The following is a 57,671-nucleotide window of genomic DNA, read 5'->3' on the forward strand; positions in this document are numbered from 1 at the left end:
TGCCGGGCAGAAAAAAAACTCTTTCGCTTCTCTTCCAGCAAAGATTTGCCGATGATATCCATATAACTGACATTGGCAAAGGAGCCCCCCAAAGCAAATACTGAAATAAAGAAGAAAATCAGCCATAAAACCCAATTAGCATCACCGGCCTGCATAAAAAAGATTATCCCTCCCAGAGCTCCGATAGAAAGAATTCTGGAATTAATCCCCAGCAATAAAAACTTCTTCTTAAATGGCTGATTGCTGATGTATGGAGCAAAAAATAACTGGGCAAAACGGGTTCCTCCCAACAAGATAGCAGTCATTATCCCCACATGAAGAGAGGTTCCACCCGACTCAATCAGCATGGCCGGCAAAACCGTATCCACATCCATGAAATTTTTTGCAAAGGCCAGCAGAGATGCATGCCACAAAAAAGCATAAAAGTTTCGTTGTGAAGATGCCGGAGAGATGGTTTCGGACCGGGAAGCGCTCATTGATTCTTTTTTTCGATTTATTACTCTGAGTATTGGTTAACAAAACGTTTGACCGGTTTATTTGTTTTAACGTAATTAAGAAGGTATTTTTAACAGACGATTGTTTAAAAATTAATCATTAAAAGCAACCATTTTAAAATTACAAGTCTTACATTCGTAAACAACCCCTGTTTGCACAAACCATTGTTTTTTTAAAACGCAAAATTATGAAAATCTCAAAACTATTGCTTTTTGCCACTGTTTCCGTATTGACTTATACCAATTGCTCTCATAAAACCTCAGGGAAAATTTCTTCAGATAATCCGACCAGGGATGAAACTAAAGACATCAGCGGAGTCTATGCAGGCCTGCTTCCCTGTGCCGACTGCCCCGGGATAGAAACAACCCTGACCATCAACCCTGATAATTCATTCGAAATTTCACAGGTTTACATTGACCGGGACAGTGTCCCATTTATCTCCTCTGGCCAAATAACAAAAGGAGACAAAGATAACATCTGGGTATTTAAAAACAGGTACAACGAAACTTTTTACCAATTTGAAGACTCTGTAATGATTATGCTCAACAAGGATAAGGAACGCATCAAGGGGCTATTGGAAGAGCATTATATCCTGAAGAAAAAGGAAGATGATCTAAAAAATGATTTGATGGTGACACTTACGGGCAAAAAATGGATCTTAACAAAAATAGAAGGGCTGGATACCCTCCCTGAAATTGAAGCCCGCGAACCACACCTCATTTTCGATGCCGAAGAACAGCGCATTCACGGATTTGCCGGATGCAACTCTTTTTTTGGGCAATTTCAGTTCAACGCAGATGACAAAGTAAGTTTTAAAAACATTGCTTCTACCAAAATGTACTGTGCGCACACAATGGATTTGGAAACAGCTTTTCTCAAAGCCCTTAATGATTGCAAGGAATTATCCATCACCGGCAATAAAATGGAATTACAAAACGTAGAAGGGCAGACCATTGCAGTTTTCGAAGGCTTAGACTTGTAGCCATCTGTGCATTTTGGGAGATCACTCGTTATCTTCCAACAAAGCTTCACGGTCGATAATGGTCACAGCCCTGCCATTGGCCTCGATAATCCCCCTATGGTGAAGATCCCTTAAGGTGCGGCTAAGGGAAGGCCGTGCAACTCCAAAGAGTTCTGCCAATTCTTCCTGACTCCTGGGAATATTGATTTTACCGTTTTGTTGCTGATTACGATCCAGTTCCATGAGGTAATGGGCCAGCTTACCCTTGAGGGTCTTAAAAGAAAGGAAACGCAGTTTGCCGGAAATAAACTGAGCCCGGTTGGATACTGCGTTCAGAAAATTGGTCAGAAACACCTCACTGATCTGCATGAGTGTCACTACCGATGGTTTGGGGATTACGATGAGTTCAGTGTATTCGGTTGCACTGACTGTAACAGGATAACGGTTGTTTTGCCCAAACAAAAATGCCACAGCCAATGGCCGTGGTGGGGGAATGTCTTCAATTTTCAACACCCGTCCGGAATAATCAATCATCTCTCCCTTCACATTTCCTTTAAATACAATTTGTAACGAACGGCACTCCTCTCCCGCCGATGCAATCAGTTCACCTTTGGCATAACTGCGAACCTGATATACAATCCGAGAAAAGATTTTTTTTATCTCTTCTTCTGTTAATCCTGAAAAAAGAGGCGATTTGGATAGTAATTGATACATTTATTAGTGAATAGTTTTTAGTTTTTAGAAAATAGTTGATGACTACAAGGGATGGTTAGATTTTTTGAGGTTAGTGACCAACAGTCAGAAGTTTAAGAGGCAGAAGGCAGAAGAATAAATATTGACCCAAAAGCCATCTTCCAACAGTCTAAAGAAAGTTTTGCCTGATAAGCAAAGACCTAACTGCATGCTATAATATTTTGATATAAGACAACTTACAACTCGAGTTATATAATAGAAAAAATCGTATAACATTGACATTCAATTTTTATCAAAACATTCGTTTAAACTTAAAGAATAAATCTCCACAATCTTAAATTAGCAGTATAATCACTTCTTTACCTCGAATACAGATCCTATCTTTTGAAACCCGACTTTTTCGTAATATGCATCCACATCGGACATCACATATACTGTCTGCCCCGGATACTCATCCATCAGGCACCCCATTAGTTTTCTTCCGATTTCATTACCCCGGTAAGCAGGTTTTACCAACAGATCGCACACATAAATATAGAAGCCGCAATCATCCAGCGACCTGGAATAGCCACATAAAACATCGTTTTGATAAGCCACAAAAGTAATTGAGTTACCCAAAGCAAATTTATACCTCTCTGCCATTTTATCATCTGCATAATCCCAACCCTCTTCGTCTTTAATCATTTGCATCAGTTCCGGTTCATCTATATCCTGCTGATATCTTTTTATTTCCAAATCATTCTTTTTCACAAACATACAGAACTTTAATCTCTTAATATTTCGAACAACAATTAAATGCTTGAAAAAAACCTGCCTCCCTGAACAACAAAATGAATCTTCAAAGCCCTGGTATTGAAATCCCAGGCATCAGCAGGTATCATGCCTATGACGTTAAAGCTCCATAGGAGCGACCCATATTATAATCCTGGAATTTATTCCAGGGGATTCCAGTGATAACAAACAAAGCCCCGACAACAAAGCAGACCTCCCTTTGCAAAAAAAACATACAAAAAAACACTCAAATGTAACAAATGTTACAAACAAAGGAGTGAAATGTCCTTTTATTTGCATCAGAAAACAGAAATAACAGACAAAGAATATGATCAGAGAAGTTGTAAAAATAGATGAAGAGTTGTGCGATGGTTGCGGTAATTGCATCCCCAACTGCCACGAGGGAGCATTGCAAATGATTGACGGAAAAGCCCGCCTGGTTAGTGACCTTTTATGCGACGGGCTTGGTGCCTGCATCGGTCATTGTCCGCAGGGAGCTATCACCATTGAAAAGCGTGAGGCTGAACCCTACGACGAAGTGAAAGCCCTTCAGCTTATTATCCCCAAAGGGAAAAATACGGTTGTAGCGCATCTAAAGCACTTAAGAGATCACAACGAAACAAAATACATGAAAGAGGCGGTGGAATATATGAGGGCAAATAAACCCTCACTCCCATTCGACTTGAATGAAGTCATTCGGGAAATGCACCGTCCAAAAATCGGTATGATGCAACAGGCAGCGGCACCGGGATGCCCGGGATCACAATCAAGAACCATTTCAAGAGAACCGGTTCAACCATCTGCCTCCTCTACCGAGCAGACCCCATCGGAATTGCGTCAATGGCCGGTACAAATGCACCTGATCAATCCTGCCGCGGGATATTTTAAGGGAAGCGACATGGTTTTAGCTGCTGATTGCGTGGCCTTTGCAATGGGAAATTTCCATAGTAAATTGCTTAAAGGAAAAACACTGGCAATTGCCTGTCCAAAACTTGATCAGGGGATGGAAATATATATGGAAAAAATTACCAGGCTTATCAATGAGGCAAGGATCAATACACTAACAGTTGTGATGATGGAAGTCCCCTGTTGCGGCGGTTTACTTCAAATTGTGCAACGGGCAGCGACACAGGCTTCACGAAAAGTTCCCATTAAAATGATGGTGATATCTGTGGAAGGAGAAGTTCTGAAAGAAGAGTGGGTGTGAAACAATGATCAGTTATCAAGGATCAATTATCAATGATCAGTTATCAATGATCAATTACCAATGATCAATTATCAATGAACAGTTATCAATGAATAGTTTATCAGTAATCAGTTATTATTTTGTAATTAAACAACTGGCTACTGACTAAAACACTAATCACTATAAACTTACTTATTATGAGCATGTTTTGTTATCAATGTCAGGAGGCAGCCAAGGGAACCGGTTGCGAAATTAAAGGTGTTTGCGGAAAAACTTCCGATGTAGCCAATCTTCAGGATCTCCTTCTTTTTGTAACCAAAGGAGTTGCGTGGTGGAGCCAGAAAGCCGATGAGGCAGGAGTCATTAATCCGGTAGCTGAAAAGTACATCATCGACTCGATGTTCATTACCATCACCAATGCCAATTTCGATCGCAATAAGATTATTGCTCAAATCAAAAAGGGCTTCGAAGTCCAGGATTCATTGGCCGAAAAACTGGGGAAAACCCCTGAAAACACTCCCGAGTGTGCCATCTGGAGAACTGACTCGGAAGAGGCCATGGAAGAAAAAAGCACCAGTGTTGGTGTGCTCAGTCACAAAAACGAGGACATTCGTTCTCTGAAAGAATTGCTCACTTATGGCATGAAAGGTATGGCGGCGTATGCGGAGCATGCTCACAACCTGGGATACCACAATGCCGAGGTAAATGCTTTCATGAAAAAAGGACTCGTTGCCACCGTTGATGAAACACTGGGAGTAGATGAACTGCTACCCCTGGTTCTGGAATGTGGAAAATACGGTGTCGAAGTAATGTCGCTACTAGACAAAGCTAACACAGAGAGCTATGGTCATCCCGAAATCACATCCGTTAACCTGGGCGTTGGCAAAAACCCCGGAATCCTGGTAAGCGGACACGACCTCAAAGACTTCGAGGAATTGTTGAAACAGACTGAAGGAACAGGCATTGACATCTATACGCATAGTGAAATGCTTCCGGCCAATTACTATCCGGCATTTAAGAAATACAAACACTTCATTGGTAACTATGGAAATTCCTGGTGGGCACAAACCAAAGAATTTGAAAGTTTCAACGGTCCGGTATTGCTGACCACCAACTGTTTGGTACCCCCCAAAGAAAGCTACAAAGACCGTGTTTACACAACTGGTGCTGCTGGTTTTGACGGATGCACACATATTCCAGAGCGTAAAGACGATCAGCCCAAAGACTTTTCGGTACTCATTGAGCATGCCAGAAAGTGCGAAGCTCCTATTGAAATTGAAACAGGTGAAATCGTTGGTGGATTTGCCCACAATCAGGTAATGGCCCTGGCCGACAAAGTAGTGGATGCGGTAAAATCCGGAGCCATTAAGAAGTTTGTGGTAATGGCCGGATGCGACGGACGCGTAAGTTCACGCAGCTACTATACCGATTTTGCCCAGGAGCTGCCGGAAGATTCAGTTATTCTCACCGCCGGCTGTGCCAAATACCGTTACAATAAGCTTCAGCTGGGTGATATCGGCGGAATTCCAAGAATTCTGGATGCCGGTCAATGTAATGACTCCTACTCTCTGGCAGTTATTGCACTGAAATTGAAGGAAGTATTCGGTCTTGATGACATCAACGAGTTGCCCATCGTTTACAACATTGCCTGGTATGAGCAAAAAGCCGTAATTGTATTGCTGGCACTGCTCTCTTTGGGCGTGAAAAATATCCACCTGGGACCAACACTGCCTGCATTCCTTTCGCCCAATGTGGCAAAAGTTCTCGTCGAACAATTTGGAATCGGAAGCATCTCCACCGTAGAAAAAGATATGGCAGAAATGATGGCTTAAAATACCAGGAACAGGGTTGATTTCTGACACTAAAACGGGCGGTTTTTCAATCGCCCGTTTTTTTTTGTATAAGGACGTGCGATTTCCAAATCGCACGATAAAGCATTACCAGACAACATCAGGAAACCGTTAGTCACACTCTACATCAACTCGATAGAAATGATGTTTGCAGGAACACAATTATGCCTAGCAATTAAGACTAATTACAAATTACTCAAAAAGTGTAAAAAACATTTAAAACCGGCATGTGTTTTTTGTATTTTTAATACAGAAAAAAAGAGGTAATTCATTGCCTGAATCCTAAAAACAAATAATAACAACCGGACTATGAAGCAATTCAAATTCATTCGATGGTTTATTCCGCCTGACCGATGGAAATTCCCTGTCATTATTATGCTGGGAATATTCGCAGGATTGGGTGCTTTTGTGATACATGTATCCAAAGCTCCCTCCTATCTTTCTGATGAGCCCTCTACATGTGTGAATTGTCACATAATGGCTCCTCAATATGCCACATGGAGCCATAGTTCCCACAGGGAGTGGACCAATTGCAATGATTGTCATGTACCTCACAACAACATTGCCAATCACTATTTCTTTAAAGCCAAAGACGGCTTGCGGCACTCCACCATGTTTACATTCAGGCTCGAGCCCCAGGTTATTTTCATTCAACAGGCAGGTAAGGATGTCGTTGATCAAAACTGCCGGAGATGTCATATAGAACTCATTTCCGACACCAAACTTACCACCATGCAACCTGACATTCACCGCAACATTGAAGACCGGTATTGCACCGATTGCCACCGGGAAACACCCCACGGACGGGTCAATAGTCTTTCCAGCGTCCCGGATGCCAGGGGAGTACCTCTCCCGGACAGTCCCGTACCGGAGTGGCTTCGTCCTAAGAAGGATTAAAACAAAATTCTCATCAAAAGAAACAATCATCATCTGACCAAAAACCTTAAAATCTTATCAAAATGAAACCAATTAGCGACCAGATAAAACAAAAACCATGGCTGGGATGGCTCATCTTTTTTGCCACCATTGTTGTAGTTTTCATTCTTGGCCTCTTTGCCTCTTCTATTGTGGAGCGCCGTGCCGAGGCACAATTCACCTATACACCTCAGGTAGAGCATGGTCAGTATGAACCCAGAAATGAAGTTTGGGGAGAAAATTTCCCCCGTCAGTATCAGACTTATATGCAAACCAGTGATACTACTTTTGAGAGTAAGTACAATGGTGCCAAGAGAATTGATATGCTTGCCAAGTATCCCGAATTGGTTATCCTCTGGGCTGATTATGGATTTGCAAAAGAGTATAATCAAGGCCGTGGCCACTATCATGCCATCGACGACATCCGGGAAATCTTGCGCACGGGGGCACCCATTGAAGAAAAAGAAAGTCCTATGCCAAATACCTGCTGGACCTGTAAAAGTCCTGATGTACCCCGCTTGATGAGCGAAATTGGCCCTGCCGAATTTTATCGGGGTACCTGGGAAGAAAAAGGCCACCAAATTGTTAATCCCATTGGTTGTGCCGATTGTCACGATGCTGAAACAATGAATCTGCGCATATCGCGTCCGGCATTGATTGAAGCCTTCGAGCGGCAGGGAAAAGACATTACCATGGCTTCGCATCAGGAGATGCGATCTCTGGTTTGTGCACAATGTCATGTGGAATATTATTTCAATAAGGAGAACGTTGAAGGAGTACAATATCTCACATTCCCCTGGGACAACGGTTTTTCCATCGAAGACATGGAGAAATATTACGACGATATGGGTTTTTCTGACTGGACACATGGACTGAGTCGTGCTCCCATGATAAAAGCGCAACATCCGGATTACGAAGTCTATTCAACCGGAATTCATGCTTCCAGAGGTGTTTCCTGTGCCGACTGCCACATGCCCTATATGAATGAAGGTGGGCAGAAATTTACCGATCATCACATCCAAAGTCCGTTGAATAATGTGGCCAACTCGTGTCAGGTTTGTCACCGAGATGAGACAGAAGAACTGGTGGCCACGGTTTACAAACGGCAGGATCAGATTGCACATAACCGCGAGAAACTCGAAGAACTGCTGGTTCGGGCACACGTGGAAGCCAAGCATGCCTGGGATTTTGGCGCCACAGAAGAACAAATGGAAGAAATCCTGATGGACATTCGTCATGCACAGTGGCGCTGGGACTTCTCAGCTGCAGGCCATGGAAACTCCTTCCACAACCCTGTTGAACTGGGCCGTATCATTGGCGACGGAATTAGCATTGCGCAGGAATCGCGAATCAAACTGGCCCGCGTACTGGCCAATCTGGGACACAACGAAGCCATAGCATATCCTGATATCAGCACCAAAGCCAAGGCTCAGGCCTATCTTGGAATGGATATGGCCACCATGAATCAGGAAAAAGAAACATTCCTGAATATTGTGGTTCCCCAATGGCTTGAAAAAGCAAAAGAACGGGAAGCAAACTATCCTGTACAGATCAATTAAAACAAAAAAGTCTGACCCCGGTTAAAGGTCAGACTTTTTATGCTGTTTGTTTGAAAACGTATCGTAAATTAATACTAAGTAAGTGGATGAATTATTCTGAAACTACTTCAAAATCAATTTCCACTTTAACATCTCTGTGAAGTTTTACCACAGCTTTGTAGCTGCCCACTTCTTTCACTGCATCTTCGGCAATAGAGATGTTCTTGCGTTCGATGTTGAAACCATCTTTTTCCAGGGCTTCGGCAATCTGAATATTGTTTACAGAACCGAAAATCTTACCTGTAGAGCTGGTTTTAGCACCGATGGTAACTTTCTTACCTTCGAGTTGCTTGGCCAGATCCTGAGCTTCATTGCGGATTTTCTCTTCTTTATGCGCCTGCTGCTTTTTGTTTTCGGCAAAAACTTTCTTGGCCGATTCGGTAGCAAGGATAGCGATTCCGCGTGGAATAAGATAGTTGCGACCATATCCCGGACGCACAGTTACTATATCATTTTTGTGACCCAGATTGGTCACATCTTCTTTCAAAATTACTTCCATCTTGTTTTCCTCCTTGTTTATTTCATCAAATCGGTTACATAAGGCAACAGGGCCAAATGACGGGCTCTCTTAACTGCCTGAGATACTTTTCTCTGAAATTTCAATGAAGTACCGGTGAGACGACGAGGTAAAATTTTCCCCTGCTCATTCAGAAACTTCTTCAAAAACTCAGGATCTTTGTAATCAACATACTTGATCCCGTTCTTTTTGAAACGACAGTACTTTTTCTTTTTGATTTCAACTGACGGAGGAGTCAGATATCTGATTTCGCTTTGATTCTGTGCCATAGTTTAGTTCTCCTTTCCTTCTTTTTTGGTTGCACTTCTTCTTTTCTCGCTGTACTGAATGGCGTACTTGTCCATTTTAAAGGTCAGGAACCGAATGACACGCTCATCACGACGGTACTGCACTTCCAGCTTGTCGATAAAAGTTGGATCGGCTTTGAACTCAAACAACTGGTAAAAACCGGTTGACTTCTTCTGGATGGGGTAAGCCAGCTTTCTAAGGCCCCAGTTCTCCTGGTGTACGATTTCTCCCCCATGCTCAAGAATCATGTTCTTGAACTTTTCCACCGTCTCCTTCATCTGACCATCAGACAAAACGGGAGTTAAAATGAAAACGGTTTCATAATGGTTTTGCATAAACTCTTAAAATTAAATTAAACATCACTTTATGCGAATGCGGCGCAAAAGTAGTATTTTTTTCTCAATTATCCACAAACCAATTGTCAATTATCAATTACCAATTATCAATTACCAATTATCAAATTGTTCACTGATCATTGTTCATTGATCATTGTTCATGTTGTCCGAAGTATTTCATAAACTGAGCACGTTCAAACACCTCCCCATGATTGGGAACAAGCTTACGTCCGAAACGGTGAACTTCCTCAATATTGGTGAGCTGTTTTCTCTCCATCCACTTTTCAACACCAGACAGCAAATCGCGAATATATCCGGGTCCGTTTTTATAAATTGTAGAAACAACCTGAACAGAATCTGCCCCGGCCAGCAGCATTTTAAAGAGCGTATCAGGGGTATGAACGCCTCCGGATGCACTCAAATCACAAGTCACCTGCTCTTTCAACATTGCTATCCAGCGCAATGAATCGGTATAGTCATTAGGTGATGAATAAATCGGGCCTGAAGCAATTCGGTCATTTTCAAGGTCGATATCAGGACTGTAAAACCGATTGAACATAACAATACCATCCACACCCAACAGATCGAATTGGGAAACAATATTGCCCAAATCGGTAAAGTAGGGGCTCAATTTTACCGATACGGGAATCTGAACATGTTCCTTAACCCTTTTGACAATTTCGGAATACCCTCTTAAAATCTCTTCGGCAGTAACATTTATTTTGGATGGGATACGATAAAGGTTTAGTTCCAGAGCATCAGCACCGGCATCTTCCAGTAATTTGGCATACGAAAACCACTCTCCCACCGAATAACAATTGATACTGGTAATAACCGGAACATCGGTCTTTGCCTTGATTTCATCAATCAGTTCACGTTGCTTTTTGAATGTATTTTCCTTCAGTTGATAATCGAAATAATCCAGAAACTCCAGGTTGCTCTCCTGACTACCCAGCTTTTCTTTCATGTTTTTTTCGTGCTCAAGAATGATTTCCTCCTCAAACAAAGATTTGAGAACGACACCACCGGCACCATAATCCACCATCTTAACAATTGAATCAATGGAAGCTGTTAAACCACTACTTCCAACCAGCAATGGATTTTTAAGTTCTAATCCGAGATATTTAGTTTTTAAATCAGCCATATTTTACGATATTTAGGAAAGGTGTGAGTTCAACAATTATTTGTTATCTGCGGCGACCTCTGATTTGGCAACCCCTGATAATTTCTCATCCATAGCTTTGGCAGCTTTACGACCATCGCCCATTGCAAGAATTACAGTTGCTCCGCCTCTCACTATATCACCACCCGCAAACATCAAAGGCACAGACGTCTGCAATGAATCTTCTTCAACCACCAACGTACTCCAGTCTGTTGTTTTCAAGTCCGGGACTGATTGAGGAATAAGCGGATTGGGAGATACACCAACACTCACTACCACGGTATCCACATCAAGCAAATACTCTGATCCTTCCACAGGCACAGGCCGGCGACGACCACTTGCATCCGGTTCTCCAAGCTCCATTCGCTGCACTCTGGCCTGACGAACATATCCTTTGGCATCACCAATATATTCAATGGGATTTTGAAGATTCATAAACTCAACCCCCTCCTCTTTTGCATGTTTGATTTCTTCCACACGTGCAGGCATCTCCTCTTCGGAACGACGATAAATAATCATCGCTTTTTCGGCTCCAAGACGCAATGCTGTACGTACAGAGTCCATAGCAGTGTTTCCTCCACCAATCACAGCAACACGTCTTCCTTTAAGAATGGGAGTATCCGTCTCTTCCTTATTGGCTTCCATAAGGTTTACCCGTGTCAGATATTCATTGGAACTAAGGATTCCCACCAGGTTTTCACCGGGAATTCCCATGAAACGTGGTAATCCGGCACCACTTCCCACAAAAAAAGCTTCAAAACCTTCCTCTTTGAGGTCATCAAAAGTGGCTGTTTTACCAACAATAAAGTTGGTTTCAAATTTCACCCCCATCTTCTTGAGATTTTCAATCTCCACATCAACCACATCATTAGGAAGACGAAATTCGGGAATACCATATTTCAAAACACCTCCAATTTGATGAAGCGCCTCAAATACTGTAACGTCGTAACCCATTTTGGCCATATCACCTGCAAATGAAAGTCCGGCAGGTCCTGAGCCAATACAGGCAATCTTTTTATTCTTGGATTCGGCAACATCAGGCACAGAGACATTACCTGACTCACGCTCATAGTCGGCAGCAAAGCGTTCCAGGTAGCCAATAGCAACTGCAGGCTTCTTCAGCTTTTGTGTATAGAAGCAACTGGCTTCGCACTGTTTTTCCTGCGGACAAACGCGACCGCAAACAGCAGGAAGTGCGCTGGTCTCCTTCAAAACTTTAGCGGATTCAAGAAATTCGCCTCTTTCAATATTCTTAATAAATTTTGGAATATTAATCTCTACCGGACATCCTGTTATACAGGTGGGATTGGCACAGTCCAGACACCGCCTTGCCTCCAGCACTGCTTCTTCAGCCGACAATCCACTATTCACTTCCACATAACTGCGGCTGCGTTCAATGGGATCAGCCTCCGGCATTTCAACCCTTGTAAAACCGGTACGTTCCTTATTTTTTATTTTATCACGAAGTTCTTTTCTCCAGGCAGCATTGCGCTCCTGTTTTAATATATCTTGTTTATCCATGATTTACAGTTTTACTTTTGCTGGTTCAGGTAACGATCATTGGCATCCTTCTCGAAATCTTTGTAGCCGCCAAGGCGCATCAACATTTCATCAAAGTCCACCTTGTGAGCATCAAATTCCGGCCCGTCCACGCATACAAATTTCGTTTTTCCATCTACTGTAACACGGCAGGCACCACACATTCCGGTTCCATCAACCATTATTGTATTCAAACTGGCAATAGAGGGAATTTCATGTTTGCGCGTTACTTCCGAAGCAAATTTCATCATGATGGCAGGTCCGATAATTACGGCTTCATCAATCTTCTCGCGGTTAATTACCTTTTCCATTCCTTCGGTAATCAACCCTTTCGCTCCATAGGAACCGTCATCTGTCATCACAATCACCTCGTCCGAATATTCACGAATCTGTTCTTCCAGAATGATAAGATCTTTACTTCTTGCAGCAATTATGGATATTACCCTGTTACCGGCTTTTTTGTTTGCTTCAACAATAGGCAACAAGGGAGCCACTCCAACACCACCACCACATGCGAGAATTGTTCCCACTTTCTTCACTTCGGTAGCTTGTCCCAATGGCCCCACCAAATCAGAAATTGTATCGCCTGCTTCTAATTCTGCAAGCTTGCGGGAGGTTACCCCCACCCTCTGGATCACAAGTGTTATGGTTCCTTTGGCAACATCGGAACCGGAAATAGTGAGCGGAATACGTTCGCCTTTCTCATCCACACGTACAATCACGAAATGTCCTGCACGCCGTGCTTTTGCAATTCGGGGTGCTTCAATTTCCAAACGAACTACATTCTCAGAAAAAAATTCTTTACTTACAACTTTATTCATTTTGCAATTGGTAAGTTATAAATTAGGTTTTAACTTTATCTTTTACATTACAATCGTGCAAAAAATTGAGTGCAAAAGTAATAATATCCTTTTTCAAGGCCAAGATTGAAGACCTTTAGCCTCCTAATTTACAATGTATAAAAATAAGTATCACATTTTTCTGTTTTTTTTATTTCAATCCCCATCTTATCCCCTATTTTTGTGATGCGAAAAGAGAAAAGAATTATGTGCGCAAAAAAGAAGAAAAACAACAACGGAGGAATGGTTTTCAGTACCAATCCCGATTTTGATCCAAATGATTACATCGAGGATGAAGAGATTCAATCGTTAGAGCCGGGAAAGCAAAATTTACGTGTAATGCTTGATCGAAAGCAACGCAAAGGAAAGGTTGTTACATTGATTACCGGTTTTGAAGGACCTGATGATGAACTTCAGGATTTGGGCAAAAAGATAAAAAGTGCCTGTGGAACCGGAGGATCTGTAAAAACCGGAGAAATAATCATCCAGGGAGACTTTGCCGATCGTATTGTTGACTTCCTGAAGAACAACGGTTTTGCCAAAACGAAAAGATCCGGTGGATGAAAAATGCCAACATTTAGGGATAGGACAATTTAATCGGGGATGTTATTTTTGCACCCGATGAATATTAAATTCACATACTGGAGGTCAGGATACCGTAAGAGCCCCATTAGCGTGTCATTAATACTGGCTCAGCTTTTCATCATTATCTCTTATGGTTTGTTCCTGCACACGCATATTCTGGATGACGGAACACGTGTGGTTCATGCCCATTTCTTTAATAAAGGAGAAATGGCTGACAATACTTCCTCTCAACAAAATGATGCTTCCGAAAATTCCGGTACTCATCACCAACATACCTCTTTTAGTTATTGGTTTTTCTCCAATTTCGACCACTTTATAAAAGAGGGATCCAAAGGATTTGCTTTTTTCCGAACCGGTCAATTTTTGAACTGGTCTTCTCAATGTTTCACATTTGCTTCTGTCAAAAAAGAATTTACTGCACTGCGTGCCCCACCTGTGGTGTAACTTCTTACAATATCACTTCCTGCAATATTTCTCTCTGTCAGTTAATTCTAATTGACCGAAAATCGAAATACTGCACCCCATCACACTGAATAATCGGATTGTTTTCTCCGGACAAAATATTGTCAGGAAAAAATATAATCAAGAAGATTGTTCCATCAGACATTAGCAACTTCACAAAACAAATATACTTTAATGAGAACCCGATATATATTACCAATTATCTCTCTATTTCTTATTATTTCAGGAATCACAACAGCTACGGCATCTGGAGAGCAGCCTATAAAGCCACCTTCCGCCACGCTGGAGGGCCAAATCACAAACAATGGAGAGCCAATTCCCTACGCAACCGTGCAAATCAAATCCACCATGATCGGAACAGCCACAACCGATGAAGGAAATTTTGCAATGAGCGCACCTGAAGGCAGCCACACCATAGTGGTCAGAGCGTTGGGCTACAAACCAGTGGAAAAGGAAGTCCAAATATCAGAAGGACAAACGCATTCACTTCATATGGAAATTGAGGAAGATGTGCTTGGACTTGAACAGATAGTGGTAACCGCAGACCGAAACAGCGAAAAGAGAAAAGAATCTTCAGTGATCGTCAACACGCTAAACAATGCCATGCTGGAAGCTGTGCAGACTGCCAACCTGAGTGAAGGTCTGGCTTACAGTCCGGGATTACGTATCGAAAACAACTGCGGAAATTGTGGTGCCAACTCACTAAGAATGAATGGACTTGATGGCCCCTACTCGCAGATATTAATCAACGGACGGCCCATTTTTAGTGGACTGGCTGCTGTTTACGGACTGGAACTGATGCCTTCTAATATGATTGAGCGCATTGAGGTGGTTCGTGGAGGCGGATCTGCCCTCTATGGCAGCAATGCCATAGCAGGAACAGTAAATGTAATCACCCGCGAACCTGTTACCAATCAATATTCCATTAGTGCACAGACTTCCCAAATTGGTAGCATGGTAGAGGATGCAGATCAAGGGAGTGATCAGCAAATTAATTTCAACGCCACACTTTCAGGAAAAGAGAATAAAAACGGCCTGGCTTTATATGGTTCTTTAAGAAAAAGAACATCCTTTGATGCCAATGACGATGGTTTTTCAGAACTCTCAGAGTTGGACAACACCACCATTGGTGCACAGTGGTCATTGAGAACAGGATACAAGAGTAAACTGGTAACCGATTTTTTCCATATCGATGAAAACCGTCGGGGAGGTGACAGTTTTGATCTTCCCTATCATGAAGCTTTGATTGCAGAAGCTACAGAACACAAAATCAATACAGCGAGTGCATCATGGCATCTCTTTACCGGAGCCAATCAGGAATTAAATGTTTACATGGCCGGACAGGACATCAAACGAGATTCTTATTATGGTGCCGGAAAAGCTCTGGATGCTTATGGAAACACACATGATCTCAGCTACTCCGGAGGTGTACAATATAAAATCCTGAACCCGGGGCTTAATATAATCACGGGTGTTGAGGTAAATGGAGGAAATCTGTTGGACAAAAAACTGGGATACCGTGAATTTATTTGGGACGAAGAAACCATGAACGTTGTAGCCGAAAATGTTCCTTCCCGCACCATTGCAGATCAGGAATCGATGGTCGGAGGTGTTTTTGCCCAGCTTGAGAAAAAAATCAATGAGCTTTCCATATCAGGAGGATTGCGATTGGATCACTACACCATCGAAGACTTCGTTACAGGGAGCGAAAACTCCAACAATGTACTGAGTCCCCGCATTACCATGCTTTACGGCTTGACCAGCCCTTTCCAGGTTCGCGCCAGCTACGCCAAGGGCTATCGTGCTCCTCAGATTTTTGATGAAGACCTGCACATAGAGACTTCCGACAGTCGTCAGGTTATTCATGAAAACGATCCAGACCTGAAACAGGAAACCAGTCACAGTTTTACCGGATCTCTGAGTTATACCATCGAAAGAGCCAATTCCAATCTGGAACTACTTGCTGAATTTTTTCATACCAAATTGCAGGATCCTTTCGCCAATGAAATCGGAACTCCTGACGCTTTTGGGAAAGTAATATACACACGTATTAATGAAGAAGAAGGAGCAACTGTACAAGGGGTTAATCTGGAGGCAAAATGGGCACCATCTGCCTCTTTCGACCTGAATGCAGGTTTTACAATACAGACCAGTGAATATGGAGCTCCACAGGATTTCAATGAAACACGGTTCCTCAGAACTCCTGATAATTACGGTTTTTTCACCATCAACTGGAACCCGATAGATCACTGGGAGTTCGCCACCAACGGAATTTATACCGGAAAAATGCTGGTGCCTTACTTTGGCCCGTTGGCCGATGATCCGGACACAGGATTGCTTAAAGAATCTGACCCGTTTTTTGACTGGGCAGCCAAAGTGACTTATTGTCTGGAAACCAACGTTGGGGATTTTGATTTCTTTGTGGGTGCCAAAAATATTCTGAACAACTACCAAAGTGACTTTGATTCGGGAGCAGAGAGAGATCCGGGATACATCTACGGACCTGTAAACCCGAGAACTATATATGCTGGATTGAAAATTTCGAATATTTTTTAAGCTAATGAAACGAGCATGGATCTTTGATTCCTCTCCCGGCTATGCCACTTTGTTTACAAAGAAACTTGCCACTACCTGCTCCGACACATAGGGGAAAGTGCATGTATAAAAGAATCACGAGTTCCATACAACCTTAATAAACACATTTTATACGGATGAATAGATGGAAAAACCGGGGGCTGAAAGGCCCTCGTTTTTTTATACATTAATTCCAATAAGGCCCAATCGCTCTTTAAGATTGTTCATTTCCACCATACGATTAAAACGATAAGCACCGGACTCCTGTTCCGCTTGCAGATAGGATTTCCACGAGAGCAGGTACAATACCTCTGTAACATCCCTTCTCCCTGCCTCACTTGCAAGTTCTCCGCCGTCCATCAGGAGTTGAGCCAACTCATCGGGATAGTCAGTCAATCCGGATTCCAGTTTTTTCTCCAATAAAGTTATATTTTCCGGATTCAGGTCATCTTCTTCAATATTCAGATGTGCGGAAATAAACTCAAGAAACTCTTCATAAGCCTTTTTATACTCCTTGCTTTTCTTTAATCCGGATAAAACCGTAAGGAAACGACCGATCTCTTCAATCATCCGGAGGATGTAATCTTTTTGGAACATTGTGAGTGGTTGGTTAATAGTAATTAGTCAGTAGTTAATAGATTGTAGTCATAGTTGGCAGATAATTATCAGATTAGCATATTCTCCAGCAAACCAAGCAAACCAGCCTGCCAAATATAAAAACCCGGTTAAGTATAAATAGGCTAAAAAAGCACCTGTTTGTATATAAAAACAGATGCTCTTTAAACAATTTTCAATGTTACTCCATGCTTGCGGGCATCTGACCACGCATTCCCATGATGTCACGATCAAACAGATATAAGTTCTGATCACCCAGCAGTTTCAGTTTGTCAAGAATGGCAGAAACAGAAGCCTCTTCTTCAATCTGCTCATTTACGAACCACTGCAACCAGTTGTGTGTGGTAAAATCCTTCTCATTAAGACAAACCTCCACAATATCGTTGATGGAAGCCGTAACTTTCTGTTCGTGCTCAAAAACCTGCTCGAACATTGCCTTGACATTTTTAAACTCTGTTGGAGGCTTATCAAATCCACTGATAACTGCTTGTCCACCACGCTCATTTACATACTTAACAATCTTAAGCATGTGCATACGCTCCTCATCCGACTGAGCATACATCCAGTTAGCAATACCTTCAAGTCCGTTACACTCGGCCCAACTGGCCATAGCAAGATACAGACTTGATGAATAACCTTCTTTTTCAATTTGCTCTACAAGCTTTTTTTCAACTTTCTTATTCAACATAGCGCTTTATTTTGATTATTGTTCTGGCAATATAAGGCAAACTGCCCTAATTTGGTTTAATGAAAACTACCACAAAGCCTTATTTAAAAAGGGTCTTAATAAATAATCAGTTGTTTTCAATTTAGTTTTATTGAGGAAGGCGGGAATTAGCATATAGTTGAACAGTTCAATAGATAATTTATAAAACAAAGCTCGAAGAAGCCAATGAATACAGGTCAAAAAAGAAAAATACTAATTTCAACAATTTTCAACCTCCCTAAAGCTTGTATGTCTGAATATTACAAAGAAATTCGAAAATAATTATCTGCCCCGGAATGAACCGAATCAAAATCGGGTTGTTAAGAAAGACTAAAAACAGTTCAATCATTACAGAAATCTATCATGATTCGAAAAATTCTTGTGGCCAATCGCGGTGAGATAGCAGTACGTATTATTCGTTCCTGCCGCGAGTCAGGCATCAAAAGTGTTGCAATTTATTCCCAACCTGATCGCACATCAATGCATGTTCGGTATGCTGATGAGGCATGGCCTGTAGGCCCGGCTCCATCAGGTCAGAGTTATCTTAACATACCCAAAATACTGGAAGTTGCTAAAGAAAGTGGCGCCGATGCCATCCATCCAGGATATGGTTTTCTGTCGGAAAATGCCGATTTTGCAAAACAGGTAAGAGACGCCGGACTTATTTTTATCGGTCCCGAAGCCGAAGCCATCAATGCAATGGGCGATAAAATGAGAGCCCGGGAGCTAATGATAAAAGCAGGAGTACCGGTAGTTCCGGGTTCAGGAAAGCTCTCCGACGATGAAACTGAAAATCTGAAAACAGCCAATGAAATAGGTTTTCCGGTAATGATAAAAGCCTCTGCCGGAGGTGGTGGTAAGGGGATGCGCCTGGTAGAAAAGCCTGAGGAACTTAATTCATCCATCAGGAGAGCAAAATCGGAGGCAAAAAATGCTTTTGGCGATGATTCTGTATATATGGAAAAGTACCTGAAATCACCCCACCACATTGAAGTCCAGATACTGGGTGATGAACATGGCAACATTGTGCATCTTTATGAAAGAGAATGCTCAGTTCAACGACGCCACCAAAAGATTGTGGAAGAGACCCCCTCACCTTTCATCTCCGAAGAAATCCGTAAGAAAATGACTGACAGAGCTGTTGCAGCCGCTGCCTCGGTGAACTATACCGGCGCTGGAACAGTCGAGTTTTTGGTGGATGCAGACTTGAACTTTTACTTTCTGGAAATGAACACCCGGCTGCAGGTGGAACATCCCATCACCGAACGAACAACCGGAATAGACCTGGTAAAGGCACAAATCAAAATTGCCAATGGGGAACCACTTCCCTGGAAACAGGAAGACATCCGAAAGTCAGGTCATTCCATCGAGTGTCGGATTTACGCCGAAGACCCGGAGCGTAACTTTATGCCTGGTGCCGGCACTGTGCTTCACATCACCGAACCACTGGGACTAGGCGTACGCACCGACGGTTACATTTACGAAGGTTATGAAATCACAGTTTTTTATGACCCACTGATATCCAAGCTGATTGTTTGGGCACAAAACCGCGAAGAAGCTGTTCAGCGGATGAAAAGAGCCCTGTACGAATACAAAATAACCGGGGTAAAAAACAATATCCAGTTTTTGGAAAGAATTATGAATACACCTGACTTTGTGCAGGGAAAATATGACACTCACTTTATTGCTAAAAATGAAAAGTCGCTTTTGGCTGGTGAAAATTGCAATAACACCTGCGAAGATCTGGCGATGGTAATGGCCTATGTGGAGCATCAGTCGCATGTGGATAAACGTCTGGTATTTAACAATGCTCAAAACAGCAAATCAAATTGGAAAGAATACGGGCGACTGCACCGGTTCAATCCATTTTAGGTCATAAGCAAAAACCCTTTTTTCAGGGAAATCAAACCACTCCACCCCTCTAAACCCTGAAATGCGCTGTCATTGAGAACGTAGTGAAGCTATCTCAATACTTTAACCGGGAATCAATAATTAAAAAACAAAACGCTCACGCCTGTTTGTTCATTTTCAGACAATTACAAAATCTTAAACAAATGAAGTTAGTTGCTAAAAACGGTAATCATCAGGAAGAAATTAAGGTGATCAAAAGAGATGGCTCTCTTTTACAGGTTGCCATCGGAGGCCGGGAATATACACTGGACGTGGAAAAGGTTGAAGACGGAGTATATTCCGTAATTCACAATGGCTCCAGTCACAATATGGAAATTATAAAAAGTGAGAAAAAACATTTTTATGCCGTAAACACCCAATATCAGTCATTTGATATCGAAATCGCACCTGCGGGATCGTTGAAGGGGGCCGGGAAACGTCAGGGGAATAAAAGTGAAAAAATTACAGCTCCCATACCTGGCCGGATCATTGCCATTAAAGCTACACAGGGCGATGTCGTGAAAGAAGGACAAACAGTTGTGGTGCTTTCGGCAATGAAAATGGAAAATGAACTAAAGGCCACAGCCAATGGCGTCATTTCAAAGATACACACCAAAGAGAATGATGTGGTAAAAGAAAATTCTGTACTGGTTGAAATTAAAGAAGAAAGCTGATTTATAGAAAATAAACCAGGGCCGACTTGCGCAAAAAATCATACATTTGCTGCCCTAACAAATATTATTGCAAAATTTATGAACGAATACCTGACGGGCAGAAAACTATACGGAAATAACCTGGAGATTGATTTGATCAAGAAGTGGTACGAAGAAGAATCTGAGGCCTATGCAAACATCGACCATAAAGGAAAAACACCCTCCGAATACTCCTATCACAACCTGAATATCGTTCATGGATTTTCAAAATTACCGGCAAAAAGATTCAACAAAGTATTGGGTTTTGGTGCTGCCCGGGGATATGAAATTGAACCCATTATTGAATCAATTGAACACCTGATCATTGTAGAACCATCTGAACAACTGATTAGTAAAGCGATCAAACACATCATCCCTGAATATGTAAAGCCCACACCGGAAGGCAAACTAAATTTTGAAGACAGAACTTTTGATTTAATTACCTGTTTTGGAACCTTGCATCACATTCCGAATGTCGGTTTTGTTTTGAGTGAAATGATCCGGGTCTTAAAACCAGATGGATTCCTTTTGCTACGGGAGCCAGTTCAGTCGATGGGTGACTGGAGAGCCCCGAGACCGGGACTGACAAAAAACGAAAGGGGAATTCCTCTAAATTTCTTCGAAACTTTGTTTAGTTCTCAACCGGTGGAAGTTATTTCACGATCATTTTGTTTTAGTCTTACCACACATATCAAGAAGGTATTTGGCCGTTTATTTCAAAAGCCACTTCAATTTTACAAGCCCTATGTTCTATTTGATAAATTCATCTCCGGAATTCTGAAATTTAACCTAAAATACCATCCCACAAAACGAATTGACAGAATAGCCCCAAATTCAGTGTTTTATGTACTGAAGAAAAAATAAAATTCAACAGTCATCCCCCTGTTAATTAACGAGTAATCATATACACACAGGAACCTTCGTGCATGTTAAAATATTAATTATCAATCACATATGGCTAATAAAGGTTGTAGTTTATAGTCGCGTATATATATATTCTGAGATTGCTTCGGGCTGAGCCCTCGCAATGAACGTACTTTCACTTTAAGATGGAAGAGGTTGGCAGAGGGCAGGGCGGCGACGCCGCCCTGCCCTCTGCCAACCTCTTATCAAAAAATAGTTACTCCGGACGCCAGTGATAGAATACATTTTATACTTCAACCTATCTCAGCACCAACTCTTTCACCACCGAACTCCCTATATTTTCATTCATATTGCGAATAATAGCATCGCGTTGCAGCATTAATTCATTCCGGATAACACTGCTGTGAAGAGTCACATAAACCACTCCGTTACGAAACCACACATTTTTGGTAACCCTTGAAGCTGATGGTCCTACAGCCTCATTCCATGCTCCGGGGATGCGTGAATTGTATATCCCTTTTGAAATGGAAGGTTCTTTTCCAATTATTTCACGTAAAATATCCTGCAGTGGTTGAACAGAATTCTTTCGTATATCCCGGTTTTTATAGCTCATGGTATTGTTAAATTTGAACGTTTCCGTTAGTAACCTCAAAAAAACGATTCTCCTTACCTGTTTTCTCCACAATTTCGGTCAGCCTTTGCTTTTGAGTATCTGTAATAAATATTTGTCTGAACCGGTCTTGCGAAACCAGTTGAATTAAATTGTTACCCCGCTCCTGATCCAGTTTGTCAAATACATCGTCGAGCAATAATATGGGGCCAAACCCATTGTGGCGTGAGAGAAATTCATATTGGGCAAGTTTCAGGGCAATCAGAAACGATTTTTTCTGGCCCTGTGACCCTTCCTTTTTAACAGGTTGTCCACTTAGCAAAAGGTTAAGGTCATCCTTATGAATCCCTTTGGTTGTATATCCAAGTATCAGATCTCGTTTTCGGTTTTCCCGAAGCTTTTCGAGCACACTCCCCGACTGGTGGTGTGATTTATATTCGATATCCACCTCCTCATTTCCCCCGCTTATTTGCTGATAAAACTCCCTGAACACCGGCACAAGCTGCTCAATAAATCCGGTTCTTTGTTCAAAAATTTGTTGTCCCAAAAGAGCTATTTGCTCATCCCAGACATCAAACTGAGCATTTAAAGCACCTGTCAGCTGGTCACTCTTCTTAAGCAAGGTATTGCGCTGCATCAAAGCCCTGTTATACCTGATTACTTTTTCAAGATAGGGCTTGTCATACTGAGAGACTACACTGTCGATGTATTTTCTTCTCTGCTCACTACCCTCAAGAATCAGTCGCTCATCCGAGGGAGAAATCATTACCAGAGGAAGAAGGCCTATATGCTCTGAGAGTCTTGAATACTCTTTTTTATTACGCTTAAACTGCTTTTTCTGATTTCTTTTCAGAGCCACATATATCTGTTCCTCCAAATCGTTTCGCTCAAAAGCTCCCTGAATAACAAAAAAATCTTCCTCGTGGCAAATATTCTGACTGTCGATGGAATTAAAATAACTCTTACAAAAAGAAAGGTAATAAACAGCATCCAGCAAATTGGTTTTGCCGGCACCATTAGGACCAACCAAACAGTTAATTCCGTCGCAAAACTCCAACTCAGTCTGCAAAACATTCTTGTAATTAAGTATATTCAGATGCTTAAGATACACAATCAGTATGATTTAAAAATAATTACCGGAAACACCCGGACTTAACATGCATTATTAAAAATTAATCTAACCCGATGTCCAGATATCTGAAAACTACCATCATCCTCAATAAAATAGATTTGAAAACAATCTATTATTTCCTGCATCCTTTTTATTTGCGGTTGATTGACTATTTTGATAATTGAACAACTCAAAAGGATAATTCATCAATAAAGCAGTCCTCCAAAAGCGATGCTTTTTCCTTTTAAAGGAATACATAATTTTGTTGTGTTTTTTTAGCCGAAGGTCTTTAAGCAATAGCCCGGGGCAACGCCCCTGGAGAATTGTAATTAAATACTCCCCCCTCTCATTATTGGTCGCGTTGCGACCAATAATGAGAGGGACGTAAGGGATACCTTTAAACCCAGGGCATTACTCTGGGCTATTGCTCTCAGGCTTTCAGCATGTTTACACCAGACCTGTCTTATGTCCAAGGGCGGTTAGGAAAAGGAAAAAATACTTATTCTAAACAACAAAAATAAGCAAAGAAAAATGAGGAAAAGCCTGGTTGGACTATTTTTTTTGCTGTTCTCTGTTTTGAATAATAGTGAAAAGAATTACATTTGCCTACGGAAAAAAAATTAAAATCAGATATGGCAAAAAACCAACAACACGAAGACAGCTTTGAAAATGTAGAATCGGCATTGACAAAAACCGAACAATTCATTGAAGACAATCAAAAGCTGATAAGTTTTGCAGCCATTGCATTAATTGTTATTGTAGGTGGCTACTGGGCTTTTAAGAAATTATATATGGAGCCTTTACAAAAAGAAGCTCAGGAAATTGTGTTTCAGGCTCAGCAATACTTTCAGACCGATAGTTTTAACCTTGCTCTGAATGGGGATGGCATGAATCCGGGATTTCTGGAGATTATCGATCAGTACGGAGCCACCGATGTGGGTGAACTTGCTGAATATTATGCAGGGACATGCTACCTGAACCTTGGTGAATATGAAAATGCTATAGAGTACCTGAAAGGCTTTTCTACCGATGAACCCATCGTAATGGCAACATCACAGGGCGCTATTGGTGATGCTTACCTCGAAATGGGCAATAATGATGAAGCAATTAAATGGTACAACAAAGCCTCAAAGATGAATAATGAAATCATTGCCCCGACTTATCTCTTCAAACTGGGACTTCTGTATGAAGAATCAGGAGATAAAGAGAAGGCCATTGAGGTCTATACCAAAATCAAGGATGATTACAAAAACAGCTCTGAAGCGCGTCAAATTGACAAGTACATTACCAGAGCCAAAATAAACGGATAATTTGTTACTTTTTACGTAAACAAATTTCCCTGAAAATGATTATATTAAAGGTTGTCTGTTTTATCAGGGCAACCTTTTTTAGTTGAAAAAAGCACTAAACGCAAAGTCATGGCAACAAATCTTAAAAACCTTTCAGATTACGATCCCACGCAAGTACCTTCAGCCGAAAAAATGAAATTCGGAATCATTGTTTCCGAATGGAACCCGGTGATTACCGATGCATTGATGCAGGGAGCCCGTGACACATTAATTAAAGAAGGTGCAAGCCCTGAAAATATTATTGTGGCTCATGTTCCCGGAAGTTTTGAATTAACCCACGGAGCCCGTCAGTTCATAAAAAAAACAGATGTGGATGCCGTCATCTGCCTGGGTTGTGTAGTCAAAGGAGACACTCCTCATTTTGATTTTGTGTGCCAGGGGGTAACCCAGGGCATTACACATTTGAATGTAAAATACGGAAAACCTGTTATATTTGGGGTTCTGACCACCGATAATCAGCAACAGGCCATTGACCGGGCAGGAGGAAAACATGGAAACAAAGGAGATGAAGCTGCAATTACTGCCATAAAAATGGTATCTTTAAACAACGAGTTGAAAGAAAAATAACCAGATTTAATGTCCAGATTTCGTCTTCAGAGGAAAACAATTGAACCGGGCATCCAGTTTGTGGGACAGCAGTTCCTGGACTCTCCGGCCGTTCAGCTATTTCGGTTTTCGGAACAAACCTTTGCTGAGTTTAGTTCCGAAGCCGATTTTGATTTAATACAAACCAATATTGGTGACACCGATAACGAAGTTCACTGGATTAACCTGCATGGCATACACGACATGCCTCTGGTCCATAAAATTGCTGAACAGTTTGGCATTGACCGCCTGATCATTCAGGATATTGTGGACACCAATCAACGCCCCAAGGTTGAGGTTTACCCAGAATACCTTTTTGTTTCTGTTAAATCCTTACTTCCATCCAATCAACACAATATTGACTCAGAGCAAATAAGTTTCATCCTCATGGGAAATGTCATTCTCTCATTTCAGGAAAAACAGGGAGATCATTTTGAACACATCAGAACCCGGATTAGAGAAGGAAAAGGAAGAGTTCGTAAAGGCGGAGCCGACTACCTGTTATATCTTTTACTGGATGCAATTACAGGTAATTGCTACACTACCCTGAACAATATCGAAATGCATCTCGACACTCTGCCGGGAAAAATCATGCAGGAAGCCAGTCCCGAGTACATCGTTTCACTGGAGGCTATTAAAAGAAACCTCTTTGCTCTCAGAAAAGCTGTAGTGCCTATTAAAGAAGCCATCCTTTTTACAGAAAAAGGGCAGACCAATCAAATTACACTCCATACACTCCCTTATTTTTCTGATTTAAAGGACCAGCTGATGCAGCTTATTGATGAGGCAGATATTAACATGACCCGCGCCGAAGGTTCTACCAACTTGTTCTTCTCATATCAGGGACACCGGATGAATGAGGTAATGAAGGTGCTAACCATTGTGGCCACCATCTTTATTCCCATCACCTTTATTGCCGGCATTTACGGAATGAATTTCGAACACATACCCGAATTAAGTTGGAAATTCGGATATCCGGCATTCTGGGGTGTTATTGTCCTTTCAGTCATTGGTATGTTCATCTATTTCCGACGTAAAAAGTGGTTATAAACCGGACAAAACATCAAATGTAACCGTAAAACGGGAACCCTTCCCTGGTTCACTGAATACTGAAATCTTTCCCTTATTCAGGTCAACCATCTGTTTCGACAACATTAATCCCAAACCGGTACCTGCTTCTTCACTGGTTCCTGAGGTGGATAAATTGGCAGAAAGCGAGAAAATTTCCTTTTGTTTAACCTCCTGAATACCTATTCCGGTATCTTCCACATGCAGTAAAGCCTTCGAACCATCAAGTGCTGACCAACAACGAACCTGTCCGCCGTTTCTGGTAAATTTGATGCCGTTATGAACCAAATTTCGTACAATAAACTCCAGCATATCCTTATCGGCTCTGATATATAAATCATCAGAAACATCACAGTTCAACCTGATGCTTTTTTTATCAGCAACCAGACTTAACTGATTGTAACATCTCTCCACCAGGTGCTTCAGATTCAGTGGTACCGGAACAGGTTTAAGTTGCCCAAGCTGAGAGCGTGACCAGGTAAGCAAATCATCAAGAAGTTTATAAGTTTGTTCAGACATATTGCTGATTTGTCTGGCCATATTTTTAATTTCGGGTATCGATTGTTCTTCAATACCATCGTTTAGCAAAGAGGCAAAACCGATAATCGCCTGAAAGGGGCTCCTCAAATCATGCGCAATAATACTGAATATCTTATCTTTCGTGTCGTTCAAATCTCGCAGATGTGCTTCGCTCTCTTTCAGTCGGTTTTCCATTTTTACTTTGGCACTCACATCCGTAACCAGCAAACAATATTGCATTCCACCAAGACCGAACAACTTAAATTCCAGAATCTTCCCATTGTATAAATCTTCCCATTCAAAAACATCCTCCCCATGTTGTTTTGTGTGAGAATCTCTTAGAAGAGAAGGAATATCAACGTTTTTCAGAATTCCGGAAAGATATTGTCCAATAAAAGAAATGCGGTTAAATATACTAGATGACTTCAAATTGGCCTGATCAATCAGGAAATCGACCACCTCTCCGTCCTGTTTCAGTGCCTGTAGCATAAAAATGCCAACAGGCGAATTTTCAAACAATTTTTCAAACAAATGCTCTTTAGCCTCTAGTTGAGCCTTAAGCTTCTTTCTCTCTGAGGTATTATATTTTACAGCAATATAACCGGTTATTTTGGTATTATCATCAGAAAAAATAGGAGAAATGGAAGCTCTTTCTGCTATAATCTCCCCGGATTTACTTCTGTTCACCAAATCTCCGCTCCAGTTATTCCCGTTGGCAATGCTCTGCCACAACTCATCATAAAACTTTTTGGAATGGAACCCACTTTTCAAAACTGAAGGCTTTTTTCCGAGCACTTCTTCTCTGGTATATCCATACACCTTCTCGAATGTCTTATTGGCAAACACTATGGTTCCATCCGGTTCAGTAATCAGAATAATTCCTTCCGAATTGTCAAGGGCTTTTACAAGTTGTTGTTCTTTTATCATTAAGTTTAAATTTAGGCGTGATTAGTTACTATACGGCAAAACAAACGTAAGGATTAGAACAAACACCTTGTTTTTGACGATTAAACACAATGAATGCCATAACCGTCCAGAAAAGGATGATGGATGTCGTTGCAGGCATGACAAATTCGTCTCCCTTTAAGACATATACCCCGCGAACTCATAAAAACTTCTCCACACTCATCACAAATGGAGCTTTCTTCAATCGGTGCATAATCAGGAATTTTCAATTTCACCTCCTGAAGGTCAAACATTTCATCAAAAGGAATTTCCAGCATTCCAAAAGAAACATCTTTTGAAACCTCTTTAAAACTCTGCTTTAAAGACCCTTCATGATTTTTCTCCACCACAACTTTTTCAAACAACGGGTTAAAGTCCGGGAATAAACTTCCAATAACCTGTCTGATATCATTTTTTGCCCTTGCCCGATATCCACGACCATCACGGCTGACAATGCTTACTGCATTTTTTCCATAATCCTGAAAAATTAAGGCATTATTCCCAAAAGTGCAACCACTGATATATTGCACACCATCAGAGAAGCAGTTATTTGTCTCTACAAAAGCCAGAAGTTCCTCCATCCCATCAGATGCCTGACGTAACAGATCCATCGCATTCATGGTGGCCAACACCCCCATGGCTAAACCGGGACAATAATGACCATGAAGCTGGCCTGCCTGTTGTAACAATGCCCTGCTCTCTCCTCGTGAAATATGCTTTTCAATATTTATCCGTGGACGCGAAAGCATGAGGTCATCCCTGCTTTGAAGGTTTCTATAAAATGAAAAATCACTTGGTTTAAGATCATAAACCGGAGAATCATTCAATGCATCCAGGCCGGACACAAATAGTTTGTTCCCCTTCCGCTCAATCAATCGAACAGTAGTCACGCCAATTCCGTTAGGCCGGTTTGGGCTCCGGGAAGCAAAAACACCGCGGGTTTCTCCGTTAAAAACCGGTGTTATTAACTGATAACCATCGGACTGATGGAATTCAAAAAGAACATCAATATATTTCTGTTCCTCAATTTTATACAGACCATCAAGAAAATGATCATTAATTAATATTTCAGAAACAATACTTTCTGCATTTTTAATAAACCGCTTCTCTGTCAGTTCGTTTTTTACACGGCCGATTGGTTCAAAAGTCATCATATATCAAAAATTTAAAAACAGATCATTACTTTTCTTTAGCCTAGCCTGAATAATTCATAAATAATCCAGGTTAGGGCTAAATGGAAATAGTTTATCTAACATACCTTATACATAAAACAGGTAAGGTGTAAACAGGCTGAAAGTCTGATAACAATAGTCCAGGGGTTAGTGGTATCCCTCACTCCCCCTCTCTTATTGGCCCCGTTGCAACCAATAAAAGAAGGGGAGTGTATTTATTGTAATTCTCCTGGGTCGTTTGCCCCAGGCTATTGCTTAAAGACCTCCAGCCTTAAAAAACACAGCAACATTATCTATTCCTTTAATAGGAAAAAGCCTTGCTTTTTGGAGAACTAAACTATTCATAAATTATCTATTTAAAGCAATCGTTGCCATACGCGTTTCATTGCAAACCTGTTAGTCCAGCAACGGAAGGATATAACTTTGTCCTTCAACATCTACTTTCTGCACCTCCACATCGTAAAGAGCCTGGAGATTCTGTTCCGAAATAACCCGTTCATCTCCCATTGCAATAATACGTCCCTCCTTCAGTAGCAAGAATTGATCTGCATAGCGCAATGCAAGATTCAAATCATGAATAGCTACGATAACAGTAATGCCTTTTGTTGAAACCTTCTTCAGCATCTTCATTACATCAATCTGGTGACTTAAGTCCAGACTTGAGGTAGGTTCATCCAGTATAAGCACATCAGGCTCCTGCACCAGGGCCCGGGCTATGTGCACCCGTTGCAATTCGCCGCCGCTAAGTTCTCCGGTAAGTCTTAGTGCCAAATGGTCCAGTGAAAAATCATGGATAATACTTTCTGTTTTTTGAAAGTCAGATTTTCCCGGAGCCCATTTAATATGAGGTTTTCGGCCCAACAAAATTGTATCAAAAACAGTGGCGTTGTCCGAACTGCCTCCCGATTGTGGAACATAACCTATGTGTTGGGCCAAAAACCGCCTGGGAAAATCCTTCACAGAACGGCCGTTTAATTGAATACTTCCACTGTCAGGAATCAGCAATCTATTCAGAAGCCGGATCAATGTACTCTTTCCACTTCCGTTGGGACCAATAACCGCATAAAACTCACCACCATCAAAGGTACAATCAAGCCCGTGGAGTATCTTTTTATCCGAATAACCAAACGATACGTTTTCTACTTCTATAACCATAATCTTATCTGCCTTTTCGGACTTTCCGGATGATTAAAAACAAAAAGAAAGGAGCTCCCACAAAGGAAGTTACTATACCAACAGGAATTACCACAGGAGCAACTACGGTTCTGGAAATTATATCGGCAAGCAACAGAAATATCGCACCCATAATTACAGAACTTATCAACACAACACGATCGTTATATCCCACCAGCCAACGAGTGACATGAGGGACAACAAGGCCCACAAATGCAATAATGCCGAAAAACGCAGTTGCTACAGCAGCACACAAAGAAGCTACTACAACTGCCCATAGACGTAAACGATCAACATTTACACCTAAACTGGAAGCAACTTCATCGCCTGCATTCAAAGCATTAAAACTAAATGCATTAAAAACAAAGAATAATATTGCCGGAATCAGAACAATAAACTGAATGGTGACTTTATCCCAGGTAGCTTTAGCCATATCTCCAAACATCCAACTGATTACCGATGCCAACTCCACATCGGTAGAAATGTATTGAAGCAAAGAGGTGCCCGATTGAAAAAGAGAGGTGAGAATAATTCCGGCCATTACGAGTATCTCAGGTGTTGCTCCGCGCCATCGCGCAAAGCCTGTAATCAATAAGGCACAAATAAGACCAAAAAGAAAAGCTGAGAGCGTGACAATCCATGGAAATTGAGCCAGACTTCCGAATTGAAGTGACACGCCGCCTGCAGCACCCAGGACAACTATTGCAAAAGCAGCACCAAATGCTGATGCAGCGCTCAATCCTAAAGTAAACGGAGATCCAAGCGGATTTCGTATCACCGTTTGAATGACTGCTCCGGAAACCGACAAAGCAGCACCTGTGGCAATCGCTGCCAAAATTCTGGGCAGACGGATCTGAAAAACCACCTGGCGGGAGATCTCATTGCCCCCACCGATCAGGACTTCAGCAACGTCAGAAAAACTCAGCAAAGAGCTTCCCATGGAAATACCCAGAAAAAACAAAACAAACAAGAGTAATACCGACAACAGGATAAAATAAAGCCTCCGTTTTTGTTGGTTTCTTATCAGCGCCCCTGTTTCAGAACTGTTGCCATCCTTCATACATCTCTTTCATTTGATCATAAACATCTCTGCCCAACATAAACCTATATATTTCCCGGGCTTTATCTTCAAAACTGACACTTTTAAAGGCATCGGGAAAAACCACATTGCCTGCAAACCAACTGTTAATCAAAACTGTCTCAAAATTTGTTGCATAAAAATTGTGCGGCATCAATGTGTAAACCCGGTTCTGGTCAAAAGCCCTGATGGTTTTTCGAAGTGGACTTCCGGATACGATGGTTGGTAAAACCTGCTCATAACCTGCAGCATCCAGAAATAGATAATCCGGATTCCAGCCAATAATCTCTTCAACATCCACATATATGCCGGTAGGTTGGACCGGTTCTCTTCCTTCAATATTTTTTGCAACGTTGGATATGCTTGTCAATACAAACGGAGTAAACCAACTCTGAGTGGAAGCAATTCCCTGAGCTCCCCGGTAGGAAACTCCCCCGATATAAGCTGTTGCATTATCAGATTTTTTCCTTGCCAATTGTTTGAGCATATCAATTTCCTGCTCAATAAAACTGACCAAGGAATCTGCACGCACTTCCTTCCCGGTAATCTCAGCAATCAGAGACAAGGCTTGATAAAATGTTTGACGAGCATTCCGGAGGTTTCCGCTGTTTAACCCTATAACAGGAATCCCTGTCTTGGCCTGCAGTTCGTCAGCATCACTTACTGATGAAAAGGCCATAAAAATAACATCAGGCTTATTTATGGCTATGAGTTCGCTGTCTCCTCCCATATAGGGACCTATAACGGGTTTTTCTTTTAATGAAGGATGGGCAAAGGCATAGGGTCTGCCGGGCCTGAATTCGATGTCTTCAATTCCTGAAACCATATCAACCAGATCCATATATACCAGCAACCGTAACGCCCCTGGACCTACACCAACTATACGGTTTATTTTTTCAGGAACCATAACGGTGCGGCCATACATATCGGTAGTTTCAATGCTGTTATCAGATGTATTGTCGCTCTTAAAATTACATCCGAAAACAGCAAACAGCAGCAACAAAACACTCAATTTTAAAGCTCTTAACCCCCAGTTTGATTGCATATTAAAATGTTTCTTAGAAATCATATTAAAAACCAGTTATCCTGCTGATGTCATTGCCAGTTTCCCCCTGTTAATCCCCTTCATGGCTCTGATTTTGTCGGCCAGTTCGGTTAACTTTTTTGACTCTCCCCTGACAGCAATTATCTCGAATGATTCATCGGTTGATAAATAGAAATGTTGTGATGACAAAATGACATCACGATACTCAAATTGAATATCTGCCAGTTTTGCTGTCAAATCATTCTTATGCAGATTGTAAACCAGTGTTATGGAACCGGCAACAACATTATTGCACTGCCACTTTTTCTCAAACAGATAGTTCTTTATCAATCGCCTGATTCCCTGCGACCGGTTGGCCAAAGTATTATCCTTTACAAATAAATCCAGTTCATCCAGCAAATCCTGCTCAAGAGAAACTCCAAAACGAACTACCGACATAGTGTTATGTTTTTACAAATTGGTGTTACCACAAATGTAAGAATTTCTTTTTGTCGGAACAGGGACTCAGGAATTCACATCCTGAAATATTCATCAAGCATTTGATTATTAAGTAAGAGCCCTTCTTAAATCCATTCTTTAACCGGTTATCAAAAGATTGCCATTTCCCCTTTCATTGCATTTTCACTAACTTAGCACCTTAATGACTTTGAAAAACAGACAGAAAAAAAGAGCTTTATAATTCATTAAAAACGCACAATCATCAAAACATTTCGTACCTATTATCGTAAATATATAACAATGCAAAATCTATCACTCATAACCATGGGCCTGGCGATTATGCTGGGAAGCACAGCACTGAAAGCTCAGGAGCAGGATAATCTGCATTCATATACCAGGGATGAAGAAAACATCCATATGGCTGACGATTTTAAAGGAGTTGAAATACACAATCAGCATGGAGAAATAGAGATTAAAGCATGGTTAAAAGATACCATCCTCATAAAAATCGAAACCATTGTGATGGCCGAATATCGGGATATGGCCGACGAGGTCTTCGACCGTTTGAATATCAATAAAACCACATTGGCAGGAATGGCATTTATGCGAACTGCGTTCGATGAAGAATTTCACTCATCTCATCCTTTCCGGATTAATTACGAGGTTTTTATGCCTGCCAATAAAAAGATCAAGATAATCAACCGCTTCGGAAACGTTACCATCACGGATATTACCGGTAAGATGGATATTAAACTGGAGTATGGAAACATAATACAAAGCGGCTTACAAAAGGCAGATACAATTATTACCGACCTCTCGTTTGGCGAAGCTCAATTGAGCAAAATCAATTATTCAAAAGCAGAACTTCACAATTCGGGTGTGAAAATTGACAATGTTAATTCGGCAGTAATTTCCGGGAAATATTGTCAAGTCGATATCGAAGAAGCAGGAAGCCTGGACTTTTCAAATCACACAGCCCGCATTAACATAGGCAAAGTGAAGGAACTAAACCTCAATGGTCAGTTCTGCTTTGTCTCCGTTGATGAATTGATGAAACGGGGTAAAATTGAAATATCTGATGGTCTTTTAATTACATCTTTATCGGAACAAACTACAGAATTTTCCGTTTTTAATGAAAATGCTCCGGCAAACATCAATATTTCACCAAAACTATCCTATACCCTGCATGGGGAAGTTTCTGACGGAAATTTCAGACATGACAATCAGCGCCTGTTTAAAACCATCAGAGAACCGAATAAAATCTCCTTTTCGGGAGAATACGTTGCTGAAAATAAAAAATTGGCGACCCTCATTCTCTTCAACAGGAATGCAGGTATCAATATAAAAACAAAGAAATAGATACAATATGTCAGACTATTCAGATCGAATTCAGAACCTGCGTACCAAGATGGCCGCAAACGGAATTGATGTATGCATTATACCGGGAAGTGACGCTCATATCAGTGAATATCTTGCCGACCACTGGAAGGTAAGAGACTACCTGTGCGGGTTTACCGGCTCAGCAGGCACCCTTGTTGTAGGAGCCGATTGTGCTTGCCTATGGACAGATTCCAGGTACTATCTGCAAGCTGACGTGGAACTGGCCGGTACAGGGGTAAAACTTGTCAAGGAAGGCCTCCCGGATGTACCCGACTACATTGAGTGGATCTCTGCCAACCTTTCGCCCGGCAGCAAGGTTGCTATCAATGCCACCTGTTTCCCGGTGGAGAAAGTAAGAGCCATGGGAAAAGCCCTGCAAAAGAAACAGATACTTCTGGAAACAAAACATACACTTGCCGAAGACGTCTGGGAAACACGACCTGCCATTCCTGACACCCCCGTAAAGGAGCATGCGGACAAATACAGTGGTCTCATGCGAAAAGAAAAAATTGAACAGGTACGTCAGCAACTGAAAGAAAAGGGAGGAACCCACTATGTTACAGGAGCGCTGGATGAGATTGCATGGCTAATGAATATGAGAGGTGACGATATCTCATACAACCCTGTGTTTCATGCTTTTTTAATGATTTCACAGGATTATGTTTCCCTTTTTATCAACCCCAACAAACTGACCTCGGCCATTGGGAAAAAATTATCCAACGAAAACATACGGATTAACCTTTATCAGCATATCTACAGTCACCTGAGCGACCTGCCTGAACACGCGGTGGTTTGCATTGACCCCAACCGAAATAACTGGGCTCTTTTCGAAGCCATTCCCAAATCCATTCCCCGGATTGAAGGGACAGGTATCATTACACAACTCAAAGCCATTAAAACAGAGACTGAGATACAAAACATCCGTCAAACGATGGTGCAGGATGGTGTAGCAATGGTAAAATTCCTTAAATGGCTGGAAGAGGAAGTTCCCGGGGGCAACATCACTGAACTATCAGCATCTAAGCAACTCACCCGGTTTCGGGCTGAAAATCCGGAGTTTCAGGGGGAGTCATTCAGCACTATTTCAGGTTATGGAGCTCATGGTGCCATCGTACATTATCATGTTTCTCCGGAATTTGATACCAAACTGGAATCAAAAGGTGTTTATTTGGTGGATTCAGGTGGTCAATATCCTACCGGAACCACAGATATTACGCGTACCATAGCATTGGGGCCGGTTCAGGAACAGGTAAAAACAGATTACACGCTGGTCCTTAAAGGACACATTGCACTTGCCAAAGCAGTCTTTCCCAAAGGCACCCGGGGAGTCCATCTGGACGCTTTGGCACGTCGACCATTATGGGAAGCCAGATTGAATTACGGACACGGCACAGGGCATGGAATCGGGTTTTTCCTCAATGTTCATGAAGGACCTCAGAGCATTCGGTCGCAGGACAATGGAATTGAAATCGAACCCGGAATGATATCCTCCAACGAACCGGGGGTTTACAGAGCCATGGAGTATGGTATCAGAATAGAAAATTTGATTCTTACCAAAGAAGCCGGAGAATCAGATTTCGGCACATTTTTTGATTTTGAAACGCTTACCCTCTGCCCCATTGATTTATCGTTGGTTTCAGCAGAAATGCTCAGCCCCGGTGAAAAAGAGTGGGTAAACAATTACCACCAAAGAGTGTTTGAAAAACTATCTCCTCTTTTGAATAAGGAAGAGCAAACCTGGTTAAAGAAAAAAACTACTCCGGTAAATTAACTGAGTAGCGATTAAATATTATTTCTGCGGCATGGGTGATTCATCCATGCCGTGTTGTTATGAATTTGAATTCAGAATTGCCACAAAACTAAAAATCAACCATTATGAAGAACCTCACCGTTCTTATCCTCCTTTTTATTTCAGTCACCGGGATGGCACAACAATCCGGCAACAATGGTCACAGAATTAAAGTTAACATTCCGGCTTTTAATGATACGACGCTTATACTTGGATACTATTACAACCAGAGTATTCACGTGCAGGACACCAGTTATTTTGACAATAAAGGAACAGCCGTTTTTGAAGGGGAAGAGTCTTTGCCACAGGGTCTATATGTTGTTTATCTGCCCAATCAGAAGTATTTTGATCTTATGATTGATGCAGATCAACATTTTAGTCTGACTGCCGACACCGCTGAAATGGTTCAATCACTTGACATTAACGGGGCCGAAGTCAGCAAAAAATTCAATGATTATCAACGGTTTATTCTTGCCCGTCAGGAAGAAGCAAACACGTTGCAACACCAACTTCAAAATGCAGCACAGGGTTCTGATGAGGCGACTCAAATAAGGAATCAACTTACTGCTGTGAATGAAAAAGTTCAAAATAAATGGGAGCAACTTCAAAATGAGAGTCAGGGTTCCATGCTGGGTGTTTTCATAAAAGGAATGCAGGAAATTGAAGTTCCGCAATTTGACATAGATGAAACTGTGCAAAACAAAGACTCTGTTCAGCGCATCAAACGGTTTTACTATTACAAAAATCATTATTTCGACAACATGCCGTTGGATGACGAAAGATTGCTCAGAACTCCCTTTTTTGCTAAAAAGGTGGAACAATACTTCTCTTCAGTAATTCCGCAGGTACCCGACACCCTGCTTAAGGAGAGTATTAAAGTAATTGAACAGGCACGGCCGGCTTCCAAAATGTTCAATTTTCTGGTATCTTACCTTTTTAACTATGCCAACGAAAGTGAATATATGGGCATGGACAAAATGATGGTCGGACTAGCAGAAAAATATTACCTCTCGGGCGACGCAACCTGGGCTGATGAGGAATTCCTCTCCAAACTTGAAACGAGAGTCAGGGAACTTAAACCTACCCTTATCGGCAATAAGTCTCATGACCTGAAAATGCAGGCATACACCGGTGAATACCATCGACTTCACGAAATTGTTGCACCGGCAACCATTCTTGTATTTTGGGAAACTGATTGCGGCCATTGCAAAAAGGCAATTCCTCAACTACATAACCTTTTCCAGGAGCAACTCCGTGAAAAAGGAGTTAAGGTATTTGCCGTTTACACTCAGGGAGACCAGCCTGAATGGACAGAATTTATTGAAGAACACGAGTTATACGATTTTATCAATGTTTGGGATCCATACAGACAATCAGGATTCCGCGAAAACTATGATATTCGCAGTACTCCAACCGTTTATGTTTTAGGCGAGGATAAGAAAATCATTGGAAAACGAATTTCCATTGAAGACCTGCCCGGATTTATTGACCGATATATGAATAGCAAAAAGTAGAGAGGCACAATCGTACGTCTCTACTCTAATTAGTGCCCGTCTATAAAGTCGGGAAAGTTTGTAAAAAGTTATGTGTCTGGTCAGAAAGTGCCAGTTGCAAGGCTTGCGAAGCCGCCAAAAACGGAGTTTACTTGAGTAAATGAGTATTTTGGCGGCAAGCGTAACGCAGCAAGTGGTACTTTGTGGACAGACTCTAATTACAATAACAGAAAAAACAACAAATGTATAAGCTGATAAACTCTTCCATAATCATTGTCGCCTTTTTTGCATCTTCAATGGTTTTTTTTGCCTGCGAGGAGGCCCCCAAGGCAATTCCATCTCCGGAGATATATCTGGCCAATCAGGACGCGGAAATTGAAAAAAGCGTTGGAGATTCCATAATTCTGGAACCTAAGATCACTTATGACATTGATGCCAGTTATCAATGGAAGAAAAACAATCAGTTGATACAAAACAATACCCGTATCTTAAAAGATATTGCTACCCAACTGGGCCGGCTGGAATATTTTTTCAGCGTAGAGACCCCTTATGGTGCAGACTCAGTATCAATTCCCGTTGATGTAATTGTTTTGGCATCCTTTACAGAATTGTTTCCTGAAAACTTTAATAATGACAGTTCCTGGACAGGAACCATTGGTGAACCGAACTTCATCTACAAGGATTTGTTGTTCTCATCGCAGCTAAACACAGATAGTACATGGCACGGATTTGGACTGAGTAACATTCACAGCACCAAACAAACAGAAGAAGAGATTCCTGAAAACAGTGTTTACAACAACAATTCATCAGAAAATGTATTTGCTGTGGCAAAGCATCTCAATGGTGCGGATCAGGAAGTGCCTGTCATAAAATTCAACGATAACAGCAACCATGATCTGAAATCCATTGAAATAAACAATACCACTAAGGGGGTTTTTCTGCTAAAATATGGCAACAATGACTTCCCAAGAATGGGATTTCCGGTAAGTACCGACCCGGACTGGTTTAAAGTGACCATTACAGGAATCAGTGCTTCAGGGGAAGTTACTGGCAGTAAGGATTTTTATCTGGCCGATTACAGATCTGATAATCCGAAGCGTGACTACATTGTTGAGCAATGGACCACCGTAGATCTTTCGGAAATTGGCGAAGTAAATCAATTGCATTTTTCACTTTCGTCCAACAAAACAAATGATTCGGGAGAAATGATAACGCCTCAGGAATTCTGCATTGATAATCTCAAAATATTGAACTAACAAATTTTACTTCACCATAAGCTTCCTGATCAAACTCCTACCATTCATCTGAAATTGAACGAGATAAACCCCTTCAGGGAGTTTGTTACCAAGTCCGGGGACCTCACATTGGTTGTTGTATAAAAGCACATTGCGTTCATAGACAGGCTGTCCTTTCAGATTATAAATGGTAATCACCCCGGCCCCATCCTCCGGATAGAAAATAAAAAGATTCTGTTTCACCGGATTGGGCACAAGACTGAGATTTTCGGGAGGTGGTTCAACAAAGGTAGTATCGGTATATATAATATTACCTGCCAACACATCAATCCAGGCTGCGGAGGACACATCCCCAGAGACCAAATTGTAAAGATTCCAGCCTGTGGTTGATTTTAGCATCATCGTATTCTTCCCATTAACTGATTCGCCCTGATAAACAGCCCATTTATCTACGGTAGGTGTATAATCCAGATCGTATCCTGCAAAGAAAGGACCTGAAACCTCCACCGGTTCATCAAAAAGCACCAAAAATTCCTTATTGATATTGCTATCGATAGAAACGATCTTCTCAGCCACAACAAAAGCAGGCTTGTCAATTCCGGACCAAATTTTAACTGTCAATTTGCCATCACCAAGCTGTTCATTCATCCCGGGCATCAGAAATACTCCGTATATCTCGGCCGATGCAACTTCTCCGAATTGTTCTGCCACAGCCTGAATCGTCTCACTATTATGACCCGTCCATGGGCCAGTGCCATCATTAACTGATTTTAGCTGGGGATTCATGGCGGTTTCAAAGTGGCTCAACCGTAAAACAGCACCTCCCATGGGATCAAAAGCCTCCAGTTGTGTTCGACCGTCTCCCAAAGGATTCAGCCATTTATCCACACGGGCGGTGTCTTCTGTATAGTGATTCCATATTCGGTTTAATCGCGCGAAATAATCATTTACCGGATTTCCGCAAACCGCTTGTCCACCCGACAAAAGTCCGATAAATTTTCCGTCTTCAAGAAATAAGCCGGCACCCGATGAACCTGCCTCCGTAGTTCCTTCATCCCATTCTGTTATCTTCCAGTGGGCATCTGAAAGGAACGAATTACCTAATACTGAAGATGCATTAAAAGTCACCGGAGTTGGAGGCTCATTGTCAACAGCAACTTTTTTTACATCTCCCATGGGATGATGAACCGTATGTGTTCCTGTCCCCGGCGATTCATTCAAATCCCACCCCGCATAAACCGGACGATAAGATGCCGGAGGTGTTTCAGTCATTTCGATTAAAGCAAAATCAAGTCTGTCGGCATAGGCGCGCAACTGAGAACCTGCCAGACTCTGCATCTGACTTCCCTGAATTTGTTCCTGACAAGCAGGAACTTCATAATTCATAATAAATACAATATCCTCCGACTCCACTGAATTACCAAGGCAGTGACCAGCTGTAAGTACATAGGGTGTTCCGTCATTGTTGCTGTTATTCATCAGTGTACCGGTGCAATACTCTGTACCACCCACAATCACCTGCCCTGTAGATCGTCCGTTTTCAGCAATTACTGCATCTTCAAAACAGGTAAAATCGGTATGGCAACTTCCACTGGAACCAAAATCACCGGCACCTTTCAGGATTTTAAAAATATTGAGAAAATCATGATTAACAGCCCCGATCTCAATGGAACTGCCCCCCTCCCTGGAAAGTCCGTAACCACGCCATTCAACCACAATTTCATCTCCCGGAACAGGAGCTGTGGCAAGTCCACCCCATTTTTTATTCGTTTCAGCTGTGAATGCCCCCAACACATATCCTCCGGAAGCATCATAAATAAAAAGTGAATCCCCTTCGGCCATTCTGAATTTATCAAATACAAGATTTAAAGAGTAGGCCCCCGGTGAACTGATTTGTAATTGCCAGATCAATCGGCCATCGTCCAAAACCGCCATTACACCTGAATTGTCGGGAGAAAGTTTTACAAAATGAGGATAAGCAAAGGTAAATGATTGTCCTTTTTGCTGTGATTCCATATCCATCCTAATCTCTTCATAAGCGGGAGGTGTCAGAAGAATTTTCTCTTCTTCCGAGTTTTTCATAACTGCTCCGGCACTTTTCAATTGTCCTTCGCTCTTAAACAAAGGTTTTCCTCCATGCCCCACCTGAGCAAATACAGAAATGTGAAATATCAGAAAAATAATAAACAGAGTATGCCTCAGCATTTGATTTGTTTTATGAATTACAATAAGATTCTCCAATAATACGAAAAAAATGCAACAGGGTTCACTGCAAGTGAATTTTCTTGCCTTTCATCCATTTTAAATTGACTATAATTTAAAATAGCGTTTTTCTCAATAGAGATTGCTTCGGACATGACCCTACCAATGACATATTAAAAAAAAACAATTAAAAATTTAAGAATGGACGGAACCGCATCGCTCTCGCATAATATTTTCAGACATATTATTGTGCCTCCCATCGGCCGCCAAAGGCTTGACGACTTTCTTATCAAAGATTGAAAATATCGAAGTTTTCTTGTTAGCACTATATAGTGCCCGTCTATAAAGTCGGGAAAGCATCTTAGTAATCATGTGTCTGATCAGAAAGTGCCAATTGCAAAGCCTGCCCCGATTTTTCATCGGGGGCTTGCATAGCCGCTAAAAGCGCAGTTTACTTACGTAAATGAGTATTTTGGCGGCAAGCGTAAGGCAGCAAGTGATACTTTATGGACAGACACTATATAGCTCTGTTTTCCACAAAAAGCACAATCAGGAAAACTATCTCAATAAATTTTGGCTTCCCGCTCACCGCGCAAAACTTCCAGCGCATTCATAGCGAGTGCTGACATTTCATCTTCTCCGGGATAGATTTTAACATTCCCTATCCAGTCGATATATTTCCTAATGAATCCCACAACTATATCATTTTGAGCCATTCCCCCCGTAATCAGAACAGCATCAACCTGCCCCTGCAGAACGCTCACACAGCCACCAATAGCTTTAGCCACCTGATAAGCCATAGCATGAATTACCAATTCGGCCTGTTTGTCGCCTTCCTGTACCCGTCGGCTTGCTTCATGCGCCTGATTGGTTCCCAGATGAGCCATAAGTCCTCCATTTCCAGTAACTTTTTTGCGCATCTCATCATGCGAATATCTGCCGCTAAAACACATATCCACCAATGCTCCCGAGGGGAGAGTTCCTGCTCTTTCGGGCGAAAAGGGCCCGTATCCGTCCAATGCATTGTTTACATCAACAATCTGCCCTTTAAGATGAGCCCCCACTGAGATCCCACCACCCAGGTGAGCCACAATGAGGTTCAAATCTTCGTATTTCTTTTCTGCCGACCGTGCATAATTTCTGGCAACAGCTTTTTGGTTCAGGGCATGAAACACAGAAGTTCTGGGCAATTCGGGCAATCCGGTAATACGAGCAACTTCATGAAGTTCATCCACCACCACCGGATCAGCAATAAAAGCCCTGGCCCCGGGAATGCTTTTGGCAATATCATCTGCAATCAAACCTCCCAGGTTACTGGCATGTTGTTGCTTTCCGCTCCTGTTCTTCAGATCACTTTTCATGGTTTCATTTACCTCATAAACACCCGAAGGTATCGGACGCAAGAGGCCTCCCCGACCCACGACAGCATTGATTTCCTCCACCTCGATTCCGGCAGTTTTCAGCTCATCCAGAACCGCTTTTTTTCGGAATTCATACTGACTCGGAATGTCATTGAACGGAGACAACTCTTCAGAAGAGTGACGTAAAGTCTTCAGAAGGACAGATTTAATGTTCTCGTAAACTGCAATTTTTGTAGATGTAGAACCCGGATTTACAACGAGTATCTTAAATTTTTCCATGCTTAGATATTGGTTACAGGTATTTGTAAATAGTGTTTGTCTATAAAGTCCAACTTCTGCGTTGTTGCTCAAAAACTAAATCCTCAAATACATTAGTATTCTGCGGTTTAGATTTTTCACACGCCTTGAATTTGAACTTTCTATTTCAAACAAGTGAAAAACGCTTAGTTTATGAACAGGAACTAAATAGTATTTTTATTTTGCCAGCGCAGCCAGCAAAATACTGTTAAACTTGCTTTCTTCTGAATCACTGCGTGAAGTAAGAACAATGGGGGCCGAGGCTCCCAAAATTACAGATGCCACCTTCGCTTTGGCAAAAAATACCAGACTCTTATACAAAACATTCCCCACTTCAATATCCGGCATCAAAAGCAAATCGGTATCTCCCGCAACTTCACTCTTAATATTCTTATGATGAGCACTCTCAAAGCTCACGGCATTATCAAATGCAAGCGGCCCATCAATCAAACAATTTTTTATCTGATCACGCTGATTCATTTTACTCAACAAAGCCGCGTCTGTAGTCGCCTGCATACTTTCATTAACCATCTCTATGGCACCCAAAACCGCCACTTTGGGCTTTTGGATACCTAAATCATTGAGATACTTTACAGAATTTTCAATAATGGCAATTTTATCCTTCAAAGAAGGTGCGATATTCATTGCAACATCAGCGACAGCAATCAGCTTATGATAAGTAGGAACTTCAAAATATGCCAGGTGTGACAACAAACTTCCTGATCTTAATCCCCATTCCTTATTCAAAACTCCTTTCAACAAAACAGGAGTAGGAACTTTCCCCTTCATCAGGATATTTGCCTCACCACTATTTACCTTACGCACGGCAATTTCCACGCACTTTTCAGGATTGGCTTCATCGATAAATTCCACTCCTTCAAAGTCATATTCCTTTTCCCTGATAATATGAAAAGTCTCTTCCCGGTCGCCAACCAGAATGGGAATAATTAATCCTGCATGATATGCCTCATGAAGTGCATTGAGAGAGAAACTATCCTGCGACACAGCAAGGACAAGCTTTTTGGGAGAAGCAGCACGAGCTACTAAATCCCTGAGATCAGAGAGATGTTTAAACATAGACCCGGATTAATTAGTGCAAAAAAAACAGAAGCCTGCATAAACCAGACTTCTGTTCTTAAAAATCATTTATTTATTGGAAAGCTCTTCCACAATTGTTTTTGTATCCTGAGCAATAACGAGCTCTTCATTGGTCGGAACTACCATTACACGTACTTTACTTTCGGAGGTACTAATGTCCATCTCCTTTCCTCTCAAACCTTTATTTTTGGACTCATTAATTTCTACCCCCATAAACTCTAAACCTTTACAAACTCCGGAACGGGTAATATCTCCATTTTCTCCAATACCACCGGTAAAAAGAAGGATATCCACACCCCCCATTGCAGCAACGTATGACCCGATGTACTTTTTGATACGGTAATCATACATTTCCATGGCAAGACGGGCATTTTCATCACCCTTTTCGGAAGCCTCCTCGACCTCTCTCATATCTGAAGAGATACCTGTAATCCCCAGTAATCCGCTATGTTTGTTAAACAACGTGGACGCTGAACGGGTACCAATAGTTTCCTTATCCATAATGTAGGTAACCGCACCAACATCCAAATCACCACAACGTGTCCCCATCATCAATCCCTCAATAGGCGTAAAACCCATTGAAGTATCAACAGACTTTCCATTCTGAATGGCAGCAATGGAGGCCCCGTTACCCAGGTGACAGGAAATGATGCGCTGGCTCTTATAATCAACATCTAAAATCTCACAGGCACGGGCACTCACATAGCGGTGACTGGTTCCGTGAAAACCATAACGTCTGATTCCGTACTTTTTATAAAGTGCTTGCGGCAATGCATACATATATGCGTGCTTGGGCATAGTCTGGTGAAAGGCAGTGTCAAAAACACCAACCTGAGGTACATCAGGCAATAAAGACGAAATCGCGCCTATACCTTTAAGGTTTGGCGGGTTATGCAACGGAGCCAGCTCAATACAATCTTCCATTTTATGAATGACCTCGTCGGTGATAAAAACACTGGAATTAAACATCTCTCCCCCGTGTACCACACGGTGTCCCACTGCATCAATTTCATTCAGGTCGCTGATACATCCGTGTCTTTCGCTGTTCAGCACACCGAGTATATAATCTATTCCGGTCTGATGGTCCAGAATTTCTCCTTCGAGTAAAACTTTTTCACCGGTATCTTTTTCGTGTTTCAGGAAAGAGCCCTTGAGGCCTACCTTCTCCACTCCTCCTTTGGCCATTACCTCCCAGGAGGAATCGTTCATATTAAACAACTGATATTTGATGGAAGAACTTTCACAGTTGAGAACCAGTATCTTCATTGGTATAACTTTTTATTTTACGTTTTCCCGGTTTAAGCGAAAACGAATATTCTGTTAATTATCTTATCAGGATTGTTGCTAAAACAAATAAATGCAATCCCTAATCAAACCATTAAGGCTTCTCCAACGGTAAGACAAACTATTCATCCGAATATAATTTACTTTTCAAGGTCGGATAGAACTCGCATGCAAGAACTTATACATTTTCTCTTGAGGCAATCGTTGCCATGCTCGTTTCATCAATCTTATTCCCGTCCACATCGTACCGGAAAAATCCATATCCGGTTTGCACACCAAGACGTTTGGCACGAACCAGTCGTTTAATAAGCGGAGATGGCTTGTATTTGGGGCCTCCAAACTCTTCATACAGATTTTCCATCCACTTCTCAACCTTGTTGAGCCCGACAATATCAGCCATCTGGAATGGTCCAAAACGCATTCCCATTCCGATAATCATTGTCTTATCGATATTTTCAGCACTGGCAACACCTTCCATCAGTGCCTCACAAGCCTCATTGAGCAAAGTAACAAACAGACGTATGCTCACCAAACCGGCAGATTCTTCCACCGGAATAACCTCTCTGTTAATCAGTTTTACAAAAGTACAAACCTTGTTGTAAACTTCTTCTGTGGTGTAAAGTCCTTTTACCACCTCGATAATGCGCGCTTCAGGTGAGGTAACAAAAAAGTGAAGACTCACACAACGATCGGGAAATTCCAGTTCGCTGGCAAGCTCTGTGATGATAATGGTCGTGGCATTGGTAGCAATAATCGCATCCCGGTCAACCACCTGCTCAATCTTATGAAACACATCCTTTCGGGCATCAATGCTTCGAAGGCCTGTTTTCTCATCAGCCCGAACAGCTTCGATAACAAAATCGCAACCTGCAAGATCCTGAAATTCCATAGAACCTTTAATTCGTCCCATTATGGCACGTTTTTCTCCGGAAGTCAATCCCCAGGTCTCAATGCGATTATCCAATTCTTTACTGATGTTGTTAAGAGAACTCTGAATTTTCTCCTCACTTAACTCAATAAAGACCACTTCGATTCCGTGCCATGCAGCAATTCGGACAATGTTTTGTCCTTCTTTACCACAACCTACAACGCCAATCTTGGAAAAAAGAGTTTTTACGCGTCTTTTAGCGCTTAATGCATACCTCTCAATAGGTTCTACAACAATTTCTGCCATTTCTTTTTTTAGTTTTACCCGGCCTGATTAACCTGAATAATGTGCAGGTTAAAAAACCAAACGAAAAAAGCCGGATTCCGGCTTTCAAAAAATTATATTATTCAGCAATAGCCTGATTGGCTGTAATTGCTGCAAGACTCACGATATCACTAACCGAACAACCGCGGGAAAGATCATTGATAGGCGCTGCCATTCCCTGCAACACCGGACCGATAGCTTCGGCATGAGCCAGGCGCTGGACCAGTTTGTAAGCAATATTCCCAGTCTCCAGCGATGGGAAAATAAATACATTGGCATGACCCGCAATCTCGCTGTCCGGAGCTTTCTTTTTGGCAATTTCCGGAATAATAGCCGCATCCACCTGCAATTCGCCGTCAATTTTTAACGTAGGATCTTTCTCTCTGGCAATTTCTGTAGCTTTCACAACCTTATCCACCATTTCATGTTTTGCACTTCCTTTGGTAGAGAAACTCAACATCGCCACACGGGGTTCAATACCCAGCAGACTTTTGGTAGTTTCCCCGGTGGAAACAGCAATTTCGGCCAGTTCTTCTGCGGTAGGAAAAGGATGTACAGCACCATCGGCAAAAACAATAACACCATCTTCACCAAACTCTTTATCTTTCAGCACCATAATAAATGCTCCGGAAACAACGCTAATTCCAGGCTTGGTCTTTACAATCTGAAAAGCAGGACGCAAAACATCCCCTGTCGCATTGTCTGCTCCGGCAACTTCACCATCCGCATCTCCGTTCTTAATCATCAAAACCGACAAGTAAAGAGGATTCTCAACCAATTCTGAAGCCTGCTCTCTGGAAAGTCCTTTTTTCTTTCTCAAATCATAAAGAAGATCGGTATATTCCTCTTTCTTTTCATGATTCTTGGGATCAACAATGGTGGCTTTGGAAATATTTTTCAAAACGTGCCTGCGGGTTTCTTCTGCAATGGCATCAGGATTCCCGATAAGAATCACATCAGCAAACCCTTCTTCAAGTATTACATCGGCAGCCTTCAGGGTTCTTTCCTCCAAACCTTCGGGCAAAACGATTCGTTTTTTATTTTTAGCGGCACGCTCTTTTAGTAGATTAACAAAATCCATAGTTATTAAGTATTTTTTATTTATGCAAAATTAGTGGATTTGCACCGATTTCTCCTGCTTTTTATCATTATTTAAGATGTTTCACAACAGACTGCAAACAACTGGATGTGAAACAACCATCTGAACTATCCTATTGGAAGTTACACTTTTTTTGATTATAAAACAACTGCCTTCTAAAGAGTAAACCTCCTTACCGAAAAAACCAATATATCCACCATTGTTTGTTAACTTTGCAAAAAAAGATACACAGTCTATGAGCGGTTATCCTCCCCTGGCAGAACGAATGCGGCCACAAAGTCTGGAACACTATATCGGGCAAAAGCACCTTGTTGGTGAAGGAGCAGTTCTTTACCAGATGGTTTCGTCCGGGCGCATTTCCAGTATAATACTGTGGGGACCTCCGGGAGTGGGTAAAACTACTCTGGCAAGGATCATTGCCAATCAACTGGAACGCCCCTTTTATACCCTTTCTGCGGTCAACTCCGGCGTTAAAGATGTGAGGGAGGCCATTGAAAAAGCCAGGAAAGCAAGATTTTTCAACTCTGCCTCTCCCATCCTATTTATTGATGAAATTCACCGGTTCAGCAAATCGCAACAAGACAGCTTATTGGGGGCAGTGGAAGAAGGGGTGGTCACTCTGGTGGGAGCAACGACCGAAAACCCATCTTTCGAAGTCATCTCTCCTCTTTTGTCCCGATGTCAGGTTTATGTTTTGAAGCCGCTGGAGAACGAGGATCTGATGGTGCTTTTCAACCGGATTTTTTCGGAAGACATAGTACTGAAACATCGCCCGGTAAAACTAAAAGAAGAAGAGGCCTTATTCCGGTTCGCAGGAGGTGATGCACGGAAATTCCTGAATATCATAGAGCTCATCACCAACGCTTTTAAAGAAGACGAAGAAATTGTTATCACTAATGAGAATGTGACCAGGCAACTTCAGCAAAACCCTGCCCAATATGATAAAAATGGAGAAATGCATTACGACATCATCTCTGCGTTTATCAAGTCCATTCGCGGAAGCGACCCCGATGCCGCGGTTTACTGGTTAGCCAGAATGGTTGAAGGAGGTGAAGACCCCAAATTCATAGCGCGCCGACTCATCATTTCTGCATCGGAGGATGTTGGTTTGGCCAATCCCAATGCATTGTTACTGGCCACAAACGCTTTTGAAGCCATAAAAATGGTGGGCTGGCCCGAAGCACGAATCATTCTTAGTGAGGTAACCATTTACCTGGCTACCAGCCCCAAAAGTAACTCAGCATATATGGCCATCAATCAGGCACAGGAAGTCGTTCGGAACACCGGCAACCTTCCTGTCCCTTTACACCTGAGAAATGCACCAACCAAACTCATGAAAAAGATGGATTACGGCAAACAATACAAATATCCGCACAGTTATGAAAACAATTTCATTGCCCAGGATTATTTACCTGATGAATTAAAAAACACCAACCTGTTTACCCCGCAAAACAATCCTCAGGAAAGCAAAATAGGAGAACGGATGAATAAGTTGTGGGGGAAATAGCTCATGGTTGTTAGCTGGTAGTGGTCTGCTGGTAGCTGGTAGATTCCACATGATCACAATGACGCTGATTAAAGTCTTTTAGCAAAGACCCGTTCATTGCGAGTGAGCACCTCAATTAAATTTTGAGGTATAATGGGAATATGACAGATCTGGGAGGTCCCTGGAAGGGGCCAATTATTTATCATCTGATTTTATGCTTATTGCATAAATCTATCATTGGTAACGTAGTGAAGCAATCTCAATTTATTAACCGGACACCAATGATTCATAAATCAGGGTAAACATATTAACGATTTTAGTTGGATGTAGTATCTTTACGAGCTAAATCAGATTGATAAAAGAAACATCATGAACATAAAAGAGATTCCCGGTATTAAACATACCGACAGCGGACAGTTTTTCCTTCTGGCAGGCCCATGTGCCATTGAGAGTGAAGAGATGGCCTTGAAAATTGCAGAGAAAGTGGTAAGGATTACAGATGACCTAAAAATCCCTTATGTATTTAAGGGATCATACCGGAAAGCCAATCGCTCACGGATAGATTCATTTACAGGCATTGGAGACAAAAAAGCATTAAAAATTCTCAGAAAGGTTTCCGAAACATTCGATATCCCCACCATTACTGACTTTCATTCTGCGGCAGAAGCTGAAATGACAGCTGAGTATGTGGATATTCTTCAGGTGCCTGCTTTTTTATGTCGGCAAACAGACATTCTGGTCGCCGCGGCCCAAACGGGCAAAGTGGTTAGTATCAAAAAAGGACAGTTTCTGGCACCTGAAGCAATGATATTTGCCATCGACAAAGTCAGAGATAGTGGAAACAAACTAGTGATGGTTACGGATCGCGGAACAACTTTCGGATACCAGGATCTCATCGTGGATTACCGGGGCATTCCCACCATGAAAAAAATGGACGTTCCGGTGGTTCTTGATATTACACATTCTCTTCAGCAACCAAACCAGTCATCGGGTGTTACCGGAGGTAAACCGGAATTGATTGAGACGATAGCCAAAGCAGGAATTGCCGTTGGAGCTGATGGTCTCTTTCTGGAAACACACTTCGATCCGGCCAATGCCAAAAGCGACGGCGCCAACATGCTCCATTTGGATCATCTGAGCTCATTACTTGAAAAACTGACAGCTATAAGATCGGTGGTTAAAGATTTTTGAATTGAGTGATCGATAAAAGAAAACTCAATGTGCATAATACATTAGGTGCGGCGGATTGGAATCCGTCACACCTGGAATCGCATGTATGCATTTGGAAATCCACGTGGCAATCAGGCAAAAGAACAGGCATCCGTCTCTACTGCCTACTAACTAGTTTCTGTCCATAAAGTACCACTTGCGTCGTTTTGCTTGCCGCCAAAATACTCATTTACGATTAGTAAACTCCGTTTTTGGCGGCTTCGCAAGCCTAGCAATTGGCACTTTCTGACCAGAAACAGCTCTAAAAACAGAATTTGCTTAGTTTATGGACAGCCACTAACTATTCTCTACGAACTAATTTTTCTTGTAATATTTCTTTGCTTCAGGTAAAAACTCCCTCAGTTTACGAATCCGGGTCTCATCCGAGGGGTGGGTACTCAGAAACTCAGGCGGTTTTTGTCCTCCCTGAGCCGACATTCGTTGCCAAAAATCAACTGCCTCCTCCGGATTGTAACCTGCCATAGCCATAAAAATAAGCCCCAACTGATCGGCCTCCGACTCATGGAGCCTGGAATAAGGCAATGAAAATGCAACCTGACTTCCTACCCCGTAGGCTGCCATAAAAATACTCTTGGTCTGTTCAGGCTTTTCATCAATTGCAATGGAGAGAACGGTTCCTCCCAGTTGAATACCCATTTGCTGACTCATTCGCTCGTTTCCGTGACGAGCAACAGCATGAGCAATTTCATGCCCCATGACCACCGCCAGACCGGTTTCGGTTTTGGTGATTGGCAAAATGCCGGAATAAACCACAACCTTACCGCCCGGCATACACCAGGCATTTGGTGTTTCATCCTCTACGAGATTAAATTCCCAGGCAAAATCTTCAATTCTGTCTTTCATGCCATGGTCAGAAAAATATTCTTCCACAGCTGCTGCAATTCTGCCTCCTACCCTTTTAACCAACTCTGTTTGGGATTTATCTTCCGAAACCCTATTGGTCTTTAAAAATTCCTCATATTGAGTTAAACTCATTGCCAGCATTTCTGATTCAGGAAGCGCATTAATCTGTTTCCTTCCGGTAATTGGGACAGTGGAACAAGAATAACCGAAAAAGGTCAAAAACACAGCAAATACGGTTATTTTGAATGTATTTTTCATTGCTAAAAAATTTAATTATTGAGGCCCAGGGGAATTCGCAGCAAAAAATTAACATATAAAGTCTTATGGTCCGGCATCCATGCTCGTTTCATCATGACTGATATGTTTTAAGGTTAAAAGTAATCTAATATAGGTCTGGCGGATTCCAATCGGCCATTTATTACAAATATTGTGCTTTCTGGTTTAAAACACAATAGGAAAAACATCTTAAACCTAACTTAGGGTTGGTAAGGAAATGAATTGACTGTTTTAACCAAGTTATTTTTTTCTTTACTGACTTGAAAATACTACGAATAGCGAGCTAATTAATGGATTTTCAAGGAAGATAAAGGGCAAAAGAACATGTTTAAGGCGTCAGGTCATTTCGGCACAATCCCTTAGTTCAGATCTTTAAGAAGAAGATTCTGAGGAGATTGTTTAAGCATCTGATCGAAAGTATCCACTTTCTCCTTGATAATGCCAACCGATTCAGAACGACCAATAATAGTTTCGGAATAACCAGTGTTCTCCAATCGTTGAAGTACGCCAACCAGATCCATCTTATTGATGTCATAAGCTGGTAAAAGAACTGTATCGTCCTTGCTGTCTCCTTCTACTTCAACCAAAATACCGGCTTCAAAAAGCTTATATACAAGATCTTTAACGAGTCGGACCGGCAAACGCAAATGCTCAGCAAGATGGCTGACAGAATGCAATTTTTCACCTCTGTCGAAAGCCTTAACTACTGTTTGAACAATTAAAAGGGAAACCAACTTATGGGTATAGTTGCTCATGTTTCGGGTATCCACCTCAAATTCAAAACTTTTTTCATTCTGAAAGGCAAAAGATAGTTCTGCACCAAAAAGGACAATCATCCAACTGGTCTGCATCCAAACAAGGAACAATGGAAGGGCGGCGAAGCTACCATAAATGGCATTGTATTTTGAAACCCCGACCTGAAAGTAGATATATCCATACTGAACACCCAGAAACAAAGAACCTGCAATGATTCCACCAAAAATTGCAGATCCCGCTGTTACCTTAGTATTGGGCATAATCATAAACAACAGCGAAAAAACCAGCCAGATCATAAGATAGGGGGCCACCCACAGCAAAAAGTTACTGGCATAACTGACCATCTCAATATCACGAAGACTGTTAGCAACAAAAACCACCAACCCGCTGGAAGTACCCAATAGCAAAATAGCAATCATCATCAACGACACATAATCACTAAACTTACGAATGAAGGCCCGTGACTTTTTTACATCCCAGATATCGTTGAAAGATTCCTCAATGCCATTCATCAATCGCATTACTGCAAAAAGAACAACCACCAAGCTGATTCCGGCAATCATTCCTCCTTTGGTATTATCCAGATACTCGAGGGCAAAATCCTGAATCCATTTCACTACCTCTTCATGGCCCACCAATCTCTTTTGTAATTCTTCTTCAAGAGCTTCTCTGAATCCAAACCCTTTGGCAATACCAAAGGCCATGGCGGCAATCGGGACAACTGAGAGTAAAGAGAAGAAAGTAAGGGCAGATGCTTTTATCTGGCATTGATCAATTATAAATCGTCGCACAGCCAGCGAAAAAATCCGCAACCCTCTGATAAACCAAAATTGACGTTTGGAAGTGTCATCTCGCTGAATACGCCAGATTTCTTCGAATAAAAAGAACTTTATTTTATTGATGAGTCCAGCCATGACCAGAAGAAAATAGAAGTTAGAGAATAGAAATTAGAGCCTAAATAAAAAGAAAAAACAGCAAGCCTGTAAGCCGGATTCTGTACCCCAAAAGGGGTCCTGTCATTGATCTAAGACAACAGTTGCCTGAAGTCTTTAGCAACCTACCCTTCGCGGCATCCACAAAGGGAACCGGAGCGAGCAGCCCCGTACCGAAGGTACCGCGATATACATGGTCTTGCAACCCACGGAGTGTACGGCTTCCAATGTTACCACCGAAACCGGTGGGCTCTTACCCCACCTTTTCACCCTTACCCTGAGGCGGTTATTTTCTGTTACACCTGCATGACCTTACGGCCATCTTCCCGTTAAGAAGCGCGGTGCTCTGTGTTGTCCGGACTTTCCTCCTGTCCGGGGACAGGCGACAGGCCGGCTTGCTGTGTTTGCAAAGGTATAAATATTATTCTATTTGATAAGGTCTGTACTTCTCAACAGGAACCAAATGTGCCTGAGGATATCCCTGAGCCTTAAGACGCGCAAGCTCCCTTGAAGCCTCCTCTCCTACATATTCTCCAACTGTATATCTGTAAATCCGATCCTTAAGATAAAATTCCATCACATTGTCAACTCCTTCAAATTCGGAAACATATACAGGATATCGGTAAGCAGCCAACTGAATAGTATAAACAGTATTGGCATCGGTTTTAACAGATGCACCACTATCTTTTCCATGAAGATTATAGTTTCTGATATCTACCACAAAACATTCTGAATAACCTGCTGCTTTCACCTTTGATATATGTGAACGCGCCTCAGCAGCAGAAGCAAAAGCCCCTACAGTATATCTGACATACCCGTCGGCACACTCATATTCCCTGGCTCTTTCTATATTTTTAAAATAAGAAGGGTCTTGAGGCGCTTTCTTAAGCGCAAGAATCTGTACCGCAAAATAGGGTGCCGAAATCTCCTCTACCGGAACAATCTTTTTGGTTGTTCTAAGCTTTGCCAATTTATCAGCACCGGCTTCAAACATCAGCGATTGCATTAAAATAATCGCACCTACAAGAGAATATCTTAGTATTTTCATCATCGCTATCAAATCTATTAATTCAGTTCAGGGTTACGCTACTATTCTAACATTTTCCATACAACAACCTCTATCCTTCTATTGGCCAGGTGCTCACTTTCGTCGCACAATTTACCGCGTTTACACTTATTTATCAAATAACGTTCTCCGTAACCGCGTGGAATTAAATTCCGGTCATCAATGCCTTTCTTCATCATTATTTGTTCAGCTTTTTCAGCCACTTTTTGCGAAGTAAGAAGGTTATTGTATTTGTTTCCACGAGCATCGGTATGAGCATTGAGCTTTACGACAGCGCGCGGATTGTTTTTCAAATAAACTGCCAACTGATCTAATACTTTCTGTCCTTCCGGGGTGATATTTTCTCCACGGTAAGGGATAACCATCGTTCCTATTTCATCCAATTCAACATCATCAAAAATCGGTGTCAATTCTATCCCGTTCCTTGCAATATCTTCCAATTCCATAATATCAACAAGCATATTACGACTGTTGTATTCATCACCTTTGGAGACAGTAATATCAAACGCTTGATTTTCCTTTCGGAATTCATCAGGAATAATCAGATGAATTTTCCCGTTTCTATCGGTTGTTCCCTTTACAACAATAGCATCAGATGCATTGTCCTTGACAACTACGAGTGCGTCAGGAATTTCAGTGCCGTTGAATGTACTGTTCACCGAGGTGCTTAAAGCATCAGGGAAAGCGGACAAATCAATTTCAGGTTCAGAAATCACCTCGACAACAGGTTCAGGTTCCGGTTCCGGTTCAGAGACCGTTTCAGCCTGATCAACAATCAATTCCGCCTCATCATAAATGATTCCACCCATAGGGACCATCTCTTCCTCAGTATCTTTACTTTCCTCTTCCTCTCCCCTGGGTTCCACATAAAAAATCGCATCTGTACCTCCATTTCCAAGTCGATTGGAAGAAAGAAATCCCTGTTGCGGATCATTAGGATCAATTACATAACCAAAATCATCTTTATTCGAGTTAAAAGGCTTCATCTGGTTCACAGGATTGGCCCAGGTTGTTCCACCCTGATGTTCGGCCTCAAATATATCTAATCCACCAAAACCAAGGTGACCGTTGCTGGCAAAATACATTTTGTAATCTTTACTCACAAAAGGAAACCGTTCATCACCAAAAGTGTTAATGGTAGCACCAAGATTTCGCACCTGTCCAAATCGACCATTGCCACGTCGTTCAGCGATATATAAATCAGTTCCACCATGTCCGCCACTCATATTAGAGGCAAAAATCAAATACTTATCATCAGGAGTAACAGCCGGATAAGCACAATCATACTTATCACTATTAATACTCAATTCCTCCTCGTTACCCCATTCACCGTTTTCAAAAGTAACCCGGAAAATCTTAATCCTACTGTCACCACCCCTGACCCGAACGCTCTTTGTATAGTACATAGTTTTTTCGTCGGAAGTAAAAGCTATGGCACCTACATGGTAGTCAAAAACAAGATTCTCGGAAAACAAACCGGCTTCCTGAATTTCTCCATCTTCAATGGGTGAATAATAGAGATTCAAAAAAGCACGACCATAGCGGTCAAGTTCATCAGCATCACCTGACGAGGAGGAATAAACAACTCCATCTTTGTAATATTGAATTCCAAAAGACTGCCCATAAGTAGCCAAATCAGACGGGTTTACATAGTAGTCTGTCCGCAAAGCTTCATTTTCAATAGCAAATTCACAAGACCGAATAAATTCCTGAATCTGAGCTGAGTTGCCAATTCCCTGATCCAAACAACGATTGTAAAGATCGATAGCCCCCTGGTAAAACCCAAAACGGTGGGTGGTTTTGGCATAGGTAAACAAATCCTGTCCCTTCAGTTGCGGTTCAAGCTCCATAAAAAGGTTAAAAGCATCATCGATGTTATTGAGCTCGAAATAGCAATTGGCAATACGGATCTGGGTCTGAACACTTAAATCTTCACCGGCATCACGCGCCTCTTCGAACAACTCAAGGGCCTTAAACCATTCACCATCTTCATAAAAACTATTACCACGCCTTACCTCACGGCTCTGGCCCTGAACTAATGCGGTCGTCAGGATAAAAAGGAATAGCAGTGAAAAAACTTTATTTAGTTTCATATGACAAAGATTTCAGTAGAGAAGGACTCATTAAAAATATCTGATGGAACGCATTCCGGGTCTTTTACTGAATGAAAAATCAAACTGAAGACTGATTTCGTGCGTACCGTAATTGTTAAACTGATTCAATTTACTGATTGGATAATCAAATGAATACCGTACAGTAAACTGGTCATTAATGATGTATTCACCTAAAAACACAACATCCGAAATAGTCCGGTAGGACAATCCCAACCATAAACGATCCATAAACATAACATTGGCAGAAATATCAAATTGCATAGGAGCACCGTACACCTGTTTCATCAATAAAGTAGGTTTTACCCTGACATCCTCCAATTCAAAGACATACCCGCCATACAAATAAGTATGCATGTTTTTGGGGTCCAACTGATTTTTAAACTTTTCGGCATCATTGTCGAACTGATTGCTGAAGAATTTGGGAATGGAAAACCCGATAAAATAGGTATCCGAATAGAAATAGGCACCGAAACCAAAATTCAGGGCAAATTTACTCTCCTTACTGTAAAAAACAGGATCGCCATATTCTTCTACGACTGCCTTGGTTCCGTCGTACACAAGAGAGCTTACTCCGGCCTGCAATCCAAAGGAAATAAACCGGTCGCGACTGTCGAGCTGAAGCTTATAAGAAACAGCTCCAAAAGCATCAAATGTGTTGCTGAAACCAATATTGTCATTTACCAATACAAGTCCTACACCTAAGTCAGTATCCTCAATAGGACCATGCACATTCAAAGCCTGGTTCATGGGGGCTCCTTCAAATCCTAACCATTGATTACGATGAATGAGCAAACCACTGATAATATCACGGGTACCATTATATGCAGGATTCAAAATCCCCTGGTTGGCAATATAATGGTTGAATTGGTATTGATCCTGTGCCCGAACGGTCAACACCGTTAACACAAGAAAAGCCAATATAAGTATTTTCTTTATCATAAGAGTCGGGTTTTGTTAAGGGATGCTCTCCTCTTACAAAAGAGCATCCCAAAATCAAATTATCGTCTTAATTCTATAAATCCGTTGTATTCTTTTTTCTTAGGTCCATCATCGGTTGAAACTGTAATGGAATAGATGTAAAAATACACTCCATTTGGCAAATCCTGACCAATTGATACCATATTACTCACATTGGCCTTTCCATCCCACCAGTCACTGTCAACACCATCATATTTTTCACCTTCTGATTCATATACCAAATTACCCCATCTGTTAAACACCATTAGTTTGGATTGTTGGCTTTCGATGTATTTATCCTCCTTACTTACCCCTCTTATGATGAAGTATTCGTTCATATTATCACCGTTAGGTGAGAAGGCATTTGGTATAAGAATATCAAGGTCGTCAGGTAATTGTTCATTACCTACAATAACAGTAACTTTACCACTACTTGGCTCCACATCACCTTTACACCGATGTTGGTCTATTGTATAAATTACAGAATCAATACCAACAAAATCAATTGGGCGCTTATACATTAAAAATGGAGAGCCTTCTGTTTGATAATTCTCCTCACCAATAAAACTAAATCTGGAATCGAAATACTTTGATTGTTCGTCAAAAGTAAACTCATAATCAGTAGTATCAAGCCTTGGATCTAAATTGATACCTCCTAATAAATCAATTTCAGCGGAAAAATCATTTTCAGACATTCGAACTACGTAATCATTGGCATCAATATCTTCATAAGGATATACATGTATTTCTTTAGGTTCACTTAAACTGCTGCTCTCAGAACATCCATCATTAGAAACTTTTATCTGATAATAACCACGAGAACGCAATTCAAATTCTAGGACACCCCCTCCAATGTTACTATCCATAAAGCTAGGCATCTTATCCTGACTATCAATCTCGTCCTCTTCATAACGCCAAAGTACATAAAGTGCATTATTCTCAGAATCCTTC

51 protein-coding genes and 1 other RNA gene (2 of these 52 cut by a window edge) are annotated in these 57,671 nt (G+C 41.7%); 20 read left to right on the forward strand and 32 right to left on the reverse strand.

Translation table 11 applies throughout. The annotated features are described in order from the left end of the window. Positions 1 to 476, reverse strand: partial view of an MFS transporter gene (locus W7W_RS0110000; RefSeq protein ID WP_010663633.1) — the 5' portion only. The gene continues 763 nt to the left of window position 1, outside the view; the window shows 476 of its 1,239 coding nt (coding positions 1-476); the start codon lies at positions 474 to 476; its stop codon lies off the left edge, out of view. A gap of 206 nt (positions 477 to 682) precedes the next feature. Here W7W_RS0110000 and W7W_RS0110005 point away from each other — a divergent pair, with 206 nt between their 5' ends. Then, positions 683 to 1,477 carry an META domain-containing protein gene (locus tag W7W_RS0110005; protein WP_010663634.1) on the forward strand — a complete coding sequence of 265 codons (795 nt, stop codon included), beginning with the start codon at positions 683 to 685 and terminating at the stop codon, positions 1,475 to 1,477. Positions 1,478 to 1,498: 21 nt separating this feature from the next. Here W7W_RS0110005 and W7W_RS0110010 read toward each other — a convergent pair whose 3' ends face one another. Continuing rightward, on the reverse strand, positions 1,499 to 2,170 hold the full coding sequence (locus tag W7W_RS0110010) for a Crp/Fnr family transcriptional regulator (protein WP_010663635.1): 672 nt from the start codon (positions 2,168 to 2,170) through the stop codon (positions 1,499 to 1,501). A 330-nt stretch (positions 2,171 to 2,500) separates the two neighbouring features. After that, positions 2,501 to 2,884, reverse strand: a complete 384-nt coding sequence (locus tag W7W_RS0110015) for a GNAT family N-acetyltransferase (protein WP_202947200.1) — start codon at positions 2,882 to 2,884, stop codon at positions 2,501 to 2,503. Between the two features lie 364 nt (positions 2,885 to 3,248). On the opposite strand from W7W_RS0110015, the gene W7W_RS0110025 reads away from it, so the two are divergent. The 4 genes from W7W_RS0110025 to nrfA all read left to right on the forward strand — a co-directional run bounded on the left by W7W_RS0110025 (position 3,249) and on the right by nrfA (position 8,430). Then, positions 3,249 to 4,127 (forward strand): ATP-binding protein, encoded by an 879-nt coding sequence (locus tag W7W_RS0110025; RefSeq protein WP_010663637.1) that lies wholly within the window; start codon positions 3,249 to 3,251, stop codon positions 4,125 to 4,127. A gap of 176 nt (positions 4,128 to 4,303) precedes the next feature. Next, positions 4,304 to 5,938 carry a hydroxylamine reductase gene (gene hcp, locus W7W_RS0110030; RefSeq protein WP_010663638.1) on the forward strand — a complete coding sequence of 545 codons (1,635 nt, stop codon included), beginning with the start codon at positions 4,304 to 4,306 and terminating at the stop codon, positions 5,936 to 5,938. 327 nt (positions 5,939 to 6,265) lie between these two features. Next, entirely contained in the window at positions 6,266 to 6,853 is a 588-nt protein-coding gene (gene nrfH, locus W7W_RS0110035) for a cytochrome c nitrite reductase small subunit (RefSeq protein ID WP_010663639.1), read from the forward strand. Positions 6,854 to 6,915: 62 nt separating this feature from the next. After that, positions 6,916 to 8,430 carry an ammonia-forming cytochrome c nitrite reductase gene (nrfA, locus tag W7W_RS0110040; RefSeq protein WP_010663640.1) on the forward strand — a complete coding sequence of 505 codons (1,515 nt, stop codon included), beginning with the start codon at positions 6,916 to 6,918 and terminating at the stop codon, positions 8,428 to 8,430. 91 nt (positions 8,431 to 8,521) lie between these two features. Here the strand turns inward: nrfA and rplI are convergent, their stop codons facing one another. The 6 genes from rplI to W7W_RS0110070 all read right to left on the reverse strand — a co-directional run bounded on the left by rplI (position 8,522) and on the right by W7W_RS0110070 (position 13,131). Then, positions 8,522 to 8,968 (reverse strand): 50S ribosomal protein L9, encoded by a 447-nt coding sequence (gene rplI / locus W7W_RS0110045; RefSeq protein ID WP_010663641.1) that lies wholly within the window; start codon positions 8,966 to 8,968, stop codon positions 8,522 to 8,524. Positions 8,969 to 8,985: 17 nt separating this feature from the next. After that, positions 8,986 to 9,255, reverse strand: coding sequence for a 30S ribosomal protein S18 (gene rpsR, locus W7W_RS0110050; protein WP_010663642.1), 270 nt, complete (start codon positions 9,253 to 9,255; stop codon positions 8,986 to 8,988). Between the two features lie 3 nt (positions 9,256 to 9,258). Next, positions 9,259 to 9,609: a 30S ribosomal protein S6 gene (gene rpsF, locus W7W_RS0110055; RefSeq protein WP_010663643.1), complete on the reverse strand. Its 351-nt coding sequence runs from the start codon at positions 9,607 to 9,609 to the stop codon at positions 9,259 to 9,261. A 151-nt stretch (positions 9,610 to 9,760) separates the two neighbouring features. Continuing rightward, a complete protein-coding gene (locus W7W_RS0110060; RefSeq protein ID WP_010663644.1) occupies positions 9,761 to 10,753 on the reverse strand; it encodes a dihydroorotate dehydrogenase-like protein in 993 nt (330 codons plus the stop codon). Positions 10,754 to 10,789: 36 nt separating this feature from the next. After that, on the reverse strand, positions 10,790 to 12,292 hold the full coding sequence (gene gltA / locus W7W_RS0110065) for an NADPH-dependent glutamate synthase (protein WP_010663645.1): 1,503 nt from the start codon (positions 12,290 to 12,292) through the stop codon (positions 10,790 to 10,792). 11 nt (positions 12,293 to 12,303) lie between these two features. After that, the gene (locus tag W7W_RS0110070; protein ID WP_010663646.1) at positions 12,304 to 13,131 is read right to left on the reverse strand and encodes a sulfide/dihydroorotate dehydrogenase-like FAD/NAD-binding protein; all 828 of its coding nucleotides are present in this window, start codon (positions 13,129 to 13,131) and stop codon (positions 12,304 to 12,306) included. A gap of 225 nt (positions 13,132 to 13,356) precedes the next feature. On the opposite strand from W7W_RS0110070, the gene W7W_RS0110075 reads away from it, so the two are divergent. From W7W_RS0110075 to W7W_RS0110085, 3 genes are all read left to right on the forward strand, one after another. Further along, the gene (locus tag W7W_RS0110075; RefSeq protein ID WP_010663647.1) at positions 13,357 to 13,713 is read left to right on the forward strand and encodes a translation initiation factor; all 357 of its coding nucleotides are present in this window, start codon (positions 13,357 to 13,359) and stop codon (positions 13,711 to 13,713) included. A gap of 57 nt (positions 13,714 to 13,770) precedes the next feature. Then, a complete protein-coding gene (locus W7W_RS0110080) occupies positions 13,771 to 14,178 on the forward strand; it encodes a hypothetical protein (RefSeq protein ID WP_157202464.1) in 408 nt (135 codons plus the stop codon). Positions 14,179 to 14,370: 192 nt separating this feature from the next. Continuing rightward, entirely contained in the window at positions 14,371 to 16,752 is a 2,382-nt protein-coding gene (locus W7W_RS0110085; protein WP_010663649.1) for a TonB-dependent receptor, read from the forward strand. A gap of 198 nt (positions 16,753 to 16,950) precedes the next feature. Here the strand turns inward: W7W_RS0110085 and W7W_RS0110090 are convergent, their stop codons facing one another. Continuing rightward, on the reverse strand, positions 16,951 to 17,367 hold the full coding sequence (locus W7W_RS0110090; protein WP_148660908.1) for a hypothetical protein: 417 nt from the start codon (positions 17,365 to 17,367) through the stop codon (positions 16,951 to 16,953). A 199-nt stretch (positions 17,368 to 17,566) separates the two neighbouring features. Then, on the reverse strand, positions 17,567 to 18,073 hold the full coding sequence (locus W7W_RS0110095; RefSeq protein WP_010663651.1) for a ferritin: 507 nt from the start codon (positions 18,071 to 18,073) through the stop codon (positions 17,567 to 17,569). 381 nt (positions 18,074 to 18,454) lie between these two features. On the opposite strand from W7W_RS0110095, the gene accC reads away from it, so the two are divergent. From accC to W7W_RS22880, 3 genes are all read left to right on the forward strand, one after another. Further along, positions 18,455 to 19,963: an acetyl-CoA carboxylase biotin carboxylase subunit gene (gene accC / locus W7W_RS0110100; RefSeq protein ID WP_010663652.1), complete on the forward strand. Its 1,509-nt coding sequence runs from the start codon at positions 18,455 to 18,457 to the stop codon at positions 19,961 to 19,963. Between the two features lie 182 nt (positions 19,964 to 20,145). Further along, positions 20,146 to 20,655 (forward strand): biotin/lipoyl-containing protein, encoded by a 510-nt coding sequence (locus W7W_RS0110105; protein ID WP_010663653.1) that lies wholly within the window; start codon positions 20,146 to 20,148, stop codon positions 20,653 to 20,655. A gap of 78 nt (positions 20,656 to 20,733) precedes the next feature. Continuing rightward, the gene (locus tag W7W_RS22880) at positions 20,734 to 21,537 is read left to right on the forward strand and encodes a class I SAM-dependent methyltransferase (protein WP_010663654.1); all 804 of its coding nucleotides are present in this window, start codon (positions 20,734 to 20,736) and stop codon (positions 21,535 to 21,537) included. A 298-nt stretch (positions 21,538 to 21,835) separates the two neighbouring features. On the opposite strand, the gene W7W_RS0110115 is transcribed toward W7W_RS22880, so the two are convergent. Together W7W_RS0110115 and recF are read right to left on the reverse strand one after the other, a co-directional pair. Further along, positions 21,836 to 22,150: a DUF721 domain-containing protein gene (locus tag W7W_RS0110115; protein WP_010663655.1), complete on the reverse strand. Its 315-nt coding sequence runs from the start codon at positions 22,148 to 22,150 to the stop codon at positions 21,836 to 21,838. Between the two features lie 7 nt (positions 22,151 to 22,157). Further along, positions 22,158 to 23,258, reverse strand: a complete 1,101-nt coding sequence (gene recF, locus W7W_RS0110120) for a DNA replication/repair protein RecF (RefSeq protein ID WP_010663656.1) — start codon at positions 23,256 to 23,258, stop codon at positions 22,158 to 22,160. 632 nt (positions 23,259 to 23,890) lie between these two features. On the opposite strand from recF, the gene W7W_RS0110130 reads away from it, so the two are divergent. From W7W_RS0110130 to corA, 3 genes are all read left to right on the forward strand, one after another. Next, entirely contained in the window at positions 23,891 to 24,568 is a 678-nt protein-coding gene (locus tag W7W_RS0110130) for a tetratricopeptide repeat protein (RefSeq protein WP_010663657.1), read from the forward strand. Between the two features lie 108 nt (positions 24,569 to 24,676). Then, the gene (gene ribH / locus W7W_RS0110135) at positions 24,677 to 25,174 is read left to right on the forward strand and encodes a 6,7-dimethyl-8-ribityllumazine synthase (protein ID WP_010663658.1); all 498 of its coding nucleotides are present in this window, start codon (positions 24,677 to 24,679) and stop codon (positions 25,172 to 25,174) included. A 9-nt stretch (positions 25,175 to 25,183) separates the two neighbouring features. Beyond that, positions 25,184 to 26,242 carry a magnesium/cobalt transporter CorA gene (corA, locus tag W7W_RS0110140; RefSeq protein ID WP_010663659.1) on the forward strand — a complete coding sequence of 353 codons (1,059 nt, stop codon included), beginning with the start codon at positions 25,184 to 25,186 and terminating at the stop codon, positions 26,240 to 26,242. On the opposite strand, the gene W7W_RS0110145 is transcribed toward corA, so the two are convergent. The 6 genes from W7W_RS0110145 to nikR all read right to left on the reverse strand — a co-directional run bounded on the left by W7W_RS0110145 (position 26,237) and on the right by nikR (position 32,630). Continuing rightward, on the reverse strand, positions 26,237 to 27,706 hold the full coding sequence (locus W7W_RS0110145; RefSeq protein WP_010663660.1) for a sensor histidine kinase: 1,470 nt from the start codon (positions 27,704 to 27,706) through the stop codon (positions 26,237 to 26,239). The genes corA and W7W_RS0110145 overlap by 6 nt on opposite strands. Before the next feature lie 80 nt (positions 27,707 to 27,786). Continuing rightward, complete coding sequence (locus W7W_RS0110150) at positions 27,787 to 28,878, reverse strand: TrmO family methyltransferase domain-containing protein (protein ID WP_234408771.1); 1,092 nt, start codon at positions 28,876 to 28,878, stop codon at positions 27,787 to 27,789. Positions 28,879 to 29,292: 414 nt separating this feature from the next. Beyond that, complete coding sequence (locus W7W_RS0110160) at positions 29,293 to 30,051, reverse strand: ABC transporter ATP-binding protein (RefSeq protein WP_010663662.1); 759 nt, start codon at positions 30,049 to 30,051, stop codon at positions 29,293 to 29,295. A 4-nt stretch (positions 30,052 to 30,055) separates the two neighbouring features. Further along, positions 30,056 to 31,129 carry a FecCD family ABC transporter permease gene (locus W7W_RS0110165; protein WP_010663663.1) on the reverse strand — a complete coding sequence of 358 codons (1,074 nt, stop codon included), beginning with the start codon at positions 31,127 to 31,129 and terminating at the stop codon, positions 30,056 to 30,058. Further along, on the reverse strand, positions 31,107 to 32,192 hold the full coding sequence (locus W7W_RS0110170) for an ABC transporter substrate-binding protein (protein ID WP_025007033.1): 1,086 nt from the start codon (positions 32,190 to 32,192) through the stop codon (positions 31,107 to 31,109). Before W7W_RS0110170 ends, W7W_RS0110165 begins: the two co-directional genes overlap by 23 nt. A gap of 36 nt (positions 32,193 to 32,228) precedes the next feature. After that, positions 32,229 to 32,630, reverse strand: a complete 402-nt coding sequence (gene nikR / locus W7W_RS0110175) for a nickel-responsive transcriptional regulator NikR (RefSeq protein ID WP_010663665.1) — start codon at positions 32,628 to 32,630, stop codon at positions 32,229 to 32,231. Positions 32,631 to 32,930: 300 nt separating this feature from the next. On the opposite strand from nikR, the gene W7W_RS0110180 reads away from it, so the two are divergent. From W7W_RS0110180 to W7W_RS0110195, 4 genes are all read left to right on the forward strand, one after another. Then, on the forward strand, positions 32,931 to 33,989 hold the full coding sequence (locus W7W_RS0110180) for a hypothetical protein (protein WP_025007032.1): 1,059 nt from the start codon (positions 32,931 to 32,933) through the stop codon (positions 33,987 to 33,989). Between the two features lie 7 nt (positions 33,990 to 33,996). After that, positions 33,997 to 35,781 carry an aminopeptidase P family protein gene (locus W7W_RS0110185; RefSeq protein WP_010663667.1) on the forward strand — a complete coding sequence of 595 codons (1,785 nt, stop codon included), beginning with the start codon at positions 33,997 to 33,999 and terminating at the stop codon, positions 35,779 to 35,781. Positions 35,782 to 35,885: 104 nt separating this feature from the next. Beyond that, on the forward strand, positions 35,886 to 37,313 hold the full coding sequence (locus W7W_RS0110190) for a thioredoxin-like domain-containing protein (protein WP_010663668.1): 1,428 nt from the start codon (positions 35,886 to 35,888) through the stop codon (positions 37,311 to 37,313). 221 nt (positions 37,314 to 37,534) lie between these two features. After that, complete coding sequence (locus W7W_RS0110195; protein WP_010663669.1) at positions 37,535 to 38,548, forward strand: DUF4465 domain-containing protein; 1,014 nt, start codon at positions 37,535 to 37,537, stop codon at positions 38,546 to 38,548. Positions 38,549 to 38,554: 6 nt separating this feature from the next. Here the strand turns inward: W7W_RS0110195 and W7W_RS0110200 are convergent, their stop codons facing one another. From W7W_RS0110200 to pta, 6 genes are all read right to left on the reverse strand, one after another. Next, the gene (locus W7W_RS0110200; protein WP_010663670.1) at positions 38,555 to 40,732 is read right to left on the reverse strand and encodes a trypsin-like peptidase domain-containing protein; all 2,178 of its coding nucleotides are present in this window, start codon (positions 40,730 to 40,732) and stop codon (positions 38,555 to 38,557) included. A 560-nt stretch (positions 40,733 to 41,292) separates the two neighbouring features. Further along, positions 41,293 to 42,369: a butyrate kinase gene (gene buk, locus W7W_RS0110210; protein ID WP_010663671.1), complete on the reverse strand. Its 1,077-nt coding sequence runs from the start codon at positions 42,367 to 42,369 to the stop codon at positions 41,293 to 41,295. 195 nt (positions 42,370 to 42,564) lie between these two features. Next, a complete protein-coding gene (locus W7W_RS0110215) occupies positions 42,565 to 43,464 on the reverse strand; it encodes a bifunctional enoyl-CoA hydratase/phosphate acetyltransferase (RefSeq protein ID WP_010663672.1) in 900 nt (299 codons plus the stop codon). A 69-nt stretch (positions 43,465 to 43,533) separates the two neighbouring features. Further along, positions 43,534 to 44,751 (reverse strand): acetate/propionate family kinase, encoded by a 1,218-nt coding sequence (locus tag W7W_RS0110220; RefSeq protein WP_010663673.1) that lies wholly within the window; start codon positions 44,749 to 44,751, stop codon positions 43,534 to 43,536. A 196-nt stretch (positions 44,752 to 44,947) separates the two neighbouring features. Then, on the reverse strand, positions 44,948 to 45,943 hold the full coding sequence (locus W7W_RS0110225) for a 3-hydroxyacyl-CoA dehydrogenase family protein (protein WP_010663674.1): 996 nt from the start codon (positions 45,941 to 45,943) through the stop codon (positions 44,948 to 44,950). A gap of 97 nt (positions 45,944 to 46,040) precedes the next feature. Beyond that, complete coding sequence (gene pta / locus W7W_RS0110230) at positions 46,041 to 47,042, reverse strand: phosphate acetyltransferase (RefSeq protein ID WP_010663675.1); 1,002 nt, start codon at positions 47,040 to 47,042, stop codon at positions 46,041 to 46,043. A gap of 253 nt (positions 47,043 to 47,295) precedes the next feature. Here pta and W7W_RS0110235 point away from each other — a divergent pair, with 253 nt between their 5' ends. Together W7W_RS0110235 and kdsA are read left to right on the forward strand one after the other, a co-directional pair. Beyond that, the gene (locus W7W_RS0110235) at positions 47,296 to 48,567 is read left to right on the forward strand and encodes a replication-associated recombination protein A (protein ID WP_010663676.1); all 1,272 of its coding nucleotides are present in this window, start codon (positions 47,296 to 47,298) and stop codon (positions 48,565 to 48,567) included. Between the two features lie 348 nt (positions 48,568 to 48,915). Then, positions 48,916 to 49,737: a 3-deoxy-8-phosphooctulonate synthase gene (gene kdsA / locus W7W_RS0110240; RefSeq protein WP_010663677.1), complete on the forward strand. Its 822-nt coding sequence runs from the start codon at positions 48,916 to 48,918 to the stop codon at positions 49,735 to 49,737. A gap of 333 nt (positions 49,738 to 50,070) precedes the next feature. Here kdsA and W7W_RS0110245 read toward each other — a convergent pair whose 3' ends face one another. From W7W_RS0110245 to W7W_RS0110270, 7 genes are all read right to left on the reverse strand, one after another. Next, complete coding sequence (locus tag W7W_RS0110245; protein ID WP_010663678.1) at positions 50,071 to 50,877, reverse strand: M48 family metallopeptidase; 807 nt, start codon at positions 50,875 to 50,877, stop codon at positions 50,071 to 50,073. A 377-nt stretch (positions 50,878 to 51,254) separates the two neighbouring features. Continuing rightward, positions 51,255 to 52,565 carry a YihY/virulence factor BrkB family protein gene (locus tag W7W_RS0110250; RefSeq protein WP_010663679.1) on the reverse strand — a complete coding sequence of 437 codons (1,311 nt, stop codon included), beginning with the start codon at positions 52,563 to 52,565 and terminating at the stop codon, positions 51,255 to 51,257. A 53-nt stretch (positions 52,566 to 52,618) separates the two neighbouring features. Then, an RNA gene (gene rnpB / locus W7W_RS22885) (RNase P RNA component class A) lies at positions 52,619 to 52,985 on the reverse strand. A 19-nt stretch (positions 52,986 to 53,004) separates the two neighbouring features. Further along, entirely contained in the window at positions 53,005 to 53,634 is a 630-nt protein-coding gene (locus W7W_RS0110255) for an SPOR domain-containing protein (RefSeq protein WP_025007031.1), read from the reverse strand. 38 nt (positions 53,635 to 53,672) lie between these two features. Further along, positions 53,673 to 55,742, reverse strand: coding sequence for an OmpA family protein (locus tag W7W_RS0110260; RefSeq protein WP_010663681.1), 2,070 nt, complete (start codon positions 55,740 to 55,742; stop codon positions 53,673 to 53,675). A 30-nt stretch (positions 55,743 to 55,772) separates the two neighbouring features. Further along, entirely contained in the window at positions 55,773 to 56,702 is a 930-nt protein-coding gene (locus W7W_RS0110265) for a PorP/SprF family type IX secretion system membrane protein (RefSeq protein WP_010663682.1), read from the reverse strand. 59 nt (positions 56,703 to 56,761) lie between these two features. Beyond that, positions 56,762 to 57,671, reverse strand: partial view of a gliding motility-associated C-terminal domain-containing protein gene (locus W7W_RS0110270; RefSeq protein WP_044084708.1) — the 3' portion only. The gene runs 6,533 nt beyond the window's last position; 910 of the gene's 7,443 nt are visible here — the last part of the coding sequence; the start codon falls outside the window, past its right edge; its stop codon occupies positions 56,762 to 56,764.

Source organism: Marinilabilia salmonicolor JCM 21150, from assembly GCF_000259075.1.
Classification (GTDB): domain Bacteria; phylum Bacteroidota; class Bacteroidia; order Bacteroidales; family Marinilabiliaceae; genus Marinilabilia; species Marinilabilia salmonicolor.

Coding starts and splice junctions, on each gene's coding strand:
- W7W_RS0110005 (WP_010663634.1), top strand. CDS start 683: ATGAAAATCTCAAAACTATTGCTTTTTGCCACTGTTTCCGTATTGACT.
- W7W_RS0110010 (WP_010663635.1), bottom strand. CDS start 2,170: ATGTATCAATTACTATCCAAATCGCCTCTTTTTTCAGGATTAACAGAA.
- W7W_RS0110025 (WP_010663637.1), top strand. CDS start 3,249: ATGATCAGAGAAGTTGTAAAAATAGATGAAGAGTTGTGCGATGGTTGC.
- hcp (WP_010663638.1), top strand. CDS start 4,304: ATGAGCATGTTTTGTTATCAATGTCAGGAGGCAGCCAAGGGAACCGGT.
- nrfH (WP_010663639.1), top strand. CDS start 6,266: ATGAAGCAATTCAAATTCATTCGATGGTTTATTCCGCCTGACCGATGG.
- nrfA (WP_010663640.1), top strand. CDS start 6,916: ATGAAACCAATTAGCGACCAGATAAAACAAAAACCATGGCTGGGATGG.
- rplI (WP_010663641.1), bottom strand. CDS start 8,968: ATGGAAGTAATTTTGAAAGAAGATGTGACCAATCTGGGTCACAAAAAT.
- rpsR (WP_010663642.1), bottom strand. CDS start 9,255: ATGGCACAGAATCAAAGCGAAATCAGATATCTGACTCCTCCGTCAGTT.
- rpsF (WP_010663643.1), bottom strand. CDS start 9,609: ATGCAAAACCATTATGAAACCGTTTTCATTTTAACTCCCGTTTTGTCT.
- W7W_RS0110060 (WP_010663644.1), bottom strand. CDS start 10,753: ATGGCTGATTTAAAAACTAAATATCTCGGATTAGAACTTAAAAATCCA.
- gltA (WP_010663645.1), bottom strand. CDS start 12,292: ATGGATAAACAAGATATATTAAAACAGGAGCGCAATGCTGCCTGGAGA.
- W7W_RS0110070 (WP_010663646.1), bottom strand. CDS start 13,131: ATGAATAAAGTTGTAAGTAAAGAATTTTTTTCTGAGAATGTAGTTCGT.
- W7W_RS0110075 (WP_010663647.1), top strand. CDS start 13,357: ATGTGCGCAAAAAAGAAGAAAAACAACAACGGAGGAATGGTTTTCAGT.
- W7W_RS0110080 (WP_157202464.1), top strand. CDS start 13,771: ATGAATATTAAATTCACATACTGGAGGTCAGGATACCGTAAGAGCCCC.
- W7W_RS0110085 (WP_010663649.1), top strand. CDS start 14,371: ATGAGAACCCGATATATATTACCAATTATCTCTCTATTTCTTATTATT.
- W7W_RS0110090 (WP_148660908.1), bottom strand. CDS start 17,367: ATGTTCCAAAAAGATTACATCCTCCGGATGATTGAAGAGATCGGTCGT.
- W7W_RS0110095 (WP_010663651.1), bottom strand. CDS start 18,073: ATGTTGAATAAGAAAGTTGAAAAAAAGCTTGTAGAGCAAATTGAAAAA.
- accC (WP_010663652.1), top strand. CDS start 18,455: ATGATTCGAAAAATTCTTGTGGCCAATCGCGGTGAGATAGCAGTACGT.
- W7W_RS0110105 (WP_010663653.1), top strand. CDS start 20,146: ATGAAGTTAGTTGCTAAAAACGGTAATCATCAGGAAGAAATTAAGGTG.
- W7W_RS22880 (WP_010663654.1), top strand. CDS start 20,734: ATGAACGAATACCTGACGGGCAGAAAACTATACGGAAATAACCTGGAG.
- W7W_RS0110115 (WP_010663655.1), bottom strand. CDS start 22,150: ATGAGCTATAAAAACCGGGATATACGAAAGAATTCTGTTCAACCACTG.
- W7W_RS0110130 (WP_010663657.1), top strand. CDS start 23,891: ATGGCAAAAAACCAACAACACGAAGACAGCTTTGAAAATGTAGAATCG.
- ribH (WP_010663658.1), top strand. CDS start 24,677: ATGGCAACAAATCTTAAAAACCTTTCAGATTACGATCCCACGCAAGTA.
- corA (WP_010663659.1), top strand. CDS start 25,184: ATGTCCAGATTTCGTCTTCAGAGGAAAACAATTGAACCGGGCATCCAG.
- W7W_RS0110145 (WP_010663660.1), bottom strand. CDS start 27,706: ATGATAAAAGAACAACAACTTGTAAAAGCCCTTGACAATTCGGAAGGA.
- W7W_RS0110150 (WP_234408771.1), bottom strand. CDS start 28,878: ATGATGACTTTTGAACCAATCGGCCGTGTAAAAAACGAACTGACAGAG.
- W7W_RS0110160 (WP_010663662.1), bottom strand. CDS start 30,051: ATGGTTATAGAAGTAGAAAACGTATCGTTTGGTTATTCGGATAAAAAG.
- W7W_RS0110165 (WP_010663663.1), bottom strand. CDS start 31,129: ATGAAGGATGGCAACAGTTCTGAAACAGGGGCGCTGATAAGAAACCAA.
- W7W_RS0110170 (WP_025007033.1), bottom strand. CDS start 32,192: ATGCAATCAAACTGGGGGTTAAGAGCTTTAAAATTGAGTGTTTTGTTG.
- nikR (WP_010663665.1), bottom strand. CDS start 32,630: ATGTCGGTAGTTCGTTTTGGAGTTTCTCTTGAGCAGGATTTGCTGGAT.
- W7W_RS0110180 (WP_025007032.1), top strand. CDS start 32,931: ATGCAAAATCTATCACTCATAACCATGGGCCTGGCGATTATGCTGGGA.
- W7W_RS0110185 (WP_010663667.1), top strand. CDS start 33,997: ATGTCAGACTATTCAGATCGAATTCAGAACCTGCGTACCAAGATGGCC.
- W7W_RS0110190 (WP_010663668.1), top strand. CDS start 35,886: ATGAAGAACCTCACCGTTCTTATCCTCCTTTTTATTTCAGTCACCGGG.
- W7W_RS0110195 (WP_010663669.1), top strand. CDS start 37,535: ATGTATAAGCTGATAAACTCTTCCATAATCATTGTCGCCTTTTTTGCA.
- W7W_RS0110200 (WP_010663670.1), bottom strand. CDS start 40,732: ATGCTGAGGCATACTCTGTTTATTATTTTTCTGATATTTCACATTTCT.
- buk (WP_010663671.1), bottom strand. CDS start 42,369: ATGGAAAAATTTAAGATACTCGTTGTAAATCCGGGTTCTACATCTACA.
- W7W_RS0110215 (WP_010663672.1), bottom strand. CDS start 43,464: ATGTTTAAACATCTCTCTGATCTCAGGGATTTAGTAGCTCGTGCTGCT.
- W7W_RS0110220 (WP_010663673.1), bottom strand. CDS start 44,751: ATGAAGATACTGGTTCTCAACTGTGAAAGTTCTTCCATCAAATATCAG.
- W7W_RS0110225 (WP_010663674.1), bottom strand. CDS start 45,943: ATGGCAGAAATTGTTGTAGAACCTATTGAGAGGTATGCATTAAGCGCT.
- pta (WP_010663675.1), bottom strand. CDS start 47,042: ATGGATTTTGTTAATCTACTAAAAGAGCGTGCCGCTAAAAATAAAAAA.
- W7W_RS0110235 (WP_010663676.1), top strand. CDS start 47,296: ATGAGCGGTTATCCTCCCCTGGCAGAACGAATGCGGCCACAAAGTCTG.
- kdsA (WP_010663677.1), top strand. CDS start 48,916: ATGAACATAAAAGAGATTCCCGGTATTAAACATACCGACAGCGGACAG.
- W7W_RS0110245 (WP_010663678.1), bottom strand. CDS start 50,877: ATGAAAAATACATTCAAAATAACCGTATTTGCTGTGTTTTTGACCTTT.
- W7W_RS0110250 (WP_010663679.1), bottom strand. CDS start 52,565: ATGGCTGGACTCATCAATAAAATAAAGTTCTTTTTATTCGAAGAAATC.
- W7W_RS0110255 (WP_025007031.1), bottom strand. CDS start 53,634: ATGATGAAAATACTAAGATATTCTCTTGTAGGTGCGATTATTTTAATG.
- W7W_RS0110260 (WP_010663681.1), bottom strand. CDS start 55,742: ATGAAACTAAATAAAGTTTTTTCACTGCTATTCCTTTTTATCCTGACG.
- W7W_RS0110265 (WP_010663682.1), bottom strand. CDS start 56,702: ATGATAAAGAAAATACTTATATTGGCTTTTCTTGTGTTAACGGTGTTG.